The organism is Clostridium aminobutyricum (assembly GCF_017255415.1).
Taxonomy (GTDB): Bacteria; Bacillota; Clostridia; order Peptostreptococcales; family Anaerovoracaceae; genus Aminipila; species Aminipila aminobutyrica.
This window is the reverse complement of the sequence record NZ_JAFJZZ010000002.1, coordinates 403,520-461,190: the sequence shown is the minus strand read 5'-3', so window position 1 is coordinate 461,190 and position 57,671 is coordinate 403,520. Positions and strand designations below refer to the sequence as shown.

The window sequence follows — 57,671 nt, the reverse complement described above, 5'->3', positions numbered from 1 at the left end:
TCTGTCCAGATGATTGATAAAATGCACCATTCGTGCAGCCGTCGCTTTTTCTTTTGCAATCAATGTATTCTTTGTTTGAATAAGCTGCCGCATCAATTTTCGATTTTTTTGATGTCTTTCCCAACGTTTTTCGGGATATTGAGAATAGTAATTTTCAATCTTCCAGAAAATATGACTTCTTAGATTGCGAAACCCTGTTTTTACGAAATCGCCTACGTGGACAAACTCGCTTAAAATGCTTTTTCCCAAAATATACGTCATATCTTGAAAACTGATAATAAAATCTGCAAATTGTTTTTCAAGGCTGTTGATTTCACGAACAGCCCTCTTTTCGGCTTTGGAATTTCCAATCACACGATGTGCTCTTTTATTTTCCTTGCCGGATTGCTCTGGTTCTCTGACTTCTTTCTTCTGCTTATCCAGTTCTTCGGCTATCTTCTTAGTACTTTCTTCAGCTGCCAGCTGTTCCAATTTTTCTCTCATAGCGGCTTCTTCCTGTGCCACTCTTGCCAGCGCTTCTTCTTCGGCGATTTGAGTCGGTGTCTTTGGAAAACTTTTTAAAAAATCATTTTCAGGACTTCTACCTAAGTTCTCTAAATCCGATATCATGCTTTGCCTTTGATTTGCCTGCTGAACTTCCGTCGAAGTTACCTCTTCCTGCTCTTGTAAAGCTATTTCCTCCGACGGTCTTTTTCTGTTCTTCAATTTATCTAAACTTTTTTCGAAAAATTTTGCCATGTCTCTGCTTCGCTCAGCCGCTCATCAAAACAACTACAGCGTCCCCCCATATCATCCGTTCCGGTATCCTTACATTTGTCACACTTATAATGAATCTCCATGTAATCAACCGGAAAATTATTTTCTGTTAATCGAAACGCCTTTTCTTCACTTAAGACATCGATCTTTATTTTAAATTTTGCCATCTGTTCCTTTGCATTGCTTGCTCCGGAAACCATTATTTTAGAAAGCCTCATCCCAAGGCTCCGAATTTCTTCATCAATTGCTTTTATGTCCGGCAAAAGACGATACACTTCCTGTCTTCGTTCTGTTGCCTCATTTTCTGCCTTTTCGCGTATGGCATCATAATATTTCAGCACCACACCCGCATGGATCCCTTTTTCACCCGCTGCTTCCTTCGTGCTGTTTCCAACGGTACCGCCTTTATCCGTCAGCCAATTGGATAGAATCTTATTCACATAATTAATATTGGGATTCGGAATCCCGCTGGTTTTACTGCAAGCTTCCAGTACCTTGTCCAGCTTATAGTTCATTTCACCAAACCAATTATCCATCAAGCGTTGTTCTTCTTCGGTTGCATTCCGGTTAAAGCCCAATGCTTTCATGACACGTTTATATAGGTAATGCTTGTTGTCAATTGCTTGTAAATAGTTTTCAATTTCCGGGGTTGTCTGCAAGTTCTTTTCTGCCCATTCTTTTACCACAGAACCTACATATTGCACGCTGTCCTTTTTTCTGGCATTTTTGCAATAGGAGTAGGCATATACAATCATCTCAGGTTGCGCTCCGAAATCTTCTATCCAAGAAAGAATGGCCATCGGCTCATTTCCGCCAAGCAGCCTTCCCGTAATCTTTTCAATCGACTTGTACATCTGCTGAATATCCGTATCGGCCAGCTGGTTTTGAATGGACTCATTTACAGCTTTGTCTTTTTTGTGCTTGCTTTTTTGTTTTCCGTATAAAAGTTCTTTTAAGTTTACAAATTCTACGCTGTAATTGAACTTGTCCTTCGGATCTTCAAAATGCTTTGTAATAACACCCAAGCTTTCCCAATAAGACCACGCTTTTAAAACATCCTCTTCCGCCATGGCCAATTGCTTGGCAATCGTCTCATTGGACATCTCAACCTCTGCATCCGCATACATTAAGGAAAACAAATATGCCTTCACATAGTCCCCCGGTGCATTCGGCATATATTCATTTATAAAAACATTTTCAACGCTTGTATCTAAAAGGTATAGCTCTTTTGCTTTTTTTCTAATAAATTGTTTTTGCATAGTACCTTCCTAATTCGTGAGCCGCCAAGAAACCCGCATGATTGCAGATTTCTATCGCATATTGCTCTTATCCACAAATCGTGTATACTTACCAAGCCATGTAAGTTCTACTGTTCCCGTAGGACCGCTTCTTTGCTTTGAAATGATGACTTCACAAACACCCGGTTTATCACTTTCCGGGTTGTAATAATCATCTCGATATAAAAAGATGACGATATCTGCATCCTGCTCAATCGAACCGGATTCCCTTAAGTCTGATAGAATCGGCCGATGATCTGTTCGTTGCTCCGGTGCTCGGGAAAGCTGAGATAATAAGATAACCGGACAGTCCATCTCTCTCGCAAGCAGCTTGAGCGATCTGGAAAGTGTCGAAATCTCCTGTTGCCTGCTTTCGCTTCTTCCCTCGATGTTCATCAATTGCAAATAGTCTACTACGACCATGTCCAGACCTTTTTCAGCAGCCAGCCGACGGCACTTGTTTTTCATTTCCATAATCGAAATCCCCGGCGTATCATCGATGTAAATATTCGCTTTGGCAAGCGTGTCCATGGCTAAACTGATATTTTCCCAGTCATTTCGCTCCAGCTGACCGGTTTTTAGCTTCTGCATCTCGATTCTGGATTCCATCGATAAAAGCCTCTGCCCCAATTGGTCCTTGGACATTTCCAGACTGAAGATCATGACCGTTGCATTGCCTTTTATCGCTGCCTGCTGCGCCACATTCAAAGCAAACGCCGTTTTTCCCATGGCGGGTCTTGCTGCCAAAATGATTAATTCAGAGCGTTGGAAGCCAGATGTTTTCGCATCCAAATCCATAAATCCGGTCGGAACGCCCGTCACATTTCCGTCCATTTTTGAAATCTCATCAATTCGATCAATATTTTCGAGCAGGACATCTTTCAGGGAAGAATAATCTTTTCCCTGTCTTTTCTGTGCAATTTCAAAAATACCTCTTTCTGCAAAATCCAGCACCTCAGAAGATTCCATCTTTTCCTGAAAACTCTTTTCCGAGATATCAGCAGCGGTTTTAATCAGATTTCTGAGTACGGCCTTTTCCGCTACGATCTTTGCATACTGCTGTGCATTAGCAGTCGTCGGAACACCTCCTGCAAGAGACAGTATATAAGCACGGCCCCCTACCATTTCAAGAGATTTTCTTCTTTTCAGCTCTTCTGCCACCGTTAATGCATCTACCGGTGTATTCTTCCTGCACAAATCGACAATAGCCTGAAAAATTTCCTTATGTATTTCACTGTAGAAATCTTCTGGTCTCACTGTTTCGATAACGTCAAATAGGGCGTCCTTGCTAATCATAGCAGCACCCATTACAGACTTTTCAGCATCATCATTATGTGGAGGGATTCTCTCTATCATTGGTTACTCCTATATGGATACATTCACTTTAACAGTGCCGATAACCTCAGGATATAACTTTACTTCAACGGCAAACTCTCCGATCTGTTTAATCGGAGCATCCAAAACAAATTTCTTTTTATCAATATTGATCTTATGCTGCTGATTTAATGCTTCCGCAATATCTTTTGAAGTGATGGAACCAAACAGTCTTCCGCCTTCTCCGCCTTTTGTCTGAATAGAAACCGTAAGCGCTTTCAACTTTTCAGCAAGCTCTTGTGCAGCGGTTTTTTCTGCTGCTTTTTTATCGGCTGCAATCGCTTTCTGCTTTTCCAAGTTTCTTACATTGCCTTCTGTAGCTTCTGTAGCAAGGCCTCTGGGAATCAGTAAATTCCTGGCATGCCCATCACTCACCTTTACCACTTCTCCGGCTTTTCCGGTTCCCTTTACGTCTTTCAATAATATTACGATCATCTTATTTTCCTCCAATCATCGATTGCCTTGCCCATTGCCGTATACTTCCGTATCGGTGCAAGGCCTATTTGTCAACAATCTCTTCGATTTGTGCAAGTACCTCCTCGGGAGTACCGGAAACTTGTGCTCCCGCCGTCGTTAAATGTCCGCCGCCACCCAGCTTCTCCATAATCGTTTGAACATTTAATTCTCCTAAAGATCTTGCACTCACTACCGTACGGCCCTGTTCGTCACGTCCCGCAACAAAGCTTGCCCGCACGCCTTTTACAGACAGCAATTCATCTGCCGCCTGCGAATTTATAACCTGTGCATCCGGATGAGTTCCCTGACACACGGAATAGGCAATCCCATTGTCTTTTATATCTGCATTTGCGATACAACTTGCTTTGATCTTAAACGAATGCATGTCTGTTTGAAAGAACCGTTTCACAGCGGTTGTATCTGCTCCGGACCTTCTCAGCCAAGAAGCTGCTTCAAAGGTTCGTACGCCCGTTTTCACGGCAAATCGGTTGGTATCCATTGAAATCCCCGCAAGGAGCCCTTCTACCTCTAATTTCGCAACATTTTTCTTGTCTCCTGAATACTGCAAAATCTCTGTAACAAGCTCCGCTGTAGAGGATGCATATGGTTCCATATAATAAAGCGTCGCATTATCAATGAAGTCTTCTGCTTTTCGATGATGATCGATGACAACAATCCGGTCGGTCATCGTTAACAACTCGTTGCATTCTACAAGGCTAGGGCGATGTGTATCAAGAACAATAACCAACGTATCCTTATCTGTCATGGCAATCGCTTTTTCACTATTGACAAACTGATAAATCTCCGCTTCTTTTGCCAGATTGTAAATGTCTGCCAACGTATCAAAATAGTTATTAATGACAATATAAGCGTCTTTATTTCGATTGAGTGCAATGCGGTAAATCCCCAGCGCTGAACCAAAGGAATCCATATCCGGATTTTTATGTCCCATAATAATCACTTTGGAAGATTGATCCACGAGCTGCTTTATAGCATGCGCAATGATTCTGGATTTTCCTTTATTGCCTTTCTCGACCGTCTGCATCTTCCCGCCAAAATACTCAATCTTCGTACCGCGTTTTACAACTGTCTGATCTCCGCCTCGACCTAAAGCAAGCTCCAGCGCAGCCAGTGCGTGTTGCTCCGTTTGCATTGGATTTCTTGCACCTGCACCAATACCGATGCTTAAGGTTATCGGAAAATCGGCTTCTGTTTCAATGGCTCTGATATCGTCCAAGATAGCAAACTTATTTTCCATTAACTTTTCTAAATAGCTGCTTTCAAACACCATATAGTACATATTTTCTTTATGCCGTATAATAGAGGCATTGCCTCTCCCAGCCCACTGCCGGACTGCCTTATCAATGTCAGAAGTCAAAAATAATCGTTTTTCTTCTGAAGTGCTTGAAGTAAGCTCGTCAAAATTGTCCACATTGATAAACGCTATACAAATGTGTTCATCATTGTACATTATCTTCAACGTTTCATAATTAGTGATGTCATGAAAATAAATGATGGCATGACGACCCTCATCGTGACCGATATACCCGACCTGAATCCGAAAAATCTTTTCATTTCGAGATAAGGTGAGTACTTTTTCATTCACTCCTTCAGCAAAAAATTCACTATGCTTAATGCCAGTTAGCGCAAATATATCCGCATCCTTAATTCCATCATATTTAAACACTTCAGCGATTTTATTACTGGCTCTTGTTACCTTTCCTTGCATATTGATAATGCATAAAGGAAAAGGAATATGAGTAGAAAGCAATCTTTCTATCCTCGTTTCATGTACACTTTTTTCAGGCATTTCTATTCCCTCATATCTATTCTTTGTCACTGTCTTTTTATGCGTACCTTTCTCAGTCCTAAGGCTAAATCTAAAAATCCTAAGGCAGATAAAAGCAGTTTTCCCAAATTCGTACACATAAATACAATACAAAGCAACGCGGCAATGACTTTAGGCTGTCTCTTACTTTCAATAAAATAAAAAATGACAGCCATCCCCTGTATTTCAAATGCGAGTTCAAAAAGAATCTGTATGTTGATTTGCAATACGTTCCCTTGTTCAAAACCGAACGAAACAACAATCCAAGTTAAAGCATAAATTAATATCCATCCCCAAAGGGCCTTCCACGGCATAGAGAAATTTTTAAATTTCGAAAGCTGAGGCAATGGCTCCTTCTTCTTTAAACTAGCTTTGCTAATTATCAGATACTCAAAATAGGCTATAATGGTTGCCCAAGAAAGAATTACTGCAGGCAATGCATTAATAGCATACGTATAAATCTGAGAAATCGCGCTCACTCTTTCTGTAAAAGATTGCTCTTCAAGTCCCGCTAATTTAACGAATTCACTATTTGCTGCCATGTTTTCAGAAATCGTTTGCAAATTTTCTGCAATTGTTTGCCCTACCGGCATGCCGTTTAATGCCGCAATAACAAAAAACAGCACCATTGCTAAAGCTACACCAATGACACCTTCCAGTATTGCTCTATAGCCGCTTCCACTTTTCCTAGCTGCCATCACCATGATCGGCACCGGTAAAAAAAGCACTGCTGAAAAAATAATTAATGTATACATCCAAATCTCCCTAATCTATAACCGTTTAATTATATCATACCCGAATACAAATTTCAAACAAATGAGTCAAAGCCAATTGTGTAGATTTGTTGAAATTTCAATCCTCAATATATGGTCTTAAAAAGCATAATCATACTATATTTGGTAATATGCTTATCCTTTTAAGCTCTCTTTATCTATTAGAAGTATTTTTTCTGTCATTTCTATAAACAAAGTGGCTTCACCGCACTTCCCCTTTTTTATCTGCTGGAAAATCTTCCGATATTTCCTAGCAGATAAAAAAAGAGAGCGTTTAATCGCTCTCTCCGTTTCAATCAATTAGTCAGCTACGTAAGGTATTAAAGCAACAATTCTTGCTCTCTTGATAGCCTTTGTAACTTCTCTCTGATGAATCGCACAAGTTCCTGTGATTCTCTTAGGAAGAATCTTACCTCTTTCAGTAATATACTTCTTTAGCTTATCTACATCCTTGTAATCGATTGCTTCCGTTTTATCGGCACAGAACTGGCAAACCTTTTTTCTTCTCATGCCGCCACGTCTTTTATCCATCATAGCGTTATACGCTCCTTTCTTCAAAACTTAAAATGGAATATCATCATCATCTAATGATGAAAAGCCCTCCGGTATGGATGGCTCGTCCAGAGGCTGGAATCCGGAAGGTACGGAACTTCTCATTCCTTCTCCGCCTTTATCGCCCCACTCTAGGAACTCCACTCTATCCGCTACTACATCTGTGGTGTACACCGTAGCACCCTCTTTATTCTTGTAGCTTCCCGTCTGAATTCTTCCCTGAATCCCTACAAGCCTTCCTTTTGTAAGAAATCTCTCACAATTTTCAGCCTGCTTACCAAAAACGGTGACTCTCGGGAAGTCCGTTTGTTTCTCTTTTCCCTGTCGCACCGGTCTGTCTATAGCAACGGTAAACGTCGCTACCGCCATCTGGCTTTCAGGAATATATCGAACTTCAGGGTCTCTTGTAAGTCTGCCTATTAAGACAACACTGTTCATAATGTACCCCTCCTATTTCTCGTCCTTATTTACGATAAGATGTCTGATTACTGAGTCGGAAATTCTAAGTCTTCTATCTAATTCCTTTGGTAAGTCTGTACTTCCCTGGAACTGAATAACTACATAGTAGCCTTCGTTCTTCTTCTGGATCGGATAAGCAAGCTTTTTCATTCCCCATACATCAACTTTTCCAACTTCTCCGTCTGCAGCGATGATTTCCTGTACAGTTTCTACTGTAGCATTCCTCTTCTCTTCTTCTAAAGCTGAGTCGATAATAAACATAACTTCATAATTTACCATTTTTTCACCTCCCTATGGACTAAATGGTGCCGGCACTACCGGCACAGGCAGTTTCGCTCATACAGCTTTGCTCTATGAACTCCTCGTATAGTATTGTCCGATATTATTCTGCAAATACAATCAGACAATTTCAGCACGCTTTGCCTTCCGTAAATAACAGCCGGACAAAATCATGCCTTTTAATTATACAATAAAAACTTTAAATTGCAAGCAATTTTTATAAAAACAGTATACCTGGTCTATATTTAATGAACCAAAATTTAATATTTTCATAATTTTTTTCCCTTTTTCTGCTCTCTTGCTGCATAAATGGTCAACGCAACGATGGTCAAAAGATACGGCACCAATCTCGTTAATTGACTTGGAATATTAAAAATTTGAAGGCTGCTCGACAGCGCATCCGCAAATCCAAATAACAGCGATGATATCAACGATAAGCCCGGAAGCCCTTTTCCCATCGCTTCTGCCGCCAGTGCGATAAAGCCTCTGCCTGCCACCATGTCTTTTGTAAACATGGACAAATAGCCCATGGACATAAAGGCTCCGCCCATTCCTGCAATGGCACCGGAAATCAGCAAGGCGAGCATACGAATTTTATGAACGGAAATTCCTGCCGTCTCTACTGCGGAAGGAAGTTCTCCTGCTGCACGAATATACGTGCCTGTACGTGTTTTATATAAAAATATAGTCAGCAAAATAAGTACAATAATCGCGATATAAGTCAAGGCATTCTGGCCTGAAAGAATATCCCCTATAACAGGAATATCCTTGATGATCGGAATATTCACACTGGGGATCACCTTGCTCGGAAGCTTCGTGGAAACCCCCTTATCGCCTGTCAGTATATACAGCACAAAGACCGTTAAGCCGCTTGCCATCAGGTTCAACGCGATCGCAGATAAAAATACATCCGTGCCTAATTTCAAGTGACAAAAGGCAAGAATACCGGAGTAGACCATTCCCGTCAATATGGCAATCAACAAGCCCAGCCAGGCGCTTTGTGTATAAGCACTGCCTATAACCCCTGCCAACGCTGCCACTAACATCGTCCCTTCTACGCCTATATTTAATACACCCGCCCGGTCTGAAATCAACACGGCCATTGTCGCGAAAAGAATGGGCGTCGTTACACGGATGACCGACTCTAGGAAAGCGATTGAAAAAATTACATCAATTAGTTTTTCCATCTGCCAACGCCTCCTTTATAATGACTTTTTTCTTAATGCGGCTCAATAATGCGGAAGCGGTTACAAGAATAATCATAATTGCCTGAATAACAGTAATGAGCTCCGAAGGGATATCTCCCGATCGAGCCATTACATTGGCTCCAATACGCAAATACGCAAGAAATAGCGCCGCGATCGGAACCAATTGAGGTTTGTTCCCTGCCAGTATAGCAACGATTACACCGTCCCATCCATAACCCGGAAGAGCAGTCCACTGGAAGCGGGAATACATCCCCATGACTTCAACAGCTCCGCCAAGTCCGGCAATTGCACCGCCTGCAAGCTGAGAAAGAATGATTACCTTTGCGACTTGGATTCCGGAGTAATTCGCATAATCCTTGTTTTGTCCCAGTACACGGACAGAATACCCTGTTTTTGTCCTATAGAGGAACATATAGCTGATAATCACCAGCAGCACAGCGATCAATACACCGAAGTTGACGGAAGTTCCCGGAATTAAGTTTGCTATTTTAGAGTCCTGCGGCAGCTGATAGGAAGCCAGGGCTCCAAACTGCGGATCTCGTATGTAATTAGTCAGCAAGTAAAGCCCCAAGTACAAAATGATATAGTTGAGCATCAACGAAGATACCAATTCATCCGCATTGAATTTTGCTTTCAGGACACCCGGTATATAACAAATCACCGCTCCGGTGACGGCGCCGACCAGCATCGGTACAATGAGCGCAAGGCCAACCGGTAAATTCCACATCGTGGCAGCAGCGGCTGCAAACATGGCTCCCATGAAAAATGCTCCTTCTGCAGCAACATTAAACAGAGACGCTTGAAACATGATGCAAATAGCAATTCCTGTGAACGTAAATGTGGAGGCCATTGAGATGACATTTCCAAAGTTTCGTTGGGAAGAAAAAGGGCCTGTCAGCAAATCGAAAATAGATTTCGCCGGATTGTCACTGAATATAATAATTAAAATAAAGGCGATGATCAGGGAAATCATCACTGCCAATAGGGTGGTCGCGGAAGAGAACCATACGTTTTTATTCTGCAATTTTTCAAGCATGGTAAGCCCTCCTTATTTCCTCTTCTGTTTGTGTTTCTACACCTAACATAAATTTCCCCAACTGATGTTCACTGATTGTTGAAGGTTCTTCCAGATAAGCAGATAGCTTCCCATCGTAAATCACCAGCATCGAATCCGACAATTTGTAGAGTTCCTCTAAATCGGCCGAAATCAGGAGTACCGCACAATTTTCATCCCGTAAGCGAATCAACCGCTCGTGAATAAATTTCGCAGCGCCCACATCGATCCCTCTTGTCGGTTGTTCGGCAATAATCAGTTTTACGTTTTCCTGTGTAAACTCTCTGGCTACAACCACCTTTTGCATATTTCCGCCGGACAGCATTTCTACTTCCGTCAATGGCGACTTACACTTAATCAGATACTCCTGAACCAGTTCCTGACTAAGCTTTCGAATCGCTTTTCCGTTCATCAGCTTTGCTTTGTTATAAAGCTCCGGCTGTTTCAGTTTCGTCGTAATCAAATTGTCTTCCACCGACATCTGCTTTGTCACCCCTAAGGTCATTCGATCGCTGGGGATATATGCCATTCCCATGTCTCTTAGTTTTCTGATCGTTTTGCCTTTAGTGTCTGCTCCGAACATGGTGATGTTACCGCCAGAAAGCCTTAATAACCCTGTTATTAATCCGGTCAATTCATTTTGTCCGTTCCCTTCCACGCCGGCAATTCCAACAATTTCTCCTGCTCGAACAGAAAACGAGATATCGTCAACTACCGCTTTTTTATCGGCATCAATGAAACGTGCATGTTCCACAGACAATACGGTTTCTTTCGGTTGCGCAGGCTTTTTCTCGATATCGGAGGAGTATTTCGATCCCATCATCAACGCAGAAATATCCGATTCAGTCACTTCAGCAGTAGGTACAGTTGTTATCATTTTTCCTGCCCGCATCACGCTTATCCGATCAGAGATTTCTTTTACCTCTCTTAACTTATGCGTGATAAATATCACTGTGAAGTCTTGATCCTTCAGAAGTTTGAGCTGCGCAAAAAGCTCCGTTGTTTCCTGCGGTGTTAACACTGCCGTCGGCTCATCCAAGATTAATATTTTAGCTCCGCGATACAATGCCTTGAGAATTTCAACTTTTTGTTTGATCCCAACAGGCAAATCTTTTACGAGGGTATCCGGATTCATTTTTAAATTAAATTGTTCTGCTAATTCCGAAACCCTTTTTTGAGCTTCTTTTTTATCAATAAAACCTCTTTTTAGTGGTTCGTATCCTAACGTAATATTTTCCGTAACGGAAAAGCTTTCCACCAGCATAAAATGCTGATGCACCATACCGATTCCTTTTGCCATCGCCTCCTGTGGAGATTGAAAGCGCTGAGGCTCGCCATCCAAGATTAGTTCTCCATGATCCGGCTTTTCAAGCCCAAATAATATTTTCATCAGGGTGCTCTTCCCCGCTCCGTTTTCACCTACGAGCGCATGAATTTCCCCTTTACCAATCGAAAAATTGACCCGCTGGTTAGCATAAACGCCATTTCCATATATCTTGGATATTTCTCGCATTTCCAGTAATTCATCCATGTGTATTTCCTCATTTAATCCATTCGTCAATCGACGTTAACGTCTTACAAAAAAGTGGCTTCCGCCCCTCTGCACTTCCTTTTTTTATTCAATAGGAAACGATATTTCCTATTGAATAAAACTACAAGGCTGCCCAACTGGCGTACACTATCACCCATACCAAAAGGACAACCTTGATAAATTTTAATTAAGTATTGTTGTTTTATACGATTAAAAAATTCGTTTATAATGCGACAGAATCTTTTAACGCTTTAATTTCATCCGTGGACATATCAAAGGCACTTGGCACTTTAATTTCTCCGTTCTGAATCTTTGTTTGCAGCTCATCAAGCTTATCAATTGTTTCCTGCGGAACAATGCCTCTATAGATATCATTATCAGCGAGACCTACTGCTTTCTCAGCCATTCCTAATGCTTCTGTTTCTCCATACGGACAAGTTCCGTCTATCGTCATTTTAACCGCTCTCAAAATAGCCTGGTCAATATTCTTCATAGCTGAAGTAACAATAATTTTACTTGCATCCGGATCATCTTTCTGCAATGCTAAAGCCTGGTCAGCATCGACGCCTATTGCCAAGGTGCCCTTGTCTTTGCACGCATCAATTACACCAAGGCCTGCCTGAGCGGCGCATTGAAATACAACTGCAGATTTTGCATTAATCTGAGCGGTTGCCAATTCCTTTGCTCTTGCCGTATCGGAGAAATCTCCAATGATCGAAAGGGCCACTTTGATGTTAGGATCTGTATCTTTTGCTCCTTGGATATATCCAACCAGGAAGTCATTTAATACCGGAATATCCATTGCATATACGGAAGATATGATTCCTGAACCGTTGGTGATTTTCGGATCGGTAGCCAATGAAGCAGCAAGTGCTCCTGCTAAATACATCATCTCATTCTGCTTGAAAGTAATGGAGTAAACATTGTCAGCATCGACTTCTGAGTCATAAATGATGAATTTCTTGTCCGGATATTGCGGAGCAACTTTTGCAAGAAGTTCCTGCATCTGATATGTACCGACAATAATCACGTCATAATCGGAATCGCAGAAATCATATAATGTAGATTCCCAAATGGTATTGTCAAATCCCATTTCTACGACTTTGGTCTCACAGCCCAATTGTTCTTTAACAAGCTCCATGCCGACTTTAGACGAATCAAAGAAAGACTTATCGCCTAAGTTACCGTTCAATAAACAAACGACTTTTAAGGCATCACCTTTCGAGTCCTTTTCGCCTTCTTTGCTGCTGCTTCCACAGCCTGCGAATGAAGTTATTACCAGTGTCAATACCAGTAATAAAGCAAGCATTTTTTTCATTTCTTCCTCCTTTTTGGCAATCAGAGAATGCCTAATTCTTATCGCTTTTATTTTCAATCAGTTTCAGTCCTGAATTGATTGACATATGGAGATTGAGCCAGCATTCCTTTTTGTTCATTGGAAATATAGATTTTCCGATGATTCATCGTAATATATCCTTCTTCTGCCAGCTTTTGAACACATCGATTAATGGTACGGACACTGACACCACATCGCTGCGCAAGCTCATTTCGTGTCACCCGAAGCAAACCAGCCTCTGCAAAAATGAGCCTGGAGCTTAACATTTCAATCGCACTACTTTGAACGTGAAGCACAATTTCGTTTGATGCTTGCTGAATCTTTTTCGCGAGAGATTCTATTAATATTAAACATAATCCGATATCCCGTTGTGTCCATTTGATAAAGGTAGATACCGACATTGAAATTAACGTACAGCGTGTAACGGTCTTTGCACTAAACCGCATCGTTCTGCCCTTAATGAGCGCTTCCATCTCTCCGACAACTCCGCCCTTTTCCAAAAAAACGACCTGCATCTCTCTGCCGCTCAAATCATTTTCAAAAACGCTTACAGTACCGTCACAAATTAAGTATACCTTTGTAAGGTCCGCTCCCTGATAAAATATTTTCTCCCCTGCCTTATACGTTATCAAACTACATTTTTCCCAAATATCTTCCGGCATCGATTGAATCAACCGTTCGACAAAAGGATATTTTTTTATAATCTCTTCTTTTTTTACTATATTCATAGCAGCCTTTCATCCCTTTTTTTAACACTTGATGAATAGGACTAATTTGTATTAAAGAGTATATCATTATAGCAATATTCAGAAATATGACATTTGTCCTATTATATGTTAAATTATCCCAAAATTTTTCTTTAAATCTATTATTTGATTCTCCGTAATGCTTATTGGATGCCCCCCCAGTAATTTTACATTCCACACGGCTTCCGCACTGAATTCTGCCACTTCAAGCCGATCAAAAGCATTAAAGACACTGCTGCCTGTACAGATAAAGCAATCATTTTCAACGATTGCCACAGGCGAATTTGGCCCCAGATACGCTGCGAGCTCCTTTTGCCCGTTAATCGTTGAACCAAATGGAAACTTCTTCATCTCACGCAAAACAATGTAGCACTCCGGTATCGTTCGTACATCATAGTCCAAATCGGTCACTGCAAATACCATCGCATTTGGCGGTGCCGCCATGATAATGGATTGGATCTCCGGATTCTCCTCGTAGATTTTTTGATGCAGCAGCGCACTTTTCGCAGGCGTTTTTCCTTTTTCCGCCATATACCCTTTTACCAGCACCAAATCCTCATCGCCAAGAGACGCATTATCCGCACCGCTTACCGTTATTACAAACAGATCTTCTTCCACTCTGGCAGAAATAACTCCTACGGAACTCGTCAGGAAATCCCGGTTATACGCTCTGCCCGCTAAATCCAGAATGCTTTTTCGGACTTCCCGTTCCTTTTGTGTTCTCTCCCCGACTGCAAGAGCTTCAAATTGCGGAGCCTTCGCCGAATGATAATCGTCAAGCTTTTCTTTCGATATCAAATGAGGCATTTGGCCTGTTAACGAAGCTGCTTTTGCTTGAATCCGTACACTGACATCTAGGTTTTGGAAGATTGCGAATGCGTCACTCAAGCCTTTTTCACTGGCGATAAAAGCGCCGTGATTCGCAAGAATAGCCGTATTAATGTCTGTTTGAAACGCTCTTGCCACAGCAGCTCTCAGCGCTTCCGTACCCGGGCATCCGTATCCTGCCAATCGGATTCCTTTTACTTGCTGTGCAATCCAAGGCAGCATGGCCGTTTCGGGTAATTGATGCATCAGGCTGATTGCTACTAATGCAGGCGGATGTGCATGTACGATTGCTGTGAACTCCGGCCGGTCCATAAGTATAGATCGATGTATTCCGGTTTCCATCGAGGCCTTTCTTTTTCCTTCAATGGTTCCATCCGGGCATATCTTTAGCATGTCACTGGCTTGATACCTTCCTTTGTCTCCGCCGGAAGGGGTCACCCAAATGTTGCCCTCCTTGTCTTTAAGGGATAGGTTCCCGCCCGATACGGTTGTAAGCTTTGCGTCATAGATTCGAGACATCACCAAACAAAGCTGCTGCGCGGGATTTAATGTATTCATCTTCATGTTTCCTAATTCTCCTTAGCGTAAGTCCATCTTAATTTTTATAGCTTATCCAATATTTGTTATTGCTATCTACAGTATATTCATTTGTTCCTTCCGCTGTCAAAGAATATTCAACCTAAATCCTTACTGCGCCCTCACTTAGACGTATTTTGAAACATACGGCTTCTTCATATGCTCGCAAACCATCTTTACGAACTTTTCACGGTCTACTTTTTTGGCAATATAACAATTTGGTTTTTTATCGGTTAGATGCCAAATATCAGCCACCACTTCGCCCGCTGTCAATTCATCCTTCGTGGAAATATCCGCCCAAACATGCTCATATTCGATTAATGTGTCATCAATCAGCATGCCCACACAAAGCGCGTCATGAATCGGTATACTATAAAAGTTGAACAATCTTTCATGGGTGATTCCGAAGAAATCCAACAATTCTGCGACAATAACAGAAATTTTATCTCCCTGAGCCCTTAACGTTTCTACATCTTCTTTCATAAATACAGCCTTCATGGAGACATCCAATGTATTCAGATAAACATCACAGCCGCTGTTCAATACAATCTTTGCCGCTTCGGGGTCAAGAAATAAGTTAAACTCATTGGATGTATTCACATTTCCTTCCGTATAAACAGCCCCTCCCATGATGACGATTTTTTCAATTTTGTCCTTAATATCAGGTGCCATGATAAAAGCCGTCGCGATATTGGTTAAAGGTCCGGTAGGGATTAATGTAATCTTTTCGTCAGAAGCTCTAAGCGTATCAATGATAAAGTTCACCGCATGCTTTTCCTTGATCGGCGTAATGGAATCCGGTATATGGGGACCTCCTAATCCATCTTCGCCGTGAATCGCAATTCCGGTCTGGCGGTATTGCTCTTTCATCATAGGCTTTGGACAGCCTGCATATACGTCGATATCCGTTACATCGGCATAGTCCAGTACTCTTCGGGCATTTTTGGATGTATATCTTAGTTCACTGTTTCCTTGAACGGTAGTTACACCAAGGATTTGAATATTATCAGCCCGTGAAGCAAGTAAAAGTGCAATGGCATCATCATGTCCCGGATCGCAATCCATTATCACCTTTATCATTTTTTCATTACCCATTTTTTCCTCCGTGTTCAGAAAACCCTTATAAGGGTTTTACGGTTTGTTGTCTAAAATAACCATAAATTACCTCCAATGTACCATTTTTTGCGCTTTACGAATAGGACACGTGTCTTTTTCATATTATTTTAAAATTTTATCTTTTGAACCGTTATTTTTAATACGGAGAGTCCTCATCCAGATATTTTTCATAATTATTTCTGTCAACAATACTTGTAGCAATTATCCTGCTTGGCGCTATCTTCTGACCTTTTAAAACGGATACCGCTGTGTCTACTGCATCTTTAGCCATCGACGGACTGTACAAAGCGGACTGAAGCCAAATTTTTTTATTTTTACTCATCAGTTCAAAATACTCTTGACTGCCTCCCCCTCCGGTTACTACTTTAATATCTGTTCGTTTTGCCTTTTTAATTGCCTGCAGAACCCCTATGGAGGTTTCATCATCCATGGAATAAACGGCATCTATCTTTGTGTACGTAGCTAAAAGTTCGGTAAAGTCTTGTTGTGCAGCTTCTCTCGTTAACGTAGTTTCACAATCGATCCGATTCATGTCCGGAGCAATTTTAGTCATTCGTTCAACAAAGGCATTTTTACGTTCCTCTGTGGCGGAATCCTCTGTGGATACATCCATCAGGACTACATTCCCCTTCTTGCCGATTTTGTCAACAATATATTGTGCGCTTTGACTTCCCATCCCATTGTTATCGCCGATAACGCTATAAATGCCGTTTACGTTCATCTGGATATCGCAATTCACAACAACGACTCCTTGATTAATGACAGCTTGAAGCGGTTCTTCGAGTCCTTTCCACTGGGGAAAAGCAACAATAGCATCACAGCCCCAAGCCATAAGCTCGTCAAGTTGTGATGCCATTTCTGCTGAATCTGCTGCTGTAAAAAGTTTATATTCTACTTGATTATTCAATTCCTTGCATCGCTGTTCCGCATAATAGGGAACAGCTGCAACCCATCCGTGTTCCACGGCCGGTGTTAAAATGCCGATTTTATATACCGAAGTCGATCCAATATTATTAACCGCTGCCGCCGAACACCCACAGCTGATTTCAATTAGAAAGACCACACCTACCAGAGAAAAAATTAGTCTGAGAATTTTTTTCATATTCTCTCCTCCCCTATTACCTGTTTTTGGTGAACATAGCGGCTTCGATTCACCTTCTTATCGCCTTTGCAAAGTCAGTAAGACTGCTTACCCCCAAAGAATTGCACATATCCACAATATCTGTTTGATCGGCTGTGGAAAACTCCGCACTTATACAGCATATATGTGGATATCGATAATCCGGGTATCACACAGCTTTCCGTTTCAGTGCTAAAAAGCAGAATAACGGTAACGCCATTCTGCCTATCTATTGCAAGTTAATCTATTATCTATATTGTTAAAAAGAATGGTCCTAAGATGACAATCCATAAAAACATTGTGAGCATCGAAGCCAAAGAAGTAAATACCACCAGATGCCCTGCAAGGACATCATCTCCTTCTAATTGCTGCGCTACCGCAAAAGTTGCTACGGCAACAGGTGCTGCGATCAGTGAAAAAATACAGCCAAGTTCATAATGCGTAAAATTCAGCCAAATGGCAAGAGGCATGATCATTCCCGGAATTAAAACGAGTTTTATCAGAACGACGGCAATAATCTGCTTGGTGTATTCTCCGGCGGAAGTAAATACAAAACTTCCTCCGAGCGTAATCAACGCCAGCGGAGTTGTTACCTTGCTCATATCCTTTAACGTCCCGAACAGCATGTCAGGAATCTTAATGCCACATGCAACAAATACTAAAGCCACGATGGTAGCCAGAAGCATCGGATTCGTTGCAACTCCTTTGAGAATACGAAGGGTACTTACCTTTTCATTTCGAAATGTTTCCAGTGCGATCACACTGAACAGATTATAAAGTATGGCCGCGAAGGCTACCACTATAGCCATCAGTCCGGCATACTGTTCTCCTATCAAAACCACGGTGACCGGAATGCCGAAATAAGCACCGTTTCCTCTGACCATTGCCTGTATTAAGGCTCCTCTTCGGGCATTTTGTTTTTCAAACTTAGGTACCAAAGCAAAGCTTATTAAAAATACGGCAGTTGTTACTGCAACCGTAAATACGACTAACCGAACATCCAGTACCTCCTGTATATTCGTCTGATACACATTGACAAACATCAATGCCGGCAGGAATAATAGGAAAATCATCTTATTTAACTCTTTGATAAAACGATCATTCAGTATTCCTACTTTTCTTGCCCCCAGCCCCACGAGCATCAAGAGCAAAATCGGCAGCACAACATGGACTGCTAAAATAATTGCTTCCATGTTATCCCCATATTTTTTCCGGGTAAAAGCCTTTGTCCTTCAAAGCCTGCAAAGAATCTACGACCATTTGCTTGTCTTCCTTATAAGTAACACCATACCACTTATCCTGGGATTTTAGGACTTTAACAGTTGCCGCACCTTCTTTTAAAAGGTCATCCACCGCTAATGGAAGATAGTATTCTCCCTTTAACGGATTTTCTAGGAACGCTTTATCTAAAAATGACGGGAATCTTCTAGCGATTTCATCCATCATGCTTCTGCTGAATCCCCAGAAATTCATGGATACCGGTGTTCCTCTCGGAATATCTGCCCAAGTATTTCCATCATCTTCAGTATATGCTATTGTTTTATCTTCCATCCATTTTATTTTGGTTCTTTCAACAATACCGGTTAAAAAACCATCTTCCGATGTATTGCAAACACCTCTCGCAACCGTTCCATTTTCGGTTAAGGTATTTTCGATGTTATAACCTACCATGCAATATCTGTATTTTTCATCGTCTTTTGTATTGCACAAGTATTCATATACGCTTTGGAAAGCTCCTGTTCCGTAATAATCGTCCGCATTAATGACGGCAAAAGGTCCGTCAATCATATCTCTGCAGCTTAATACGGCATGACATGTTCCCCAAGGTTTTTCTCTTCCCACCGGAACTGAATACCCTTCCGGTAAATCATGCAAGTCTTGGAATGCATATCGGATATTTAAGTGTTTCCCGGCTTTATTCCCGATCAGTTCACGAAAATCTGCTTCCAGTTCTTTTTTTATTACACAAATGACTTCCTTAAATCCGGCAAGGTATGCGTCATACAAAGAAAAGTCTATAATCAATTCCCCTGCAGAACCTACAGGATCCATTTGTTTTAACCCACCATAACGGCTGCCCATTCCGGCAGCCATAATTACTAAAATCGGTTCCCTCATTTTTTTCCAGCCTTTCAAATTTTTCTCCTGATTTTCAACTATTTTATTTTAGTTTGAGATAGTATAAGTGTAACCCATATTTATCCTAATTACAACCTTTTCAAACAGTCTTAACCTGTATATAATGAACGTATTGATTGAATACGGCGTTGCCTTTTTGCCCCAAGTTTACTTGGTCCGGCAAAACGGACAGCAGGGAGCGTCAGCGAGTCGGAGGCCAAGCCGTTGCCTTTTTTTCAAATTCACGAAGTGAATTTAGCGAAAAAACGGACAGCAGGGAGCGTCAGCGAGTCGGAGGCGAAGCCGTTGCCGCAAGGAAGCGTTCATTGAATCATACGGCGACATGCTTGTATGATATAATAAGTCTTAGGGTGTAGAAATATTATGATAATGCAATCATTCATGTTCTGCCAAAAAATTTTTAGGAGGAGTTCAAAAATGAAATATAACAGTACCGATGCGGAAAAGAGGGCAGCTTTTGCAGTAGCAGATTTAATGGCTGCAGCTGCAAGAACAGCCCCAAAGGCTTGTGGTGTAGATAATATTGAAGTGGCCATTTTAGATGGAGAAGAGAAAGATCGACTCGCAGAAGAAATGAGAAGAATCGCTGAAAAAACGGAGGCGGCTTTTTTCGAAAGAGATGCGGGCAATCTAGACAACAGTCATTGTGTTGTTTTGATCGGCGTCCGAAACAATCCGCTTGGCTTAGGCGATTGCGGATTCTGCGGATTTAAGAATTGCGGCGAGATGAAAAAAAGCGGTACGAACTGCACCTTCAATGTGACTGATTTAGGGATTGCCGTAGGCTCTGCTGTTTCCATTGCGGCCGATAACAGAATCGATAATCGCGTGATGTACACTGCCGGAAAAGCTGCCGTTTCACTTAAACTTCTAGGGGATCCTGTACAGGTCTGTTATGGTATTGCACTGGCTACATCCGCAAAGAATATCTTTTTTGACAGAGCGCCCGGCTGCGTTTTGGTTTAATACATTAAAAAAGTGGCTTCGCCACTCCTTTCATTCGCTGAGGCCTCCTTGTTCGGCAAAGAGGCTTCCGCCCTTCTGCACTTCCTTTATCTCATTGAGCACTCGATGCAGGATGATCTTAAACCAAGGTACAAATTTCTCCGGCGCCTCTGCCACTTCCTTTTCAACCTCTTCAAAGGAAATCCATCTCATAGCGGCGACTTCTTCCGGATTGTGGTTCCAAGTACCGTTATACTCTCCAATCAGGACGTGATCGTACTCGTGCTCATATAGATTTTCTTCGAATTGGTGTTCGTATTCAAAACTGAAAACCTCTTTTAGATCACAGCGAATTCCTGTTTCCTCAAACAACCTTTCCTTTGCATCCTCGAGTAAATCCATTTCCTCTCCAGGGTGAGAACAACAGGTATTGGCCCAAAGCCCTCCTGCGTGATATTTGTGAAAAGCCCTCTGCTGCAATAACAGCTTGGCTTCATGATATAAAAATATGGAAAATGCCCGATGACGTATTGGTGACCGATGCGCCTCCATCTTATCGGCTTTTCCGATAGGCCTGTCTTGACTGTCTACTAAAATTACTTCATTTCGTTCCACTGCATTTTTATTTTCCATTGCTTCACTTTCCTTTACCCCTCGCTTTGAATGACCGTTTTTTCTCCTTGTTTTGAATGCGTTCTATGATTTCAATCGCTCCCATTAAAATAACAATTCCCAGTGACCATCCGCCTACTACATCCGTAGGATAATGAACGCCTACATATACCCTGCTTATTCCGATCAATACAATCAAGACGATAAAGGTGGCTGCGATGGCTCTAGCGGCAGTTCTATCCTTTAGATTGTGTACTACAAGATAAGCAAATAGACCATAAAAAACAAGCCCGGTACAGGAATGCCCGCTCGGGAAACTATATCCTCCCTGGGTAATCAGAAACTCTGTCAATTCCGGTCTGGGACGATGTACGATGACTTTGAAATACGTTTGTATGGTTACTGATGCACAAGCTGTAATTGCTAATGGAAAACCGTATTTTCTACGGCTGCTTGCTAAAAATAGCAATACAATGCAAATTAGAATAATATTCTGTGAGTTTCCCAGATAGGTAATGCCAATCAATATGGGATTCAGTAAGTCCCCCCTAAAGCCGATCAGCATTTCTCGAAGAACTGTGTCAAAAGCCAGAGGCTGACCTGTGCTTAACGAATGGCATACAAAATATGCTGTAATGACGAAACACCCCAATGCTCCGCCAACTATCCATGCTCTTTTTTTATTCATGCTTTATTAACTCATATGGCCCTAATGGCCTTTCATTCTCCCCAATTCCCTTGATTTAGCAACGCATAATTGTTAATATTATACTCTTGTTTTAGATAAAATACTATTTAATCTTTCGTTTCTTTTGTGTTATACTGTTTTCAAATAAAAACATAGATATATTTGAAAACAATTCAATACTATTTTCCTCTCGGCAACGCCGTTAGAGACAATGCCATTGTCTCTAATTCAAATTTAAAATAGTATTATATTATACATAAAGCGGCACATGATTTGGTGTCGCTCCTGTGATCGTAGGAGGGTCTTCCGATGAAAATTATACGAAATATACCGATGGCTATTGAATTTCTCATGGCCCTGACTGAATTAGAACGATTTAAAAATGACATTTACAAATATAGAGACAGCGGCGATCTGGAACAGGAGAAGGAATTTATTCGAAAAGCGACTTCAAAATGGGGAATGCGCTTAGTGAAAGATCTGGATGTAGACTTACATGTAATCGGCAAAGAAAATCTGCCTGAAAAGGGGCCGGTTGTCTTCGTCCCAAACCATCAAGGATATGGAGATATTCCGGTATGCTGTGCCGTATTGGATAAATTCCAAACAGGCTTTATTGCGAAAAGGAGTCTATCAAAACTTCCTTTGTACGGACATTGGATCAAACATATCCGAAGTGTAATGATTGAACGTGATGACCCTCGGGACGCGCTGCGTGCCATTGAAAGCGGCATTGGACTCATCAAACAGGGCTTTTCTCTGGTTGTTTTCCCGGAAGGGCATCGAAGCAAAGGCGGTGACGTTGCTGAATTTAAAAAAGGAAGCCTTCGGCTTGCAACGAAAACCGGGGTCCCTGTTGTCCCGATTTCTATCAACGGAACGTATAAATTTTTTGAAGAAAAAGGCTATATGCAGCGGCATTTCAAGGTAGACTTTTTGATTCATCCACCTATTGAAACAGCTGGTCTAGACAGGGCTCAAGCTAATGCTCTTTCGGATACAGTTGAAGATATTGTTCGAAAAGGGTTAGAAGAACTAAGATCAATGAATAAATAAACACAGGTTAAATTCAAATTCTATAAAATCAACGGGCATAGCCTATTCAGGTAATGCCTCTTTTAAAATACTCATTATAAACAGGATTATTTTTCTATTTCAACGAGAATATGAATCATACAAGCTGATTTTCTAAATACCCTACTCACTTGGTCTGAAAATGTACCGTAGAATTGCAGAAAACAATTAAATCAATGCCAAAAAAAGTAAGAAAGGCAGTATCTTTAAGTTGTTTTAAGTTGACCCAGCATACTCTGCCTTTTAATTATTTCTTATACTTTTTATGATTTCTGTCTTTAATTTCACAATACTCCTAAATATATTAAATGTATCGTAGGAATCAAAATAATTAAAATTCCAATACAATATTGATAAAAAATAATATCATTCATATATTTTTTAATATTTATACTTTTTCTATCTATTAAAATTTGTATAAGTAGAATCAACACATACAAAATACTAATAATAATAAAATTATTGCTACAATCAATAAAAGATACGACAGGAATTTCTCCATTATTTTCAACTTTTATAAAATTTAATTTCATATATGGATAAACTACAAAATCTATTATTAGACCAGCCCATATTACATTAAAAATTTTTGATCTTTTATTGTTTGAAATAACCATTCTGTTAAATTTTGAAAATAAATAGAATGGAATTAATACTAAAACAGAACCATATATTCCAAAAATATAACTTAACCCTATTATATTGGAATACTTATATACAATAAAAGTAAATATAATAAAAATTATATTTAAAATAGTCTTTTCACATCTTTTCTCCTTTCTTTCTATACCATGAGCTAAATAATTTAATAATAGTAGCATCGCGAAAGATTGAATTAGAATAGTAGCTTTTAAAGATGTACATATTATTAAAATAGGGGTTAGGAACATTAAGAAAGCACTTATAATAACAAGCAATCTTATTAAAATAATCACGATAAATTCTCCTTCATTCTTATATGTATAATAAAAAAAGGGACATGGAGATTACCAATATGAATAGCATTTATCATATATCATTATGAAGAGACAAATTGTACAGCTACCATATTAGTTCTCCATGTAAAAAGTTATTTATTTTTTAAAAATAATTATGTGTTTTGTTATTTCTAAAAACATGTCGCATAGCAAACAGTAGTTGCTATATACTTACCAGAATTAGAGTAAAATTTATATGTAAATTTTCTGGATGGCCAATCCGTATTAACAGAACTATGAATCGTCAAATAGAAATTTGCATTATAATCAGTCGAATAATAAGATCTTGCAGCCTCTAAAACTGTTACAAAAGCTCCGGTTACTGCAGTTGCAATACCTCCCCATCCTACAGCATAGCAAACAGCTGATGCATACGCACCTAATGTTATGCTCTTAATTGCGGCTCCAAGTGTTACATTGTAAAATTCAGTTCCTTCGTTTTTAGTATAAGCTGAATCGGGGATTCCATAGGCAGGACTAGTATGGCCATACCAAGTAACTAATGCATTAGGTGTAATAATATTATTATTCGTCGTTACCATTAATTGATTGCTCACTTTTGAGTCAATAATTGGTGCTTTGGTATATGTAACTTTATTCCCATTCAAGAACATCTCTTGTTTAATATTATCAATTACAACTTCGTCATGTATATCCCCCTCATCAAAAGTAAGATAAGTTTTATCTGCAGATATTTTTTCATTTACTTTTGAAACAACTCCATTAGAGTATTCAATAACTACTTGCTTTGATCCATCAGATAGTGTATCACTGCTAATTATTTCGGCTTGCCCTAAATCTTCTAAAACCTTTGCTAATTCCATATACTCATAATTAGTAGATTCCGTAGCAAATACTGAAGATGGCATCAATGTAATAACTAATATAGCAACTAATAATTTACATATGTTTTTCATTATAATTCTCCTCTTTGGTTAATTAAACTTAGATACAGCTAATTTATCTAACAATAAAACAATATCCCTCCTTAATTAATTTATTTTTTTGTTATAAATTTATTAGGTACCTTTTTTTATAACTTATTTTATTATTTCATAGATTAAAAATATTAACAATAAAATAACATAACTTTCCATATATGTGTGTAAAATTACATATATGGAAATGTTATGTTTTATTATGACTACTTAAAGTATATGTTAAAATAAATACCAAAACTACACATTGATGATACTCCTAGATTTTCTGTATATCCTGCTCCCTTGGAGAATTTACTTGAAACTTTTATATAAAAAACGCATAATTCGAACTCAATGAGTATGAACGTACAGCATTACTTTTTAAACAATAAAAAACCTCTGGGATCATCATCTCAGAGGTTAAGTGAAATCACTATTTATTTTTTAGAAATCCCAAGACCAAAAGTTTCTTTTACTCTTGCCATTGTTTTTTCGGCTATTGCATTTGCCTTTTCTGCTCCTTCATTTAAGACATTGAGCAATTCTTGAGAATGTCTGATTTGTTCAAAGTTTTCTCGAATCGGCCTCAGTGCCTCAGAAGTTACTTGAACCAAATCCTTTTTAAAGTCACCGTATCCGCAGCCTTCATATTTCTTCTCAATATCCTCAACTGAAATACCGGAGAAAGAACTATATATATTCATTAAATTGCTTACGCCTGGTTTATTTTCTAAATCAAACTTGATGATTCCCTCTGAATCCGTCGTTGCCTTCATGATCGCTTTCTTAATTTTTCCTTCTTCATCCAAAAGCGATATTCTGCTGAGTGGATTTTCCGCACTCTTGCTCATTTTCTTCATCGGCTCATCCAGCGACATGATACGCGCGCCTTCCTTTAGGAACCGTCCGTCCGGAACCACAAAAGTCTGCCCATATTTATTGTTGATTCGAATTGCTAAGTCCCTGCAAAGTTCAATATGCTGTTTCTGATCTCTTCCTACCGGAACAATATCCGTATCATAAAGAAGAATGTCCGCCGCCATTAAGATCGGATAAGAAAACAATCCGGTCGGTGCGGATTCTCTGCCCTTGCTCTTGTCTTTAAACTGAGTCATTCGGGAAAGCTCACCGGTATAAGAATTGCACGTTAATACCCAAGAAAGCTCCGCATGCCCCGGTACATCGGACTGAACAAAAATGGTTGATTTTTTCGGATCAAGCCCTATCGCCATATAGAGCGCCGCTACGTCCAGCGTATGTTTTCGAAGTTCCTTTGGATCTTGTGGTAAGGTGATGGAGTGCATATCAACGATGCAGTAAATACATTCATTGTCATTCTGAAGTTCAACGAACTGTCTAAGTGCACCGAGGTAGTTGCCAATATGTATGTTTCCTGTGGGCTGAACACCCGAAAATACTCTTTTCATTTTTATTTCCTCCCTACCGCTGAAGTTCTTCATGGAATTTATGCCGGATACTTTTTTCAATTCTGGAAATCGTCATTTGTGAAACGCCAAGCTGCTCTGCAATGTCTGACTGCGTTTTATTTTCCACATAGCGCAGCTTAAAGACCGATTTTTCTTTTTCATTGAAGTTTTTAAACACCGCTTTGATGATTTCAAAATCTTCTACGCTATTGTATCCCTTTTCTTCAATCGAGGCAAACTTCTCATAGTTCACAAGCTCGCGTTCTGAATCGTCAATACTTTGATTTAAAGAATAAGTCGCATAGGCCTTACTGCTTTCAATGGCTTCTAATACTTCTTCCTGCGTCAATTCCAGATGCTCTGCAAGCTCCGCCACCGTAGGCGTCCGCCCGCACTTTTCAAAAAGCTCTTCTTTTGCAGATGATAATTTCAAGCTGATTTCCTTTGTTCTCCTTGGAACCTTCATGCTCCATTCCTTATCTCGGAAATATCGCTTAATTTCTCCAAGAATCGTAGGGGTAGCAAAACTGGAGAATTCGAATCCTTTTTCAGGATCGAATCGATCCACAGCAGCAACGAGAGCCATCGCACCAACTTGATATAAATCGTCGTAGTCAACACCCTTATTCAAATATCTTCTTATTAGAATTTCTACCATGTACAGATACGCTTCCACAATCTGATTACGTATCGCTATGTTTCTATTTTGTCTGTACTGTAGGAATACTTCCTGGTTTATCATTTATTCTTCACCATCACTATGCTCTTCTGTTCCTCTGATCCGCCTTTAATCTCTACATCATTCATTAGTGTTTTTATCAAAATCAGTGCAAAATCCCCGTCTTGAGGACAATTCTTGCATGCTCTGTATTGCTTTTCCAATTCTCTTCCATCGCCTAGATCGGATACACTGATGATCATCTTATCTTCATACACTTCACAAGCGACTTCATATACATTTGTCCAAGAATTAGCTCCGTGACAGGTGATGGCTTTACACGCTTCATCTACAGCAAGTTTTATATCATCCACTGCTTCCACATCAAAGCCGACATTACAGGCAAGTGCCGACACACCCATTCGAACAACGCGAATATACTCCGGCTTTCCCGGAACTCTAAATTTTATACAATCTGACATCTTTATCTCCATATAATAACGGCCTAGGCTTCACAGATTTTATATCTGCGGGCGCCTAGGTTTATATTTTTTTTAGTGGATTCTAGTTGGTAGGCAGTTCCATCTGCCCGTTTTCATTATCCGGCTCATCCTCTAAGTCCTCATCAGCATTTTCCTCTTTAATCACTTTGGCCATGGCAATGATATTGGATGCTTCTTCTACCCTCATGATTTTGACACCCTGAGTCGCTCTTCCAAGTCTTGACACTTCACTTGCCTTAATTCGAATGATGATTCCGTCTGAATTAATTAATAGAATTTCATCATCTTCATTGACTACCATAGCACCAATCAATTCGCCGGTCTTTTTAAACTTCCCTTTGTCATAGGTCAAAAGTCCTTTGCCGCCTCGTACCTGAACTTTATAATCTTCAACCGGCGTTCTCTTTCCGTAACCGTTTGTGGTCACGACAAGAAGCTCTTCATTTTCCTCTACAAGCTCCATGGAAACGACTTCATCATCCTTTTCCAGCTTAATCGCCCTTACACCGCCGGCAATTCTGCCCATGCTTCGAACGTCTTCTTCTGTGAAGCAGATACATTTTCCCTGCTTTGTAACGATAATGACCTTATTGTGTCCGGTGGTCTGATTAATCCCGATCAGTTCGTCGTTATCCTTTAGGTTGATCGCAATCAAGCCGGTTTTTCTGCTGGTATCAAATTGAGACAGCGGTGTCTTTTTAATCGTACCATTTTTGGTCACTGCAATCAAATATTTATCTTCTGCAAATTCCTTAATCGGAATCACTGCCGTAATTCGTTCACGCTGCATCAGATTCAAGAAGTTGACCGCCGGCATGCCCTTGGCCGTTCTGGAGGCTTCCGGAATTTCATACGCTTTAATCTTATGCGCCTTCCCCGTATTGGTAAAGAACATCAAATAATCATGTGTTGAAGTCATAATCATGTTCTTTACAAAATCATTTTCTCTGGTGGTCAGTCCGGTAATGCCCTTGCCGCCTCTTCTTTGAGTCTTATACGTGTCTACAGAAACCCGCTTGATATAGCCAAGATGTGTCAAGGTAATCGCCACATTTTGCTCTTCAATCAAGTCTTCCTCGTCGATTTCCGATACATCAGCCACAATCTTTGTTCGTCTGTCGTCTCCCCACTTATCCTTGATTTCAAGAAGCTCTGTCTTGATAACGCCCATCAGCATTTTTTCATCCGCCAGCAACTCGTTATAATAAGCAATTTTCTTTAAAAGCTCGGCCAATTCGTTTTCAATCTTTTCTCTTTCAAGACCTTGTAAACGACGCAGCTGCATTTCTAGAATTGCCTGAGACTGAATTTCTGAAAGACCAAAACGATCCATTAATCTTTCTTTTGCATCGTTATAGCTGGCACGGATGATCTTGATAATTTCATCAATATTATCCAGCGCAATTCGTAAACCTTCTAAGATATGCGCCCTCGCTTCCGCTTTTTTCTTATCAAATATGGTTCTTCTTGTAACGACTTCCTTTTGATGCTTTAAATATTCATCAAGAATCTCATATAAGGTTAATGTCCTAGGCTGTCCGTTTACTAAAGCAATCATAATCATGCTGTAGCTTTCTTGCATCTGAGTGTGCTTGAAAAGCCTGTTCAGCGTAATCTGAGGATTGGCATCCCGCTTCAGTTCGATAACGATACGCATGCCTTGTCTGTTGGATTCGTCTCGAATATCTGAAATACCGTCTATTTTCTTTTCCTTAACAAGATCTGCAATCTTTTCAATCAATCTTGCCTTGTTTACCTGATAAGGAATTTCAGTAACGATAATCTGCTGCTTTCCTTTTGCTGTCTCTTCAAACTCTGTCTGAGAACGAACAAGGACTTTTCCCTGACCTGTTCGGTACGCTTCCTTTGCACTGTTTTTTCCAAGGATCGTAGCTCCTGTAGGGAAATCCGGACCTTTCACAACTTTTATCAGATCCTCGATATCGCAATCCTCTTTGTCTATCATCAGTACCGCAGCATCGATTATTTCACGTAGATTATGCGGGGGAATAGAAGTTGCCATACCTACTGCAATACCGTTTGAACCGTTTACTAACAGGTTTGGAAACCTAGCTGGTAATACCGTTGGTTCCTGCTCTTCCTCGTCAAAGTTTGGAATAAAGTCAACCGTTTCTTTGTCAATATCCCTGAGCATCTGGAGTGCAAAAGGCGTCATTCTTGCTTCCGTATAACGCATTGCCGCAGCACCGTCTCCGTCTACGGAACCAAAGTTTCCGTGTCCGTCTACCAACATATATCGGATGGAAAAATCCTGCGCCATTCGAACCATGGCATCATAGATAGAACTGTCACCGTGAGGGTGGAATTTACCCATTACTTCACCGACGATACGCGCCGATTTCTTGTGCGGTTTATCCGGTGTAACACCCAGTTCACTCATACCATAAAGTATTCTTCTGTGTACAGGTTTGAGTCCATCTCTTACGTCAGGCAGTGCTCTTCCTGCAATAACGCTCATAGAATAATCTATATAGGAGGTTTTCATTTCGTCATGAATCTCATGTTGTATCATTTTTGAATCTTCTAAAAGATTAATTGTCATACTTGTCCTCCCTTCTAAATGTCGATAGTTGCATATCTAGCATTATCTTCAATGAATTTTCTTCTTGGCGGAACTTTATCACCCATAAGAGTTGTAAAGATCTCATCAGCCGCAGCTACATCCTCCAAAGTAATCTGAATTAACGTACGGGTATTAAAATCCATAGTTGTTTCCCACAGCTGGTGGAAGTCCATTTCTCCAAGACCCTTGTATCGCTGAATATCCGCTTTGCCAGACTTGTCCTCTAAACTAGCCATCAATTTTTCCTGCTCTCTTTCCGTATACGTATAGTAAACGTCTTTTCCTTTTTTGGTCTGGAAAAGAGGAGGCTGAGCAGCATACACATAGCCGCCTTCAATCAGCGGAGTCATGTAACGATAGAAGAACGTCAGAAGAAGCGTTCGGATATGTGCTCCGTCGACGTCCGCATCGGTCATGATGATAATTTTATGGTAACGTAATTTCTCCACATTAAAATCCTGTCCGATGCCGCAGCCAAAGGCTGTAATCATGTTTTTGATTTCTTCCGAATTTAGAATTTTATCCAGCCTTGCCTTCTCCACATTGAGGATCTTACCTCGAAGCGGCAGAACCGCCTGTCTCATACGATCTCTTCCCTGCTTTGCACTGCCTCCCGCGGAATCTCCTTCGACTAAGAAGATTTCAGAAAGTGCCGGATCTTTTTCGGAACAATCGGCAAGTTTACCGGGAAGTGCGATGCCGTCCAACACGCCCTTTCTTCTGGTTAAATCCCTTGCCTTTCGCGCGGCCTCTCTTGCCCTGGCTGCACGAAGACACTTATCAATAATGATTCTTGCTTCAGCCGGGTGCTCTTCCAAGAAAGCCGTCAAATTTTCATTGGTAGTCGTTTCAACAAAGCCTCTCATTTCACTGTTCCCAAGCTTTGTCTTCGTTTGACCTTCAAATTGAGGGTCTGTCAACTTAACGGAAATAATAGCCGTCAGACCTTCTCGGACATCTTCTCCAGAAAGCGATTCATCGTTTTCCTTTAAGAACTTATTTTTCTTTGCATAATCATTGATGACTCTCGTCAATGCCGACTTAAATCCAATCATATGCGTGCCGCCTTCAGTCGTATTGATATTGTTTGCATAAGAAAGAATCAATTCGCTATAACGGTCGGTATATTGCATCGCGATTTCCACTTCAAGATTATTTTTGATCAACTCAAAATAAATAACCTCTTCGTGAATGGCTTCTTTATTCTTATTTTGATGGAGGACAAATTCTTTGATTCCGCCTTCATAGTGAAAAACTTCACTTCTTTTCTGCCCTTCCCGCTCATCCTTCAAAGAAATTTTTATTCCTTTATTCAGGAATGCCATTTCTCTTAACCGGTGTTCAAGCGTTGCATAATCATAGTTCACTTCTTCAAAAATTTCAGTGTCTGCCCAAAAGGTAGTCTTGGAGCCTGTTTTTCTTGCTTCCCCGATCACGGTAAGCGGCATCGTGGTCTTGCCTTTGCTATACGTTTGCTTATAAATTTGTCCGTTTCTCTTGATTTCTACTTCCATATTGGTTGAAAGCGCATTAACAACCGATGCACCAACACCATGAAGTCCTCCGGAGACCTTATATCCTCCGCCTCCAAACTTACCGCCTGCATGAAGTACAGTATGAATAACCTCTACCGCAGGAATACCAAGCTTGGGATGATTATCAACAGGCATACCTCTTCCGTCATCTTCAACAGTGATGGAATTATCCGCATTTATGGTTATGTTAATCGCTTTACAAAAACCTGCAAGAGCCTCGTCAACACTATTATCTACAACTTCATACACCAAGTGATGAAGACCTCTCGGTCCGGTGCTTCCAATGTACATACCAGGCCTTTTTCTTACAGCTTCGAGCCCTTCCAGAACCTGTATCTGGGCCGCATCGTATTGCTGATTTTTTACTTCTGTACTTGAACTCATTCAAAATCTCCTTATCAACTGAAAAATTCAATCCAGCAAAACTGAAAAATTGCACTCTAGCTAAGGCTAGGCAATTTCTGTATGGCACCTTCCAAACATTTTCTTTGAAAATGGGGATAAGTGCGTAAGCTGGGCAATTTCTGGATAGTACCTGCCAACCATTTGCTTGAGTAAATGTGGTTAGGTGCGTATATGGTATTTCACATATTTTGTGTGTTCCAAAAAAACTATATAAAACCTTTTAACACGCACATTGTGCAGTTATTGGTAATTTTTGATGGACTATAGCCAATATATTATATAATAAAAAAGGCTTTTTTACAATGTTTTTATGTTTTTTGACACAAATTCAAAAAAGTATACTTTAAAAGCCTTAAACCGTTAATTTAAGGCTTCACAGAGCGTATTTTCCATGACGTAGGAAATATCATTTACGATATTGACAGACTTGTGCAAGAAATTCATAAATCTGCGATTTATAGAATTTGACTGCTTTTCATTAAAAGCTGCAACTGAAATGCGACTGAATGGGAGCTAAAGCGCCTCCCAGAGGCTTTTTCTATAAGTACTTAGTTTTTTAATTCATATTTTTTTAATTTCAACCAGCCGCTGTATATTAGCTTTAATGTTTTGTCATACGCTTTGGCAATCGGAGGGCTTGAAAAAATAACGACACAAAGTGAAGCAAATCCGAATATTCCCAGATAATAGGCGATCGGATCCGTAAAAGGAAATCCTTCTTTCTTAAGATAATACCTAAAAAATAAATGCAAGATATAGATCGGCATCGTATGGACACCGACATACGCTAAATAGTTATTTTTATTCGGCAAAAGATTAAACATCAGCAATATCCAAGCACAGGACAAGAGGAGAATCACCACTCGCATGAAGATATCTGCATACCAAACCACGCCGAGGGCTTCTCCGGTTGTTCGAAGAAGATAAAACTCAACAGGAATATCCACATGATAAGCAAGGAGATAGGATACACCAAGAAGTGCAGCACCCAATAAAAAGGTCTGCCAAATTTTTAGCTGCTGCAATTTTTTAATCCGATCACTTGAACAATAATACCCCAATAAAAAAAATGGGAAATAGGAAACGGTTCTTCCGAGGGCTAACAGATCGTCATTTAAATAATAAATTTGGCCGGCAAAAATATAAAGAGCTAAGCTGATCGGAAGTAAATGCCGTATTTTCACTAAGTCTTTCAGAAAAAAGCGATAAAAAAAAGCAGAAAACAAAAACCACAGAGCAAAAGGCGGTTTTAAGAAATTTAATTTAGCCTCTCCAAAATAGCAATATCGGAATATGTAAAATACCACCGTGAAAAATAGATACGGAAGCATAAATGTTTCAAATGAATTATTTCTTGCTTTTTCCACGTTTTTTGAGAAATATCCAGATAGAAACATAAAGGCCTGCATCACGAACACATTAATTGTGATATATGCAAGACCTCCTAAAGAAGCCTGTGCAAAATCTCCCCCCATTCTCGTAAAATGAGAGATCGGTATTGTCCAAATAAGCAGCCCTCTTAAATTATCGAATTTATAGTCTCTCTGTTTGATTTGATTTAAAGTATTCTCCATCCTTTTCCCCTATATCGTTTGATTGATTTACTTTCTATCATAAAAAGATTATCCAAAATAGCAAGAGTTATTAATGAAATAATGAACATAATATTTAAAATTCGGCGTTGCCGCGAGGAAGTGTTCATTGAATCATACTGCGACGCTGCTTGTATAATATAATAAAATTCAGTCATTTCAGTTATCTTTTCTTTAAATAGTCGATGTATTCGTTTCCCCAAGCTTCTAAACTGTCTAAGACCGGCTGAAATTTTTCGCCGATCTCACTGAGTGCATATTCCACTTTCGGCGGTATCTGCGGATACTCTTTCCGAATAATCAGACCATCGGCTTCTAAACTTTTCAGTTGTTTAGAAAGAGTAGTCTGCGTTAGATTAGGCAATCTTCGTTGAAGCTCATTAAATCGCACCGGTCCGCTACTTAAATGATACATAATCAAAAGAGACCATTTTCCGGTCAATAATTTTTGAGATGTCACATAAGGACATAATCCAAACATTTCTTTTCCTTCTTTCATTTTGTCCACCTCCATTTTATAGTAGTATCCTATTTGATACCTAGTATACAAATAAATTGTACTTGTATTTTGTCTTTCACTCTATATAATTAGAGCATGAATAGTATACTACTTTATTTTGAAAGGAGCAACTGAAATGAAAAAAGTATTTGAATACTTAAAAGAAAATCCCACTTTTCATATTGCAACTATAGACGGAGATCAACCTCGTGTTCGTCCGTTCGGAGCCATCGCTGAATTTGAGGGAAAACTTTATATTGTTACAAACAATCAAAAAAAGTGTTATAAGCAGATGTTAGAAAATCCTAAAATTGAAATCTCTGCTATGGGAAAAGAAAACTCTTGGATCCGAATCGAGGCAAAAGTAATTCCTGATAATCGCAGAGAAGCCCGCGAACAAATGCTGGAACAAAATTCGATTTTAAGCGGTATGTACACTGTGGACGACGGTCTTATGGAAGTGCTTTATCTAGAAGATGCTACAGCAACTTTTTATTCTTTTACAGGTCAGCCAGAAGTTATAAAATTCTAATAGCGATTCGTAAGAAATCATTTCAAAAACAGGATATGCGCCTCTTATGCCCGATAGTCGAGTAAAAACTTTTCTACCACAAGGAGGAGCATATCCCATTTAAATGATAGGGTGTTTCCTGATACACATAATAATTCAACCAATTGGAAAACAATAAATTTGCATGGCTTTTCCATGTAACCTTAGGATATTTCTTCGGGTCATCATCAGGAAAATAATTCTTCGGAATGTTAACCTCCAACCCCTTTAGGACATCCCGGTCATATTCTGCTTTAAGGGTAAGCGGATCATATTCAGAGTGGCCTGTCACAAAGATCTGACGCCCTCCCATCGCCTTTACAATATAGACCCCTGCCTCCTTTGACTCTGCTATAATTTCCAGTTTTGAAACCTTGTCAATATCTTCTCTCCTTACTGTCGCATGGCGTGAATGAGGAACCAGAAAAGTATCATCGAATCCCCTTAAAAGCTTCACATTTTTTTTAACTATTTTATGATGGAATACACCGGACAGTTTTTCCCTCAATAGGTATTTTTTGATGCCGTAATGATAATAAAGACCCGCCTGCGCACCCCAGCAAATATGCAAAGTCGAATAAACATGTTGGGTGCTCCATTCCATGATTTCTTTCAACTCATCCCAATAATTCACTTCCTCAAATTCCAGTTGTTCAACAGGTGCCCCTGTTATAATCAATCCGTCAAACCGATCCTGTTTTACATCTTCAAAGGTTTTATAAAAAATATCAAGATGATTTTCCGATGTATTTTTTGAAGTATGCGTTTTGGGATGCAAAAATGTCACTTTAACTTGAAGGGGAGAATTCCCTAAAAGCCTCAATATCTGTGTTTCAGTTTCAATTTTAATAGGCATTAAATTTAAAATTGCTATTTCCAATAAACGAATGTCCTGGTGATAGGCTCGACTTTCCTGCATAGTAAATATATTTTCTTTATTTAAGATCTCTATTGCAGGAAAATTGTCCGGCACTTTAATCGGCATTTTTATACACCTTCTTCTTTCAATCAATTTCATTGGAACTCCGGCAATATCTCAGCGAAAACCTTCCGATAAAAATCTTCTTCCTCTAAGGTATTGTCCAATAACCCGTTCGCCCTCTGTTCCGTTATATAATATTGAATATTCGGTTTTGCGTCTTTAACGCCATTGGTCCACATATACGATGAGATTAATTCCATATTGTCTTCATAGCTGCCTTTGACACCGTATTTTGAAGCAGCAAGTTTTACCGCTGCCTCCGGATTTTCCGATACCCAGACCGCACCTTCAAGCCACGCCTTTGTTATAAAAGCGGCTTTATCTCTGTGTTCCTGAATCAGTTTACCGGAAAGCCCCACAAAGGATCTGGTGAAATGGATACTGCTGCTGTGATTATGTCCGTGTCCCCCTGTACTGCTCTTTTGCGCAGTCGCAAAAATCGTCCGATAGGTTTGATCCAATTGTTCTGCGGTATTTTCTGCCGGTTCCCATATGAAAGCAGCATCGATCTCTTTATTTTGAAATGCTTTTTCATAACCCGCTTCTCCATAGCAGCTCCATTGAACTTCTTCACCGTCCTGATACATATCATTATTTTTAAATAGCATGGAAGCAATCACCATGGTTCCGTCACCGGGTGCCTCGATGCCGATTGTTGCATTTTGCAAATCCGTGACCGATCCTATTTCAGAATCCGCAGGCACGATTAAACGAATGCAGCCTGCATGCAGCCCTGCCGTAAACTGCAGGGGAAGGCCTTCTTCAATAGACTTAAAAAATCGATAGTCCGCAGTGACACCGTCAATCGTTCCCGATCGGATGCCCTCTTGTATTTCGGCATCCTCTCCGTTGATTAACTCCACTCTTATGCCCTGCTCCTCAAAATAACCATTTTCAACAGCCGCAAAAAGAGGACTTTCATCCAGCTTTCCGGAATAAGCAATTCGAATCACGCTATTTTCCGTATCCGCTTTGTCACCCGTATATTTTTCAGCATGGCTTATATTGCCGCTGCATCCGGACAGCAGAACAATACACAGAAGACCTATGGTCCATGCGGTAAAATTTCTGATTTTAACCAATTGAGTAAAGGGAACCTTTTTTCCTGTTCCGACACGCAACAATCTCTTCCTAATCATTGACTTCCTCCTGTACGTAAGCCCGTAAAAACTTTCTTTCCACCATTGTAATCACCCAATCCATCAGTACGCCCAAAACGGTAATCATGAGAACGGCAGCATATACCCATGTGATTTTGTAATACCGCTGGCTCAATATGATAAAAAATCCGAGGCCCGACTCAGCGCCCATCATCTCAGCCGCGATCAGCATAAAAAAGGAGTAGCTTGCACTGAGGCGCACACCATACATAATCTGCGGCACAGCACCGGGCAGCAGTACCTTGACAGCCATCTGCCATCGGTTCAATTGAAACGTTTTCGCTGATTTTATGTGAGCAGCATCGATGTGGTAAACACCGGATATCGTGCTGAAAAGCAAGGGCCAAATACACGTCCACGCAATAATTGTTATTTTGGTCCATTCTCCGATTCCCATAAAAATCAAAATCAGATGATATAATATAAAAGGGTTCACCTGAGAAAACAGTTCGACCACCGGCTCCGTTGCCATCTGAACGTTTTTGGAAAGGCCGCCCATCAAAATCCCTAACGGTATGGCGATGACGACGGCGATAGCAAAGCCTGCTGCCGCACGCACCAGACTCAAGGAAAGGTGCGGCCATAAAACGCCTTCCGCAAACAATTGCCACGTCGACACCAATACCTCGCTAAAGGAAGGAAGAAGCATGGAATCGACTATTCCAAGCCTGGTGACTGCCTCCCAAACAATAAAAAAGATAAGTATTACAAATAGGCTTTTTACTTTTTCTAATTTAAACGGTATCATTACGCCATTCCTCCGTTCAATTTCCCGCGTCCTGCGTATAGCCGCGGGTAGGATCTGCCGCTATTTCAGCTGCTTTTTGAATTTGCTGTGAGCCCAATACCAATAGTAATCCGATAATAACCGAAAGGATCAGCAGTTCAACCCTTCCTATTTTTGTTCCGGGCTTATCTTCATGTACGCTTCCGAAGATATGGTGGGGTTCTTTCCAGAAAAACAGCCCGTTTTGCAAATATTTCAGAAAAAGGTTGAGAAATACACCCAGCAATACGACGACCAGTGCACTGGCATAAAGTCTAGGCATGTTAAAAAAGTGATTGGAATTATGAATGATCACACCCAAGCCGGAGTTAGCTCCCAACATTTCACCTGCTATCAGTATAAAAAATGACATTTCTACGCCCAGTCTAAGCCCTGTAAAAATAGCGTGCATGGAACCCGGTAACAGCACTTTTAAAATCAGTCCCAACGGAGATACTTTCATGGATACCGCCGCTTTTATGAGATCTTTGTCAATGGTTCTCAATCCGGTCACCGTTCCAAAAAGAATAGGCCAAATGCAGACCCATGTCACGACGGCAATCCTTATCGCTTCACCAAACCCAAACAAAAGAATGAATATAGGGATTAGTGAAAAAGGATTTACCTTCGTGAATATTCGAAGCAGTGGCTCCACTGCTTCATAGATGGAGGGAAACCACCTGCCGAAGATAAATCCTAATGGTATAGCAATTGCCGATGCAATGAGCAGCCCTGAAAGCACCCGCCAAAGGCTTGACAAGATATGCATATACAAATCATTAACGATCCAAAGCTTGATAAGTGCTTTAACGGTGGTGGATAAAGACGGTACAAACATACTGTCCACCCATCCCAGGGCCGGTGCGATTTGCCATATCAGCCCTATGATCAGCAAGCCCGAACTTTGTATCACAACTCGTTTCAAACCTGTAAGAACTTTATTATCCATCGAAATGTCCTCACTATACAGAGGCCGTCGGAGAAATGGCATCGGCCAGGTTTATTCCGGAATCTTTTGTTTCTTGGGCTTCAGAAGCCTCATTCAGAAGCAGTTCCCGGACTCTGGTGGCAATCCAACTGAATTCTACGGAAGCGCTGACATCTCCGATTCTTCGAGGTCTTGGCAGGTTCACATCAATAACCTTTTTAACGGTTCCGGGATTTGCGGACATAATGGCCACCCGGTCTGCCAGCCCCACAGCCTCTTCTATGCTGTGGGTAATAAATATAATTGTTTTTTGAGTTTTTTCCCATATTCTCAACAATTCATCCTGCAATACTTCTCTGGTTTGAGCGTCCACTGCCGCAAAGGGTTCATCCATCAGAAGGACTTCCGGATCATAAGCAAGTGCCCGTGCAATGGCTACTCTCTGCTTCATGCCCCCGGATAATTCATAGGGATACCGGTCTTCAAAACCGTTCAGCCCTACGAGATTTATAAATTCAGCACTTATTTTGTTCCGCTCATTTTTAGGCACTTTTTTGGACTCCAAGCCAAATTCGATATTTTGCTGTACGGTCCGCCAGGGAAACAACGCATACCCCTGAAGCACAATTCCCCGATCCAGATCCGGTCCCTTGATCTGTTTATTATCAATGTATATTTCTCCCGTATTGACTTGGGACAACCCTGCAATCATATCCATCAAGGTGGATTTTCCGCAGCCGCTCGGCCCCACAATCGTCAAAAACTCCCCTTTCCGAACTGTCAGGTTGACATTTTCAATCGCTGTAAAGGCACTTCCATTGGCATCCTTTCTGTTTTTTATATTAAAAACCTTTCCAACATTTTTGACTACTATTTTATCCGTCCATTCCGTTTTCCCTGAGGGCTTATTTTCAGTAGCTTCATTATTTTGTGTGGTCATTCAAAACACTCCTCTGCTCTATTTTTAAGGAAGGGAAGAGACAGACGGTGCTTAAAAGCTTTCGATCACCATCTGCCCCTTTCCGAAACATTCATTTTTTATTCGTCTGCTTCAAACTCGTGGGTAACAACATCACTTACTTTAGATCCCGGTTCCCCTTCCTTGATTAGTCCTGTCTTAATCAGGTCATCGATCCATGGCTGAATCGCTTTGTCACTAATCTTTGAGGTCTCCGCATAGTAATGGTTTCCCTTCACCTCTATTCCGATGTAATCCCCTGTTAGCTTTGCCGTTTCTTCCACATGTGCATTGGCCCATTTCTGCGCTTTTAACATGGCACGGACAAAGCCCTTGACTTGTTCCGGATGTTCTTCGACAAAATCGGTAGTAAAGTAGTACAAGTACGTACCTGCCGCTTCGCCCAAGGTGGAATCACTGGAATCGCCTATCTGTATAAGCCCTGCTTCTGCTGCGGCATCAAAAAAAGGAGGATGCACTAAGGTTATATCGATAAGTCCCTGCTTGAGTGCCTGAATTTTTTCCAGATCTGTCTCAAACGTGGTCCATTCCAGACTGCTTCGTTGTATGCCATTTTTGTCTAAAATATTGTTGAGAACAAAATCCTCGCAGGTGCTTGGCCAGCCGCCTGCTTTCAAGGTCTTCCCCTTCGGCAATTTTGCAATAGCAGCCTTTAAATCATCCCAGTTTTTAATGCCTGATGACTCGTTGACATAATATCTCATGTGACGAAGTTTTTTATCCACACTGGAAGGCGGTTCAATGATAGAACGCTCTACGCCGATAATATTCGCTCCCCCGTTGATTTTCAGCGCAAGATCGTTGGGATGTCCGTCTGAAAAATCGTTATTTCCATTTAAAACGGAAGGCAGGATCTGTGCTTGCGTCAATTCACCCGTAAAGACCAGTTTTAATCCCTCTTCTTTAAAAAATCCTAATTTGTCCGCAACCAAAACCGGTGCTAGTGTGCAATCTTTTCTGGTATTGGTTCTAAGCGGGAACAACTCATCATCTGAGACGCCAGTGCTCGCTACTTCAGCCCCTCCTGTGGAAGCAGACGGCGATGCATTTGGGGTTTTGCCCAGTCTCGTACCTGCAATCACTGCAATGATCAATACGACTATAACGACTGCACCGATAATTCCTTTACTGTTAATTTTTTTTGAACTCATTTCATTCACTCCTATTCTTTTTTTAACCTTTATGATCTATCTATAACTCCGCTTTTCCGTTATTCTTCAGTCCTGAATCGGAAAAGCTAAGCGGTCTTCCATCACTCGTTTAATCTGCAATCTCAAAAGCCTTCTGCTTCCACGGAAGGAACCGGCTCTCCAGTTTCCGGAATAGTTTATTGATAATCACACCTAAAATGGCAACATATATCGTGGCTCCATAAAGAGAGATAATTTGATATTTAATTTGAGAGGTCCAGATGAACCAGCCTAAGCCTGCTGACGAGCCCATAATCTCGCCTGATATAATCATAAAAAAGGCCCATTGAGCACTCAGTTTGATGCCGGTAAATATATCCGGTGTCGTTGCCGGCAAAATGACTTTCAGAAACAGTCTGCCGCCTTTTGCGCCCATCGTTTTTGCTGATCTTATCATCAACCGATCAACCCCTTCTACACCTAAAATGGTGTAGAATAACACCGGCCATACGCATACCCAAAATACAAGAACTTCTTTGCAAGTCTCTCCAATGCCGAACAGCATCATAAAAACAGGAAAAAGTGCAAAGGGGTTCAGTTTTTCAAGCAGTTTGAAAAGCGGCATCAGCAGCTTAGCAAGGGTTTTGAACTTCCCCCCCAGCAGGAAGCCTGCCGTGATACCAATAATCAGTGCATAGAGAAATCCGATTGCTGCCCGTTTCAAGGTCAATAGGGTATGCGTCAAGTACACCCCGTCTATTAATCGTCTGCCTATTTCTTTGATCACATCGATGGCTTGAGGTATGATCGAGTCGTTTAACAGCCCTGTGCTGGAAGCAAGCTGCCATAATAAGAAAAATAAAAGAATGGATAAGCTGCTTACTGCCATATTTTTGACCTGCTTCAACAGTTTTGAAGGATCTATTCGCATGTTCATGACCTCCTTCTTTCCGTTTTATTGAAATCAAAGCGTAACATCATTCGACACTTCCTTCCATGTGATAATACTGTCTTCAAGCCAATCCAGCAGATAGGATATTAAAAGCCCCACGATGGCGATGGTTATAATGGCCACATACATGCGCGGCATCTCATAATTCTTTTTTGAATTTTGAATCAGCCAGCCGAGTCCTGCCTCCGATCCCATCAGTTCCGCTCCGATCAATATCATAAAAGCCATTGTCATACCCGATTTAATCCCTGTAGCCAACCGGGTTGCAGCTCCGGGCAGGACAACTTGAAAGAAAATCCGAGGCCCTTTCGCACCCATCGCACTGGCCGCCTTTATCAGGAGCGGATCGATTTGCTGAACGCCCGCTATGGTCGTAAACAAGATCGGCCATATGGCTGCCCAGAAAATAATGCTGATTTTACAACCCTCCCCAATGCCAAACAATATAATAAACAGCGGAAAAAGTGTAAAGGCATTTATTTGTGCAAAGGTATTAAACAGAGGCATTAAAAATTTCGTGACAGCAGGCAGGCAGCCACCGAGGGCAAAGCCCAGTGGAAGGGCGATTCCAACTGCCAAAAGAAATCCCAAAAATATTCTTTGCAGACTTGTGGCAATATGAATCAGCAGCTGTCCGCTTATCAAGAGCTCCCAGCCCTTCGCCATTACGGTTGAAAAAGCTGGTATAAATTGCGTATCAATCCACTGCTGCTGCGCTGCAACTTCCCACAATATAAAAAACGCAATAATTGCATAAAGGGTAAAGAGTCTTTTATTTAGTTGCCTTAACCAATCTGACATCATGTTCTCTCCTTTCAACATTAAATTTATGGTCCCCATCCATATACGAAGACGAATCGTTGCAGTTGCAATTGCTAAAATAAAAAGACCAAATAGGCCCATTTATGTATCCATAAATCAAACGGTCCTATTTGGTCTCCAGACTACTAGTCAACCAATTTTTTCTGCTTTTACAGCAGTTCTTATTTTGTTTAAAAGAAAAGGCCAAGTAAAACCATCACAGTTAAACTTAGCCTCTGTTTTTTCAGTCAGCATTCGCTTTAAGATTTATTATTTATAGTATTCCTATAGTTTTAATATATTATAAGCAACGTAATTTCACTTGTCAAGCCTTACTTTATATTTTTTCTGAAAATAAATCCTTTGACAAACTTTACGTTTTCTACATTATCATCAGGCCTTAAAGCTTCCATTGGATTAAATGGCTTCAGCACTTGAAGTCACTTGACCCGATTCTAACGCTAACAGATGATCTCCCCATTTTGCCGCCCAATGTTTGAGCTCTTCAATACTTAGTGGTGAAGGTACTTTTGAATCCGTATGGTCAGCAATTCTGGCCGCCAATCTTTTATATATTTTTGCCTGTTCAGAGTCAGGAGCCGCTTCTATGGTGGTTTTTCCCTGTAATTCACTTTGAGTGACCGTTACCGAGCGCGGTACATATTCCATAACCTGTGTATTTGTTCGAGCCACAAAATCATCAATGATCTCTTTTGAATACGGTTGGTTAATAGAATTGGCTATCACGCCTCCCAGCAGCGCACCGCCCGAATTGGAATATTTTTGTATCCCCTTAAATAAATTGTTGGCTGCATACACCGCCATAAAGTCGGAGGAGGAAACTGTAAATACATGTTCAGCGATTCCTTCTCGGACAGGTACCGCAAAACCTCCACAGACAACATCTCCCAATACGTCATAGATAACAACATCCAAGTCCAATTCTTCAAAGATCCGCTGTTCTTTAAAAAGCTGCACGGCGGTTATGATTCCTCTTCCCGCACAACCAACTCCGGGTGCCGGTCCTCCTGCTTCTACACAATGTATCCCATTGAAACCTCCAAAGATAACATCATGTGCATTAACTTTATTTTTTTCACGAAGGGTATCCAAAACAGTCGGAATATACGTCCCGTCCCGCAGCGTATTGGTTGAGTCACTTTTTGGATCGCATCCAAACTGCATCACTTTATACCCCATGGTGGACAACGCGGCCGAAATGTTAGAAGTCGTAGTGGATTTCCCAATTCCTCCTTTCCCATATATCGCGATTTGCTTAATTTTCTTAGCCATCTTTCTTTCCTCCATTCATTCTTTTAATCCTTTGTCACGTAAATAAAAAGAGACTACATCTACACTAAAGTAAATCCAGTCTCCAGTTTTCTGGTTAATCTCGATTAAAATCTATTTATTAAAGTATTCCTATTTGTTTTATTATAATAATCTTATGTTAAAATGAAATCCCTTGTCAATATGTATTCTGCATTTTGCTTGTCATCCGGCATTATTCAGCCTTCAGCCCGCATTGAACCAAAGCTTGCTTCAAGTCACGAATAATATCGTCCGCACTTTCTAAGCCGACACTAAAGCGTAAGTGTCCCTCTTTGAACTCTTCGGGATAAAAGTGGTTTCGCTCATCAGTTGGTCCTACATAAACAATCAAACTCTCATCATGTCCGATAGATACAGCCGGTATAATCAATTCCAACGCGTTGATAAATCGGTTATGTGTCTGTGCATCCGCCTTCAATCCAAAGGAAATCACACCGGAAAACATCGTCATTTGTTTCGTTGCAATGGCGTGCTGCGGATGGCTTTCCAAACCGGGATAAGCGACAAACCGGACTGACGGATTATTTTCGAGAAAGTGCGCTATTTTTAATGCACTTTCGCTGTGCTGCTTCATCCTTAAAGGAAGCGTCACAACCCCCCTCATAATCATCCATGCATTAAACGGGCTGATTACGCCGCCTAAATTGACCATGGCCTGATTTTTGATTTTATCAATGAGCGCCTTTCGCCCAATCACGGCTCCTCCCATCGCATCCCCATGCCCGTTGATATACTTGGTCAAGCTATGTATGACAAGGTCGGCACCCAAAGCCAAAGGCTTCTGCAAATAAGGAGACGCAAAGGTGCTGTCTACGGTCAGCAAGGCACCGGCTTTCTTCGCGATTTTTGATATTTCTTCAATATCGCTGACTCTGGTGGTCGGATTTCCCGGTGTCTCAATGTGTATAATCTTCGTATTTGGTTGAATCGACTTTCTGATTTCATCAAGGTTTGCCGTATCCACCAGACTGGTTTTTATTCCGAATTTAGCCGGGAAATATTCCTGAAGCAACCGGTAAACCGCTATATAAGACACATTGGAACAAATGATATGCGAATCCTGATCCAAAAATGTAAAAAATACACCGGCCAGAGCTGAAACGCCGCTTCCCAGCACCACGCAGTCTTCTCCCTCTTCCAAAGCCGCCAGTTTTTCCTGAAGATAAATCTGGTTGGCAGAAGTATTTCGCGTATAGATCAATTGACTTGAATCACTCCAGTTCAAATTCGATGCATCCTCCGGAAGCCGGTAGCTGTTGGCCATAGTCAGCGGACGCCTGATGGCTCCTGTTTCTCTGTCAATCTCATTGCCCGCATGAACGCACTTTGTTAAAAAACTTACATTCGTTTTATCTAACATCCATATCCCTTCTTTCTGTTTACCATACCTTGCTGTTCCTATGAGGATAAGCGGCTAAGCTTGATAGATAAGATCCGGGTTTTTGGCAAGGATATAGGGATCCTCCTGACTGAGCCACCATTTTGTGTAGGGCAGCTTGACATGCTGTGCCAGATCCTCATGGAATTTTCTTCTCTGTAAAACGGACAAAATTGCTTTACCCAGATTGACAATACCTTCATACCCTACTGCAATATGTTCGTCTCCGAGAGGCGCAGCAGGAATACCCAGACGGGAGGCAAGAGGCGCAAGTCCACCATGCCGTATTAATAAAAAGTCCGGCTTTGACTTTTTAAGCAAGGCATAAAGCTGATGCGGCTGCCTGTTGCTGACACTAAAAGCTTCTATATCGCCGTAATTATTTACAAGATAAGCCAGGGAATCCTGTATCGGATCTTCACTGTCATAAATTGGATCATGATGAAAGACCAGAGAGCCGTTCACCTCGATGCCCAGTTCTCTTAAAACGGTAATCAACCCGTGAGAATAAGCAGAGCCTGTTGCGACATATCCCCTTACGCCCTTTAGTTTTTTTCTCAGCTCTTCCACTTTAGGGGTTAAACGCTCCCGCTCTCTTTTTATGTAAGCCTCGCAAAGCTCTTCCCGGTGGGTGATTTTTGCAAGACCCCGGAGCCAGGCATCCGTTCCGGAAAAGCCATAAGGCTGCGGTGCTTTCAATTCGGGAACCCCAAAATTTTGTTCCAGCCCCTGTGCTAAATAGGAGGAAAGCGTATTGCAAAAACCGACGGTGGCCGCTGCCTCCGACATCTGGGCCAAATCTTCAACGGTGGCCAGATCGATAACATAATTCACACGCAGATTCAGTTCCTTCAGCATAGGGGTGAATACATCGGAACCCCAGAGGTTGATTACATTGACCAAATCCTCCTGCTTCTTCGGATTTTTTCTGACGATACTTCTCAGAATGCCATGCTGCGTGGTATCAAATCCCGTACTCCAATGCTTCGAACGAAAGCCCTCACAATGAAGGGGAACAACAGGAATTCCAAGCTTTTCTGAATATTCGGCGGCGACACTGTCCACATCATCCCCGATGATGCCGGTGGCGCAGGCGGTTCCGATAAAAATCGTATTGGGCTGATAGCGCTCCCATGCATCCCGTACCGACTGTGCAAGTTTTTCAATACCGCCGAAAACCATATCCTCTTCCTTCAAGTTTGTGGAAATGATTTTAACGTTTTCCACAGGAAGGCCTCTCATGGCAAGTCCATTCCTATAAACCGAATTGTTGACTGCTTGACTCACCGCGCAGCCGATGGGAGAATGTTGAATCAAGACGGCATCCCGCACATTTCCGGCCTGGCATTCTATCATCTGTTCACTACAGACAGAACCTTGCGTAAAAGGCCCTTTTATTTCGCAAAGCTCGCAGCCCTTGCCTTTTTTATTGCCGCAGCCACGCGCGGAATAGCCCGATTCTTCAACCAGTTTTGATGCTTTGCCGTCCCAGGCGATAATCGTACCCAAACGCTGTTCACGATTTTCAACTGTGGTAGGAGCTAAATTAATTTTACCCATGTCCATTCCTCCCTTCCTATTCTTGTGTGCTAGCAGCTGCATTCTATTGGGCGGAATGCAGCTTCCAGTTAAGCGCTTGCGCTGATGGCAATCGTAAATATTTTTTCAAGTAAGGACAACGCCCCTTTATATCCCACGTTTGCTCTTGATAAAACTACTTCATAGGAGGAAGGGAAGCCGATTTCAACAATATTTCCACCCAGCTGTTTTGCTGCATCCCGATCCCAGGTTGTTCCTAAAATAATAGCAGGTTTCTCCTCTGAATTGAGGAGGGCTTGCTCCACTAGATACCCGTCTTCCAAAAAGAGAGGAATGACGCTGACATCCTCTGCGATGTTTGCAAATTCTTTTCGAATACTGTCCTTGTATTCTTCCGGAGGGTTTTCCGTTATAATTTGTTTAACCGGAATCAATCCCAGCTGGTTGACAAGGAATTTTGTAAGGGCCAAATTATAGCTGCTTTCACCCAATACAGCAAATTTTGAAGGAACCCCCCACCAATATTCTGCATAGAAATCAGAAAAGTCCTCCAAATATTTGTAATAGTGTTTTTCTTCTTTTTGAATGAATTTTTCTGTTTTTTTCGAATCCACTCCTGCAAAGTCTGATACTTTTCTTAGAAACTCAGACGTTGCCTTTGCTCCGATAGGGATAGCCGGTATATGTAAAAACGGCTGATCGTATTTTTTCTCAAGATGTTCTGCCGTTTGCAGACCAAGCCAGGTTGAAAGGACTAAATTAAACTGCGCCTTGGGAATTTCATTCCATTCCTTAATACCCTTTGAATCATGACCGAATAAAATATTAACCTTCAACCCTATGCCCTCAAGAACGCGCTTGATTTCAGAAAGATCACCCCGCCAAAATGGATTTTGGTAAGGAAGCTCCGTCCAGACATTCACTACGTTCTTTTTCTTTTGCCCTTCATAGTCTCCTACATATTGATCAATAATTGCCTTCGTCACCAATTCATGACCTGTATAATTATTTCCTTTGAATCCGCCTGTTTCGGCATAAACGATCGGAACACCTTTTTCTTGAAATTTTGTTACAACGGACGGCACATCGTCCCCCACAAGGTCGGAAATGCAACCTGTAAGTACGACAAATAAATCCGCATCAATGACCTTTATGGACGCTTGTATCAGTTCTTCCAGCCGCTCATTGCCGCCAAACACAACTTCTTTTTCCGAAGCGTTCACGCTGGGAGGAACCGCTCCGCCGCCATAGCCGCCTCCTTGAAATCCGTTGTAAAAAGCCAGATTTGTATATTGTTTATCGGCACAACCGGGTCCGCAATGCACAATAGGAACCACTCCGGGAATGGCGCTTGCGGAATACATAGCGCCGATAGAGCAGCCATACCGCGGCCGGCTGATTGAATTTGTTTTTTGATCTTCATATGAAATTTCAACCTTTGACATATTTATTTAACCTCCATGATTAATCTTGATAGATGAGTTCCGGATTTTTTGCAAGGATATAGGGATCTTCCTGACTGAGCCACCATTTTGTGTAAGGCAGCTTGACATGCTGTGCCAGATCCTCGTGGAATTTTTTTCGCTGTAAAACGGATATAATTGCTTCACCCAGATTGACAATACCTTCATACCCTACTGCAATATGTTCGTCTCCGAGAGGCGCAGCGGGAATACCCAGACGGGAGGCAAGAGGTGCAAGTCCATTATGCCGTATTAATAAAAAGTCCGGCTTCGCCTTTTTAAGCAGAGCATAAAGCTGATGCGGCTGCCTGTTGCTGACACTGAAATTTTCCACATCGCCGTAATTATTTACAAGATAAGCCAGGGAATCCTGTATCGGATCTTCACTGTCATAAATCGGATCATGATGAAAGACCAAAGAGCCGTTCACCTCGATGCCCAGTTCTCTTAAAACGGTAATCAACCCGTGAGAATAAGCAGAGCCTGTGGCAACGTATCCTTTTACCCCTTTAAGCTTTTTCCTCAGCTCTTCCACTTTAGGGGCTAAACGCTCCCGCTCTCTTTTTATGTAAGCTTCGCAAAGCTCTTCCCGGTGGGTGATTTTTGCAAGACCCCGGAGCCAGGCATCCGTTCCGGAAAAGCCATAAGGCTGCGGTGCTTTCAATTCGGGAACCCCAAAATTTTGTTCCAGCCCCTGTGCTAAATAGGAGGAAAGCGTATTGCAAAAACCGACGGTGGCCGCTGCCTCCGACATCTGGGCCAAATCTTCAACGGTGGCCAGATCGATAACATAATTCACACGCAGATTCAGTTCCTTCAGCATAGGGGTGAATACATCGGAACCCCAGAGGTTGATTACATTGACCAAATCCTCCTGCTTCTTCGGATTTTTTCTGACGATACTTCTCAGAATGCCATGCTGCGTGGTATCAAATCCCGTACTCCAATGCTTCGAACGAAAGCCCTCACAATGAAGGGGAACAACAGGAATTCCAAGCTTTTCTGAATATTCGGCGGCGACACTGTCCACATCATCCCCGATGATGCCGGTGGCGCAGGCGGTTCCGATAAAAATTGTATTGGGTTTATGTCTTTCCCAAGCGTCGCGTATCGTCTGTGCAAGTTTTTCAATACCGCCGAAAACCATATCGCCTTCCTTCAAGTTTGTGGAGATAATTTTAAGATTTTCTACAGGAAGTCCTCGGATAGCAAGGCCGTTCCGGTAAATCGAATTATAAATGGTTTGGCTTACCGCGCAGCCGATGGGAGAATGCTGAATCAAGACGGCATCCCGCACATTTCCGGCCTGGCATTCTACCATCTGTTCACTACAGACAGAACCTTGTGTAAAAGGCCCTTTTATTTCACAGAGCTCGCAGCCCTTGCCTTTTTTATTGCCGCAGCCGCGTACAGAATAGCCCGATTCTTCTACCAGTTTTGACGCTTTGCCGTCCCAGGCGATAATCGTACCCAAACGCTGTTCACGATTTTCAACCGTAGTAGGGGCTAAATTAATTTTACCCATGTTAATACCTCCATTCATGTTTTTATATCTATTCTAAAAAGCGGTTTTTTCCAGTTCTCTTTTGTTTTCATAGTTTTTGATGACTTAAAGACCCGCCATCTTTTAATCGAATCGAATTGAAGCAACGTAAAAATTGGCTTTGCCACTCTGTATTCTTCTTTTTATTTAAGTAAAAAACGATATTTCCTACTTCAATAAAAAAAGAGACTATTTTCAATCTGTAAAAACAGGATTGAAAATAGTCTCTGGTTTATTCAGTCAACTACTTCTTCATCTTACCTTTTATTTTAATGACTCGAAAGCTTCTTCAATATCATATAAAAGGTCATCAATATGTTCATTTCCGATGGAGAATCTTACCGTATTCGGTTTGATACCCTGATCAAGCAATTCTTCCGCCGTAAGCTGTGAATGGGTTGTGGATGCCGGATGAATAACAAGACTCTTTACATCAGCCACATTTGCAAGCAAGGAGAAAATTTGAAGGTTATCGATAAATTTCTTAGCCTCTTCTTCGCCGCCTTTAATTTCAAATGTAAAAATTGAACCGCCGCCATTCGGAAAATACTTATCATAGAGTTCTTTATTTCCGCTGCTTTCCAAGGAAGGATGATTGACTTTTTCAACCAGCGGATGATTCAACAAATATTCAATAACTTTTTTTGTATTTTCAACATGCCGTTCAACTCTGAGCGACAAGGTTTCCAATCCCTGCAGGAATAAAAATGCATGTTGCGGAGAAATGGTTGCCCCTGTATCACGAAGCAAAATAGCTCTTATTTTTGTAACATAAGCTGCCGCACCAACTGCCTTTGTAAAGCTTATTCCATGATAGCTTGGATTTGGATCTGTAATGGACGGGAATTTTCCGCTGGCTTCCCAATCGAATTTACCGCTGTCTACAATCACACCACCGATTGCCGTGCCATGTCCGCCAATAAATTTTGTAGCGGAATGAACGACGATATCAGCACCATATTCAATAGGGCGAATCAGGTAAGGAGTTCCGAACGTATTATCGATTATAAGCGGTATCTTATGTGCATGAGCAATCTTTGCGACTTCCTCAATATCAATTACATTGGAATTCGGATTTCCCAAAGTTTCAATAAAAATAGCCTTTGTGTTATCCTGAATGGCATTTTCAAAAGCATTTTCCTCCTCCGGATCAACAAATGTTGTTGTGATTCCGTATTGAGGCAATGTGTGTGCAAGGAGGTTATAGGTTCCGCCATAGATGGTCTTTGCAGATACGATATGATCACCTGACAGTGCAAGGTTTTGAATAGCATATGTAATGGCTGCTGCACCTGAAGCAACTCCTAACGCTGCAACACCGCCTTCCAGCGCTGCTATTCTTTGTTCAAAAACGTTCTGTGTCGGATTGGTTAATCTGCCATAGATATTTCCGGCATCACGAAGTCCAAAACGTGCTGCTGCATGTTCACTGTTGTGAAATACATAGGATGTCGTTTGATAAATCGGAACTGCTCTTGCATCTGTTGCAGGATCTGCAGTCTCCTGTCCGATATGAATTTGTTTTGTTTCAAATTTTAAATTTCTTTCGTTAATTTTACTCATGCTTATCACTCCTTTATGATTTAAATTTTACTTGTTCAGTCTTTCTCTACCGTGGCTTTCGAGTTCCGTCATTTACCGTTGCTTCATTTCGTACGATTTAATCCATATAAAACCTATATGTTTTATGGTATACTAGCACGGCGTTTTATTTTTGTCAACACTTAATTTTTATAAAATCTATATGTTTTATATTAATTAAAATAAAAAAGGCTCTGTAAAACAGAACCCGTTATTTGGAATATACCCTTTCTTCTTAATTTTTAATAGTATTTTATTATTAAAACGTAAAAAGTAAAAATATTATTTTTTTAAATTTATTGTAGATTTACATAAGCTATACTATCTGCCACTTCCACAGCTTTCTCTATCGTTATATCATAAGTTATTAAAGTAAATTCATATCCGTTGTCTGCCCATACTAAAATATTACGGCCTTCTTTGGACGTATATAAAGCATCTTTATTATTTACTTTTGTTTTACCTACCACTGCATTTTCACTGTCGATTGATTGATTCCACTCACCTATCGGCGTATAATCTAAAGAAATATAAATATCTTCCTTTTCTTTCATAGAAAAAGTTAATCCTTTTAGGCTTCCCAAACTGTCTGCCTCAATCAGTTCATAACCCTCAGGTAGGGACATCGGATAAAAAACATTGTCCCATTCTTCCGGAAACTTTTCCTTTACCTCCGGACTGACATTTCCTTTTTCCACAATATTAATATCCATGTATTCCCCATGATCTATGCCGATAATATCAAAGAACTTGATACGAAATGCATCTACATTCGTAGTAATGACTGCGAAAGTAGCCGTTATGCATATCATAATCATCGCGGCTAATCGAAGAACTCTTTTTGATCTTTTCTTTTTATTCTTTTGTAACGCTAGTATTTCAAATTCTCGAATCATTTGCAGCATTTTTTCATCAAGCGTTTTCGGAACAACGATTGAATTTCCTTGAGATTCCATTTCTAAGATTTCTTTTTCTGTTTCTTCAAATTCCTTAGCCGCCTTTTTTAATTCAAATTCATTGAATTCATTTTCAAAATTCATTAAGCATATCCTCCTTTTCCTCTAAAAGTGAATTTGCTAATTTTCTCTTAGCCCTCATTATTCTAGTTCTTGTATTTTCATAGGATAATCCTACTGTTTCGGCTATTTCTTTTATGGTTTTTTCCTCGATATATCGTAATGTTAAAATCTGCTTATCTATCTCTTTTAAATCATTTAAACTTAAATTCAACTGTCTGGCTATCTCTTTTTTTATAATCATTTTTTCTAAACAAAAATCATCCTCTATAGTTAATAACTCTATTTCTTCTTCATTTGTGACATCCCATCTATTATTTTCCTTTCTGTAAATATCGATGGAAGTATTTTTTGCAATCTGCATTAAATAACCTTTGGCTCTATAGGGTTCAAAGGAACTGAATTTTTCTATATGACAAAAAGCCTTAAAAAATATTTCCTGAACAGCTTCTTCCGCAACCTGTTCATTTTTCAAATACTTTAAGGCAATATAATATACTGTTTTTTTATGCACTTGATACATTTCTTCAAATAGCGACCTTTGTCTATCATCTAAAAAATTCATCATAAAAATATTGATCATCTTTTCCCTATCTTTCATACCCTTGAATTTAAATGGATAATAATTCCAATGTTTTTATATTAAATCTTTGTCTGATAAAATACAACAAAAACACTCATATATTTACAAGTATTCTTTAAAATAGTCATTCAAAAATACTCATTATAAACTTAAAATAACACAAACTAAATTTAACAAACTGAAAAGGAGTGTAGTCATGAACAATAATAACCATAAGAAAAATAAAAAAGAAGACGGTAAATTTAAATCAAAGAATATAAAACATGATCCGCAAGCGGAAAGTGCAAGAGCTGTATTTGGATTAAAAGAAAACCCGTCAAAAAATGATTAGTAAGAAATCAAAGCTGCACTAGAATTAATTTTTTAGTGCAGCATTTTTTACTGTGTGACTTGTCCGTTATTTACATAAAAAGTATACCCTTGTGGCAAAGATACTTTTACTTTTTCGGACATCTCTGCAGCTGTGATAAAAAGCTGCGTATCCGACAAAGAGTTAATCAAATAATTTTGTCTTTCTTCATCCAATTCGGATAATACATCGTCTAATAACAATATAGCATCTTCTTCCGTTTCTTCTTTGATTAACATGATTTCCGCAAGTTTCAATGACAATGCTGCCGTTCTTTGCTGACCTTGCGATCCGTATTTTCTGATATCAATTCCGTTCACTGATATTTTTAGGTCATCACGATGAGGTCCTGTACTTGTATTTCTTCTTTGGATATCTTTTGCAGTAGAATTTTTTACTTTTTCTAAAAATATAGTTCTTTGCTCTTCCAATGTCTCCATTGTAGGAACATTGGATTCATACTGAATATGTAATTTTTCTTTTCCATTCGTGATATTTTTGTGGATTTTACTACTGATTTTATCAATTTTTTTTATAAAATCTTCCCGCTGAAGAATGATTTTAGAACCATATTCCACCAATTCATGATCCCATATTTCCAATAAAGAAATCCTCGGAGAATTTTCTTTTAGCAACGTATTCCGCTGCAGTAAAACTTTTTTATATTTAGATAGATTGCTGTAATACATCGGTTTAATTTGACAAAGTTCCCGATCGATAAATTTTCTTCTCCTTTCGGGCTCTTCTTTTACAATTTTCAAATCTTCCGGAGAAAATACAACAATATAAACACTTTCAAGCAGTTCCGAAATTTTCTTTATTTTTCTCCCGTTTAATTTAACAGCTTTGCTCTCTTTACTGACAGCCATTTCCACGCAGATTTCTTCATTCTTTTTTTCCGCATCAATTTTAAGCCTGAAAAATTTGCAATCAAAACGAATCATCTCATGATCATTGGACGTTCGAAAGGACTTTCCAAGAGAAGATAAAAAAATAGATTCTAAAATATTTGTTTTTCCCTGTGCATTATTCCCGAGGATGATATTCACTTTTGGATGAAATTCAAGCTTCAGATGCTCATAATTTCTAAAATCCTTCAGCTCTATCTTTGTAATATTCATATTGCTTCCCTATATACTAAAATTATTTAATACAAATAGCCATTCTATTTTCTAACAAAAAGGCTGTCTGTTTTGACAGCCAAAAATGTATTTAGTTTGTAGTCAATCGAACCGGTAAAATTAAGTAGGTAAATTGATTTCCGTTCACAGGTTTTACTAAACAAGGACTGACGCTGGTATTGAGCTCCAATAAAATTTGATCTTCATCAATCACCTTCAATACATCGATCAAATATTTTGAGTTAAATCCTATATCTAAATTCTCTCCTGTTTTTGAAATAATGACTTCTTCCTTTACATTTCCTTCTTCAGATCTGGAAGTAATGTTCATCAAATTCTCCGATATGGATAATTTCACTAAATTATTTTTACCTTCTTTTGCGAAAAGAGAAGCTCTTTCAATGCTCTCAAGGAAATTTCCTTTATTTAATACGACTTTCGTTTTACTTTCTTTTGGAATAATATCCCTATATTTAATAAACTCCCCTTCTAAAAGACGAAGAACAACTCGAGTACCTTCTAAAATAATAACTGCTTTTTTTTGATCTAAAATAATATCAAGGTCTTCATCTTCCACTTCGGAAACAATTTTACTGATTTCATTTAGTATTTTGGAAGAAATAATAATTTTCTTTTCTCCGGCGTTCTTCATTTCTTCTTTTAAGACCGCCATTCTGAAACCGTCTAACGCGACCATATTTAAATAATTCTCTTGCAGCTCTATTAAAACACCGACGATAACTCCTTTGGATTCATCTACACTTGCGGCAAAAGCTGTTTTTCGGATCATTTCTTTAAATAATTCTCTGTCTAAAGAAAGTCTTTCGTTTGTATCGATTGTGCTGATGTTTGGAAATTCATCCGATGGGAAACAAACGATATTGAATTGAGAAGTGGAACAAGTAATAATTAACGTATTTCCTTCTTGTAGGTCGAATGTGATGTTTTCATTTGGGAGTTTTCGGATGATTTCTCCGAAAAGTCTTGATAGAACGACAATTTCCCCTTCTATAGCAATGTCTGCTTCTATAATTTTTTCTATACTTAAATCCAAATCAGAAGCTGTCAAAATAAGCTTGCCATCTTTCGCTTTTAATAATATTCCCTTCAAAATAGGAATTGTTGTTCTGTTGGTTACCGCTTTTGAAACAGTGTTTATAGCTTTGGATAAAACTTGCTGATTGCAGGTAAATTTCATTTGGCAAAACTCCTTTTTCTTTTTAATTAAACTTAGTAGTATTAGCAGTAGTAGCTGTGGATTTGTTGATAAACCCCTTAACCCTTTGAAATTGCTTTAATAATTACTAATTTTTTACTGTTGATAACTTGTATAATAAATGCTCGCTTTTTTGTATAATTGTTGATAACCATTTTATCTTTTCTCATTAATTTCTCGTTGAAGTGTTTCGATCACTTCTCTGATAGATTCATTCATTTTTATTTCAGATGAAATTTTTTCACACGCATGCATGACGGTGGTATGATCGCGGCCTCCGAAATATTCGCCTACTTTCGGAAGAGAAAGATCGGTCATATCTCTGCATAAGTACATAGCAATTTGTCTGGGGAATGCCAAGGCTCTGGTTCGCTTAGCAGATTCAATCTCAGTTGTTTTAATGTTGAAATGTTTGCAAACCTGCTTTTTGATCAGTTCCGGTGTAACTTCTACTTCTGTATTGGACATGATATCTTTCAGCACGTCTTTCGCAAAAGCCACATTAATTTCTTTATTGATTAAGCTGGAATAAGCGATTACTCTTGTAAAGGCTCCTTCCAATTCTCTGATATTCATTTTTATTTTTTCTGCAATCAAATGAATGACTTCTTCGAGGTTATCATCCATGTTTATATTTTCAAGCACAGCCTTTTTCATTAAAATGGCTACTCTGGTTTCATAATCCGGCGGCTGAATGTCTGCAATAATATTCCACTGAAATCTGGAACGCAGACGTTCTTCTATTTTTGTTAACATAGCCGGGGGCCTGTCGCTGGATATAATGATTTGTTTATTTGCATCATATAATGTATTGAAAGTGTGGAAGAATTCTTCTTGTGTGGCTTCTTTTCCTTCTATAAATTGTATATCGTCTATTAGCAATACATCTATTTTTCTGTATTTATTTCTGAATTCTGTATTTTTCTTTTCTCCAAGAGCTTTAATCAGCTCGTTTGTGAACATTTCTGAGGAAACATAAAGCACTTTTAAATGAGGATGATTTCGAAGTATGTACTGACCGATGGCATGCATCAAATGAGTTTTCCCCAATCCGGAGGCGCCATATAAAAAAAGCGGATTGTATGCTTCGGCCGGTGCTTCGGCAACCGCAACAGAAGCGGCATGCGCATAACGATTATTGTTTCCTACAACAAATGTATTGAAATTATATCTCGGATTTAAATAATATTCATCCGGAAAACGCTTTTTCATCGCATCGTATTCGTCTTCTTGCTTTTCTTCTGTGCTTTCATTTAATTCCAAAATGACTTCATATTTTTTCCCGAAGGCAACCTCCACCGCATTTGTAATCAAGGTTAGATATCTTGAAGTTAAAATATTGTAATTCATGTCACTGCATGGATTTAAATAAAGTTTATTATTTCTCTCATCTGTTCTGATTGGAATAATCGGAACGAGCCAAGTATTATAACTCACTTCTGTCATTTCAGGAAATAGTAAAGCCAGCGCTTTCTCCCATTTTTCATTGATATCGTTCATTTATCTACATCCTTACTAATTATATTGTTTATACAAGAACTATAACTATAACGGAATAACTATAGTTTGTAAACAATCGAATAAAAAATATATGGTGTCATTCTATTTAGAGTAACATTATAGCACGAATATATAATATCAAGTAAGTTATCCACAGGCAATAGTTAAATTTTCTTTGTTCATTCATCATGGTAAGAGAATTTATCCACATATAGTGGACAAAGTTGTGCATATTTTTCACAAGTACAACTAGATATAGTTTTTTAAGTCTAAATTGCAAAAAAATCTTTTTAAAATTTATTTTAGATGGGTTAATAGTTGATTATAATCATTGACATCAGAAATTTCGGACTGTATAATTATAGGGCATGTATAGCGCATGTGCGTGTTGAAATTTAGATGCGCATCATTAAGGGAAACAGAACAAGGAGGTGTTTTGGAATGAAAATGACTTATCAGCCGAAAAAGAGGCAGAGATCTAAAGAGCATGGATTTAGAAAAAGAATGAGTACAAAGAACGGTAGAAATGTACTGAAGAGAAGAAGAGAAAGAGGAAGAAAAGTGTTATCAGCATAGAGACCGCAAAAGTGGTCTTTTTGTTTAGAGATTGACTTTATTTCGATCTTGAATTGCATAAACCTTTTATATGGTGATGTAATGCTAAAGCAAAATGTATTGCGCAATAAAAAAGATTTTTCTGCTATTTACAATAAAGGAAAATCCTTTGGAGGAAAGTATGTCGTACTTTTTTTTAGAAGGAATGGTTTGCCATATAATCGATTGGGATTTTTGGCTAGTAAAAAAGTAGGAAACAGCGTATTGAGAAACAGATCAAGAAGACTGATGAAAGAAAGCTATCGAGTTTTGGAACCTAAAATAGGGACAGGTTATGACCTTATTTTCATTGCGCGAAATACCATCAATGGTGTAAAATGCGCAGAAGTTTTAAAATGCATAGAATTTTTAACGAGCAGA

55 protein-coding genes (2 of these 55 running past the window's edge) are annotated in these 57,671 nt (G+C 40.1%); 6 read left to right on the top strand and 49 right to left on the bottom strand.

What is annotated here, in order from left to right:
• From JYB65_RS08425 to JYB65_RS08335, 19 genes are all read right to left on the bottom strand, one after another.
• On the bottom strand, positions 1–738 hold the beginning of the coding sequence (locus tag JYB65_RS08425; RefSeq protein WP_206582203.1) for a peptidoglycan DD-metalloendopeptidase family protein. It extends 1,419 nt beyond the left edge of the window; only the first 738 of its 2,157 coding nucleotides appear in the window; the start codon lies at positions 736–738; the stop codon falls past the left edge of the window.
• Complete coding sequence (locus JYB65_RS08420; protein ID WP_206582202.1) at positions 711–2,015, bottom strand: DnaD domain protein; 1,305 nt, start codon at positions 2,013–2,015, stop codon at positions 711–713. Before JYB65_RS08420 ends, JYB65_RS08425 begins: the two co-directional genes overlap by 28 nt.
• A gap of 51 nt (positions 2,016–2,066) precedes the next feature.
• Complete coding sequence (dnaB, locus tag JYB65_RS08415; RefSeq protein WP_206582201.1) at positions 2,067–3,389, bottom strand: replicative DNA helicase; 1,323 nt, start codon at positions 3,387–3,389, stop codon at positions 2,067–2,069.
• A 9-nt stretch (positions 3,390–3,398) separates the two neighbouring features.
• On the bottom strand, positions 3,399–3,842 hold the full coding sequence (rplI, locus tag JYB65_RS08410) for a 50S ribosomal protein L9 (RefSeq protein ID WP_206582200.1): 444 nt from the start codon (positions 3,840–3,842) through the stop codon (positions 3,399–3,401).
• Between the two features lie 64 nt (positions 3,843–3,906).
• Positions 3,907–5,673 carry a DHH family phosphoesterase gene (locus JYB65_RS08405; RefSeq protein WP_206582199.1) on the bottom strand — a complete coding sequence of 589 codons (1,767 nt, stop codon included), beginning with the start codon at positions 5,671–5,673 and terminating at the stop codon, positions 3,907–3,909.
• Between the two features lie 26 nt (positions 5,674–5,699).
• Complete coding sequence (locus tag JYB65_RS08400) at positions 5,700–6,446, bottom strand: DUF2232 domain-containing protein (RefSeq protein ID WP_206582198.1); 747 nt, start codon at positions 6,444–6,446, stop codon at positions 5,700–5,702.
• A gap of 318 nt (positions 6,447–6,764) precedes the next feature.
• Complete coding sequence (rpsR, locus tag JYB65_RS08395) at positions 6,765–6,995, bottom strand: 30S ribosomal protein S18 (RefSeq protein ID WP_342366646.1); 231 nt, start codon at positions 6,993–6,995, stop codon at positions 6,765–6,767.
• Between the two features lie 30 nt (positions 6,996–7,025).
• Positions 7,026–7,454, bottom strand: coding sequence for a single-stranded DNA-binding protein (locus JYB65_RS08390; RefSeq protein ID WP_206582196.1), 429 nt, complete (start codon positions 7,452–7,454; stop codon positions 7,026–7,028).
• A 12-nt stretch (positions 7,455–7,466) separates the two neighbouring features.
• Positions 7,467–7,754: a 30S ribosomal protein S6 gene (gene rpsF, locus JYB65_RS08385; protein ID WP_206582195.1), complete on the bottom strand. Its 288-nt coding sequence runs from the start codon at positions 7,752–7,754 to the stop codon at positions 7,467–7,469.
• Positions 7,755–8,023: 269 nt separating this feature from the next.
• Entirely contained in the window at positions 8,024–8,941 is a 918-nt protein-coding gene (locus JYB65_RS08380) for an ABC transporter permease (protein WP_206582194.1), read from the bottom strand.
• Complete coding sequence (locus JYB65_RS08375; RefSeq protein WP_206582193.1) at positions 8,925–9,998, bottom strand: ABC transporter permease; 1,074 nt, start codon at positions 9,996–9,998, stop codon at positions 8,925–8,927. Before JYB65_RS08375 ends, JYB65_RS08380 begins: the two co-directional genes overlap by 17 nt.
• Entirely contained in the window at positions 9,991–11,547 is a 1,557-nt protein-coding gene (locus JYB65_RS08370; protein WP_206582192.1) for an ABC transporter ATP-binding protein, read from the bottom strand. Before JYB65_RS08370 ends, JYB65_RS08375 begins: the two co-directional genes overlap by 8 nt.
• Positions 11,548–11,770: 223 nt before the next feature.
• On the bottom strand, positions 11,771–12,865 hold the full coding sequence (locus tag JYB65_RS08365; RefSeq protein WP_206582191.1) for a BMP family ABC transporter substrate-binding protein: 1,095 nt from the start codon (positions 12,863–12,865) through the stop codon (positions 11,771–11,773).
• A gap of 53 nt (positions 12,866–12,918) precedes the next feature.
• On the bottom strand, positions 12,919–13,611 hold the full coding sequence (locus tag JYB65_RS08360) for a Crp/Fnr family transcriptional regulator (RefSeq protein WP_206582190.1): 693 nt from the start codon (positions 13,609–13,611) through the stop codon (positions 12,919–12,921).
• A 108-nt stretch (positions 13,612–13,719) separates the two neighbouring features.
• Positions 13,720–15,021 carry a class II aldolase/adducin family protein gene (locus tag JYB65_RS08355; protein WP_206582189.1) on the bottom strand — a complete coding sequence of 434 codons (1,302 nt, stop codon included), beginning with the start codon at positions 15,019–15,021 and terminating at the stop codon, positions 13,720–13,722.
• Between the two features lie 138 nt (positions 15,022–15,159).
• Positions 15,160–16,128, bottom strand: coding sequence for a nucleoside hydrolase (locus JYB65_RS08350; protein ID WP_206582188.1), 969 nt, complete (start codon positions 16,126–16,128; stop codon positions 15,160–15,162).
• 157 nt (positions 16,129–16,285) lie between these two features.
• On the bottom strand, positions 16,286–17,251 hold the full coding sequence (locus JYB65_RS08345) for a substrate-binding domain-containing protein (protein WP_206582187.1): 966 nt from the start codon (positions 17,249–17,251) through the stop codon (positions 16,286–16,288).
• Between the two features lie 269 nt (positions 17,252–17,520).
• Positions 17,521–18,462 carry an AEC family transporter gene (locus JYB65_RS08340; RefSeq protein ID WP_206582186.1) on the bottom strand — a complete coding sequence of 314 codons (942 nt, stop codon included), beginning with the start codon at positions 18,460–18,462 and terminating at the stop codon, positions 17,521–17,523.
• Between the two features lies 1 nt (position 18,463).
• Positions 18,464–19,387, bottom strand: a complete 924-nt coding sequence (locus JYB65_RS08335) for a nucleotidyltransferase family protein (RefSeq protein ID WP_206582232.1) — start codon at positions 19,385–19,387, stop codon at positions 18,464–18,466.
• A 438-nt stretch (positions 19,388–19,825) separates the two neighbouring features.
• Between JYB65_RS08335 and JYB65_RS08330 the strand changes: the two genes are divergently transcribed.
• A complete protein-coding gene (locus JYB65_RS08330) occupies positions 19,826–20,374 on the top strand; it encodes a ferredoxin domain-containing protein (RefSeq protein ID WP_206582185.1) in 549 nt (182 codons plus the stop codon).
• Positions 20,375–20,404: 30 nt separating this feature from the next.
• On the opposite strand, the gene idi is transcribed toward JYB65_RS08330, so the two are convergent.
• Together idi and JYB65_RS08320 are read right to left on the bottom strand one after the other, a co-directional pair.
• Positions 20,405–20,986 carry an isopentenyl-diphosphate Delta-isomerase gene (gene idi, locus JYB65_RS08325; RefSeq protein WP_206582184.1) on the bottom strand — a complete coding sequence of 194 codons (582 nt, stop codon included), beginning with the start codon at positions 20,984–20,986 and terminating at the stop codon, positions 20,405–20,407.
• A 4-nt stretch (positions 20,987–20,990) separates the two neighbouring features.
• Complete coding sequence (locus tag JYB65_RS08320; RefSeq protein ID WP_206582183.1) at positions 20,991–21,653, bottom strand: phosphatase PAP2 family protein; 663 nt, start codon at positions 21,651–21,653, stop codon at positions 20,991–20,993.
• A 309-nt stretch (positions 21,654–21,962) separates the two neighbouring features.
• On the opposite strand from JYB65_RS08320, the gene JYB65_RS08315 reads away from it, so the two are divergent.
• The gene (locus tag JYB65_RS08315; protein WP_206582182.1) at positions 21,963–22,709 is read left to right on the top strand and encodes a lysophospholipid acyltransferase family protein; all 747 of its coding nucleotides are present in this window, start codon (positions 21,963–21,965) and stop codon (positions 22,707–22,709) included.
• A 302-nt stretch (positions 22,710–23,011) separates the two neighbouring features.
• On the opposite strand, the gene JYB65_RS08310 is transcribed toward JYB65_RS08315, so the two are convergent.
• From JYB65_RS08310 to JYB65_RS08270, 9 genes are all read right to left on the bottom strand, one after another.
• Positions 23,012–23,662 (bottom strand): hypothetical protein, encoded by a 651-nt coding sequence (locus tag JYB65_RS08310; RefSeq protein ID WP_206582181.1) that lies wholly within the window; start codon positions 23,660–23,662, stop codon positions 23,012–23,014.
• Positions 23,663–23,835: 173 nt separating this feature from the next.
• Positions 23,836–24,621 (bottom strand): hypothetical protein, encoded by a 786-nt coding sequence (locus tag JYB65_RS08305; RefSeq protein WP_206582180.1) that lies wholly within the window; start codon positions 24,619–24,621, stop codon positions 23,836–23,838.
• Positions 24,622–25,061: 440 nt separating this feature from the next.
• Entirely contained in the window at positions 25,062–26,051 is a 990-nt protein-coding gene (gene trpS, locus JYB65_RS08300) for a tryptophan--tRNA ligase (RefSeq protein WP_206582179.1), read from the bottom strand.
• 13 nt (positions 26,052–26,064) lie between these two features.
• On the bottom strand, positions 26,065–26,793 hold the full coding sequence (locus JYB65_RS08295; RefSeq protein ID WP_206582178.1) for a SigB/SigF/SigG family RNA polymerase sigma factor: 729 nt from the start codon (positions 26,791–26,793) through the stop codon (positions 26,065–26,067).
• On the bottom strand, positions 26,790–27,191 hold the full coding sequence (locus JYB65_RS08290; protein WP_206582177.1) for an ATP-binding protein: 402 nt from the start codon (positions 27,189–27,191) through the stop codon (positions 26,790–26,792). Before JYB65_RS08290 ends, JYB65_RS08295 begins: the two co-directional genes overlap by 4 nt.
• Before the next feature lie 82 nt (positions 27,192–27,273).
• Positions 27,274–29,775 carry a DNA gyrase subunit A gene (gene gyrA, locus JYB65_RS08285; protein WP_206582176.1) on the bottom strand — a complete coding sequence of 834 codons (2,502 nt, stop codon included), beginning with the start codon at positions 29,773–29,775 and terminating at the stop codon, positions 27,274–27,276.
• Between the two features lie 14 nt (positions 29,776–29,789).
• Entirely contained in the window at positions 29,790–31,715 is a 1,926-nt protein-coding gene (gene gyrB / locus JYB65_RS08280; RefSeq protein ID WP_206582175.1) for a DNA topoisomerase (ATP-hydrolyzing) subunit B, read from the bottom strand.
• A gap of 569 nt (positions 31,716–32,284) precedes the next feature.
• Positions 32,285–33,310 carry an acyltransferase family protein gene (locus tag JYB65_RS08275; RefSeq protein ID WP_206582174.1) on the bottom strand — a complete coding sequence of 342 codons (1,026 nt, stop codon included), beginning with the start codon at positions 33,308–33,310 and terminating at the stop codon, positions 32,285–32,287.
• Between the two features lie 181 nt (positions 33,311–33,491).
• Complete coding sequence (locus tag JYB65_RS08270) at positions 33,492–33,827, bottom strand: winged helix-turn-helix transcriptional regulator (RefSeq protein WP_206582173.1); 336 nt, start codon at positions 33,825–33,827, stop codon at positions 33,492–33,494.
• A gap of 136 nt (positions 33,828–33,963) precedes the next feature.
• On the opposite strand from JYB65_RS08270, the gene JYB65_RS08265 reads away from it, so the two are divergent.
• The gene (locus JYB65_RS08265) at positions 33,964–34,359 is read left to right on the top strand and encodes a pyridoxamine 5'-phosphate oxidase family protein (RefSeq protein WP_206582172.1); all 396 of its coding nucleotides are present in this window, start codon (positions 33,964–33,966) and stop codon (positions 34,357–34,359) included.
• A 73-nt stretch (positions 34,360–34,432) separates the two neighbouring features.
• Here JYB65_RS08265 and metA read toward each other — a convergent pair whose 3' ends face one another.
• From metA to JYB65_RS08185, 16 genes are all read right to left on the bottom strand, one after another.
• On the bottom strand, positions 34,433–35,362 hold the full coding sequence (gene metA, locus JYB65_RS08260) for a homoserine O-acetyltransferase MetA (RefSeq protein ID WP_206582231.1): 930 nt from the start codon (positions 35,360–35,362) through the stop codon (positions 34,433–34,435).
• A 29-nt stretch (positions 35,363–35,391) separates the two neighbouring features.
• On the bottom strand, positions 35,392–36,498 hold the full coding sequence (locus JYB65_RS08255; protein WP_206582171.1) for an ABC transporter substrate-binding protein: 1,107 nt from the start codon (positions 36,496–36,498) through the stop codon (positions 35,392–35,394).
• The gene (locus JYB65_RS08250) at positions 36,491–37,267 is read right to left on the bottom strand and encodes an ABC transporter permease (RefSeq protein ID WP_206582170.1); all 777 of its coding nucleotides are present in this window, start codon (positions 37,265–37,267) and stop codon (positions 36,491–36,493) included. Before JYB65_RS08250 ends, JYB65_RS08255 begins: the two co-directional genes overlap by 8 nt.
• Before the next feature lie 16 nt (positions 37,268–37,283).
• Positions 37,284–38,234, bottom strand: a complete 951-nt coding sequence (locus JYB65_RS08245) for an ABC transporter permease (protein ID WP_206582169.1) — start codon at positions 38,232–38,234, stop codon at positions 37,284–37,286.
• Between the two features lie 13 nt (positions 38,235–38,247).
• Complete coding sequence (locus JYB65_RS08240; RefSeq protein ID WP_206582168.1) at positions 38,248–39,153, bottom strand: ABC transporter ATP-binding protein; 906 nt, start codon at positions 39,151–39,153, stop codon at positions 38,248–38,250.
• A gap of 98 nt (positions 39,154–39,251) precedes the next feature.
• Positions 39,252–40,343: an ABC transporter substrate-binding protein gene (locus tag JYB65_RS08235; protein ID WP_206582167.1), complete on the bottom strand. Its 1,092-nt coding sequence runs from the start codon at positions 40,341–40,343 to the stop codon at positions 39,252–39,254.
• A 109-nt stretch (positions 40,344–40,452) separates the two neighbouring features.
• Positions 40,453–41,253 (bottom strand): ABC transporter permease, encoded by an 801-nt coding sequence (locus JYB65_RS08230; protein WP_206582166.1) that lies wholly within the window; start codon positions 41,251–41,253, stop codon positions 40,453–40,455.
• Positions 41,254–41,286: 33 nt separating this feature from the next.
• Complete coding sequence (locus tag JYB65_RS08225) at positions 41,287–42,078, bottom strand: ABC transporter permease (protein WP_245156626.1); 792 nt, start codon at positions 42,076–42,078, stop codon at positions 41,287–41,289.
• Positions 42,079–42,492: 414 nt separating this feature from the next.
• Positions 42,493–43,368, bottom strand: a complete 876-nt coding sequence (gene nifH / locus JYB65_RS08220) for a nitrogenase iron protein (RefSeq protein WP_206582165.1) — start codon at positions 43,366–43,368, stop codon at positions 42,493–42,495.
• Positions 43,369–43,579: 211 nt separating this feature from the next.
• Positions 43,580–44,767 carry a trans-sulfuration enzyme family protein gene (locus tag JYB65_RS08215; RefSeq protein ID WP_206582164.1) on the bottom strand — a complete coding sequence of 396 codons (1,188 nt, stop codon included), beginning with the start codon at positions 44,765–44,767 and terminating at the stop codon, positions 43,580–43,582.
• Positions 44,768–44,821: 54 nt separating this feature from the next.
• Positions 44,822–46,345 carry a nitrogenase component 1 gene (locus tag JYB65_RS08210; RefSeq protein ID WP_206582163.1) on the bottom strand — a complete coding sequence of 508 codons (1,524 nt, stop codon included), beginning with the start codon at positions 46,343–46,345 and terminating at the stop codon, positions 44,822–44,824.
• Positions 46,346–46,413: 68 nt separating this feature from the next.
• The gene (locus JYB65_RS08205; RefSeq protein ID WP_206582162.1) at positions 46,414–47,769 is read right to left on the bottom strand and encodes a nitrogenase component 1; all 1,356 of its coding nucleotides are present in this window, start codon (positions 47,767–47,769) and stop codon (positions 46,414–46,416) included.
• A gap of 19 nt (positions 47,770–47,788) precedes the next feature.
• Positions 47,789–49,312: a nitrogenase component 1 gene (locus JYB65_RS08200; RefSeq protein ID WP_206582161.1), complete on the bottom strand. Its 1,524-nt coding sequence runs from the start codon at positions 49,310–49,312 to the stop codon at positions 47,789–47,791.
• A 282-nt stretch (positions 49,313–49,594) separates the two neighbouring features.
• Entirely contained in the window at positions 49,595–50,893 is a 1,299-nt protein-coding gene (locus tag JYB65_RS08195) for an O-acetylhomoserine aminocarboxypropyltransferase/cysteine synthase family protein (RefSeq protein WP_206582160.1), read from the bottom strand.
• Positions 50,894–51,207: 314 nt separating this feature from the next.
• Entirely contained in the window at positions 51,208–51,951 is a 744-nt protein-coding gene (locus JYB65_RS08190; protein ID WP_206582159.1) for a DUF4367 domain-containing protein, read from the bottom strand.
• Positions 51,941–52,495 (bottom strand): RNA polymerase sigma factor, encoded by a 555-nt coding sequence (locus JYB65_RS08185; protein ID WP_206582158.1) that lies wholly within the window; start codon positions 52,493–52,495, stop codon positions 51,941–51,943. Before JYB65_RS08185 ends, JYB65_RS08190 begins: the two co-directional genes overlap by 11 nt.
• Before the next feature lie 211 nt (positions 52,496–52,706).
• Here JYB65_RS08185 and JYB65_RS15110 point away from each other — a divergent pair, with 211 nt between their 5' ends.
• The gene (locus JYB65_RS15110) at positions 52,707–52,841 is read left to right on the top strand and encodes a CPC_1213 family protein (protein ID WP_280634487.1); all 135 of its coding nucleotides are present in this window, start codon (positions 52,707–52,709) and stop codon (positions 52,839–52,841) included.
• Positions 52,842–52,888: 47 nt separating this feature from the next.
• On the opposite strand, the gene recF is transcribed toward JYB65_RS15110, so the two are convergent.
• From recF to dnaA, 3 genes are all read right to left on the bottom strand, one after another.
• Entirely contained in the window at positions 52,889–53,980 is a 1,092-nt protein-coding gene (gene recF, locus JYB65_RS08180) for a DNA replication/repair protein RecF (protein ID WP_206582157.1), read from the bottom strand.
• A gap of 91 nt (positions 53,981–54,071) precedes the next feature.
• Positions 54,072–55,178 carry a DNA polymerase III subunit beta gene (gene dnaN / locus JYB65_RS08175; protein WP_206582156.1) on the bottom strand — a complete coding sequence of 369 codons (1,107 nt, stop codon included), beginning with the start codon at positions 55,176–55,178 and terminating at the stop codon, positions 54,072–54,074.
• A 174-nt stretch (positions 55,179–55,352) separates the two neighbouring features.
• Positions 55,353–56,696 (bottom strand): chromosomal replication initiator protein DnaA, encoded by a 1,344-nt coding sequence (gene dnaA, locus JYB65_RS08170; RefSeq protein ID WP_206582155.1) that lies wholly within the window; start codon positions 56,694–56,696, stop codon positions 55,353–55,355.
• Between the two features lie 441 nt (positions 56,697–57,137).
• Between dnaA and rpmH the strand changes: the two genes are divergently transcribed.
• Entirely contained in the window at positions 57,138–57,272 is a 135-nt protein-coding gene (rpmH, locus tag JYB65_RS08165; protein WP_206582154.1) for a 50S ribosomal protein L34, read from the top strand.
• Positions 57,273–57,353: 81 nt separating this feature from the next.
• Positions 57,354–57,671, top strand: the 5' portion of a protein-coding gene (gene rnpA, locus JYB65_RS08160; protein WP_206582153.1) for a ribonuclease P protein component. 21 nt of this gene lie beyond the right edge of the window; the window shows 318 of its 339 coding nt (coding positions 1–318); it begins with the start codon at positions 57,354–57,356; its stop codon lies beyond the right edge, outside the window.

Bases quoted from the DNA above. Each gene is read 5' to 3' on its own strand.
- JYB65_RS08420 (WP_206582202.1), bottom strand. From the start codon at position 2,015: ATGCAAAAACAATTTATTAGAAAAAAAGCAAAAGAGCTATACCTTTTA.
- dnaB (WP_206582201.1), bottom strand. From the start codon at position 3,389: ATGATAGAGAGAATCCCTCCACATAATGATGATGCTGAAAAGTCTGTA.
- rplI (WP_206582200.1), bottom strand. From the start codon at position 3,842: ATGATCGTAATATTATTGAAAGACGTAAAGGGAACCGGAAAAGCCGGA.
- JYB65_RS08405 (WP_206582199.1), bottom strand. From the start codon at position 5,673: ATGCCTGAAAAAAGTGTACATGAAACGAGGATAGAAAGATTGCTTTCT.
- JYB65_RS08400 (WP_206582198.1), bottom strand. From the start codon at position 6,446: ATGTATACATTAATTATTTTTTCAGCAGTGCTTTTTTTACCGGTGCCG.
- rpsR (WP_342366646.1), bottom strand. From the start codon at position 6,995: ATGGATAAAAGACGTGGCGGCATGAGAAGAAAAAAGGTTTGCCAGTTC.
- JYB65_RS08390 (WP_206582196.1), bottom strand. From the start codon at position 7,454: ATGAACAGTGTTGTCTTAATAGGCAGACTTACAAGAGACCCTGAAGTT.
- rpsF (WP_206582195.1), bottom strand. From the start codon at position 7,754: ATGGTAAATTATGAAGTTATGTTTATTATCGACTCAGCTTTAGAAGAA.
- JYB65_RS08380 (WP_206582194.1), bottom strand. From the start codon at position 8,941: ATGGAAAAACTAATTGATGTAATTTTTTCAATCGCTTTCCTAGAGTCG.
- JYB65_RS08375 (WP_206582193.1), bottom strand. From the start codon at position 9,998: ATGCTTGAAAAATTGCAGAATAAAAACGTATGGTTCTCTTCCGCGACC.
- JYB65_RS08370 (WP_206582192.1), bottom strand. From the start codon at position 11,547: ATGGATGAATTACTGGAAATGCGAGAAATATCCAAGATATATGGAAAT.
- JYB65_RS08365 (WP_206582191.1), bottom strand. From the start codon at position 12,865: ATGAAAAAAATGCTTGCTTTATTACTGGTATTGACACTGGTAATAACT.
- JYB65_RS08360 (WP_206582190.1), bottom strand. From the start codon at position 13,611: ATGAATATAGTAAAAAAAGAAGAGATTATAAAAAAATATCCTTTTGTC.
- JYB65_RS08355 (WP_206582189.1), bottom strand. From the start codon at position 15,021: ATGAAGATGAATACATTAAATCCCGCGCAGCAGCTTTGTTTGGTGATG.
- JYB65_RS08350 (WP_206582188.1), bottom strand. From the start codon at position 16,128: ATGGGTAATGAAAAAATGATAAAGGTGATAATGGATTGCGATCCGGGA.
- JYB65_RS08345 (WP_206582187.1), bottom strand. From the start codon at position 17,251: ATGAAAAAAATTCTCAGACTAATTTTTTCTCTGGTAGGTGTGGTCTTT.
- JYB65_RS08340 (WP_206582186.1), bottom strand. From the start codon at position 18,462: ATGGAAGCAATTATTTTAGCAGTCCATGTTGTGCTGCCGATTTTGCTC.
- JYB65_RS08335 (WP_206582232.1), bottom strand. From the start codon at position 19,387: ATGAGGGAACCGATTTTAGTAATTATGGCTGCCGGAATGGGCAGCCGT.
- JYB65_RS08330 (WP_206582185.1), top strand. From the start codon at position 19,826: ATGAAATATAACAGTACCGATGCGGAAAAGAGGGCAGCTTTTGCAGTA.
- idi (WP_206582184.1), bottom strand. From the start codon at position 20,986: ATGGAAAATAAAAATGCAGTGGAACGAAATGAAGTAATTTTAGTAGAC.
- JYB65_RS08320 (WP_206582183.1), bottom strand. From the start codon at position 21,653: ATGAATAAAAAAAGAGCATGGATAGTTGGCGGAGCATTGGGGTGTTTC.
- JYB65_RS08315 (WP_206582182.1), top strand. From the start codon at position 21,963: ATGAAAATTATACGAAATATACCGATGGCTATTGAATTTCTCATGGCC.
- JYB65_RS08305 (WP_206582180.1), bottom strand. From the start codon at position 24,621: ATGAAAAACATATGTAAATTATTAGTTGCTATATTAGTTATTACATTG.
- trpS (WP_206582179.1), bottom strand. From the start codon at position 26,051: ATGAAAAGAGTATTTTCGGGTGTTCAGCCCACAGGAAACATACATATT.
- JYB65_RS08295 (WP_206582178.1), bottom strand. From the start codon at position 26,793: ATGATAAACCAGGAAGTATTCCTACAGTACAGACAAAATAGAAACATA.
- JYB65_RS08290 (WP_206582177.1), bottom strand. From the start codon at position 27,191: ATGTCAGATTGTATAAAATTTAGAGTTCCGGGAAAGCCGGAGTATATT.
- gyrA (WP_206582176.1), bottom strand. From the start codon at position 29,775: ATGACAATTAATCTTTTAGAAGATTCAAAAATGATACAACATGAGATT.
- gyrB (WP_206582175.1), bottom strand. From the start codon at position 31,715: ATGAGTTCAAGTACAGAAGTAAAAAATCAGCAATACGATGCGGCCCAG.
- JYB65_RS08275 (WP_206582174.1), bottom strand. From the start codon at position 33,310: ATGGAGAATACTTTAAATCAAATCAAACAGAGAGACTATAAATTCGAT.
- JYB65_RS08270 (WP_206582173.1), bottom strand. From the start codon at position 33,827: ATGAAAGAAGGAAAAGAAATGTTTGGATTATGTCCTTATGTGACATCT.
- JYB65_RS08265 (WP_206582172.1), top strand. From the start codon at position 33,964: ATGAAAAAAGTATTTGAATACTTAAAAGAAAATCCCACTTTTCATATT.
- metA (WP_206582231.1), bottom strand. From the start codon at position 35,362: ATGCCGATTAAAGTGCCGGACAATTTTCCTGCAATAGAGATCTTAAAT.
- JYB65_RS08255 (WP_206582171.1), bottom strand. From the start codon at position 36,498: ATGATTAGGAAGAGATTGTTGCGTGTCGGAACAGGAAAAAAGGTTCCC.
- JYB65_RS08250 (WP_206582170.1), bottom strand. From the start codon at position 37,267: ATGATACCGTTTAAATTAGAAAAAGTAAAAAGCCTATTTGTAATACTT.
- JYB65_RS08245 (WP_206582169.1), bottom strand. From the start codon at position 38,234: ATGGATAATAAAGTTCTTACAGGTTTGAAACGAGTTGTGATACAAAGT.
- JYB65_RS08240 (WP_206582168.1), bottom strand. From the start codon at position 39,153: ATGACCACACAAAATAATGAAGCTACTGAAAATAAGCCCTCAGGGAAA.
- JYB65_RS08235 (WP_206582167.1), bottom strand. From the start codon at position 40,343: ATGAGTTCAAAAAAAATTAACAGTAAAGGAATTATCGGTGCAGTCGTT.
- JYB65_RS08230 (WP_206582166.1), bottom strand. From the start codon at position 41,253: ATGCGAATAGATCCTTCAAAACTGTTGAAGCAGGTCAAAAATATGGCA.
- JYB65_RS08225 (WP_245156626.1), bottom strand. From the start codon at position 42,078: ATGATGTCAGATTGGTTAAGGCAACTAAATAAAAGACTCTTTACCCTT.
- nifH (WP_206582165.1), bottom strand. From the start codon at position 43,368: ATGGCTAAGAAAATTAAGCAAATCGCGATATATGGGAAAGGAGGAATT.
- JYB65_RS08215 (WP_206582164.1), bottom strand. From the start codon at position 44,767: ATGTTAGATAAAACGAATGTAAGTTTTTTAACAAAGTGCGTTCATGCG.
- JYB65_RS08210 (WP_206582163.1), bottom strand. From the start codon at position 46,345: ATGGGTAAAATTAATTTAGCTCCTACCACAGTTGAAAATCGTGAACAG.
- JYB65_RS08205 (WP_206582162.1), bottom strand. From the start codon at position 47,769: ATGTCAAAGGTTGAAATTTCATATGAAGATCAAAAAACAAATTCAATC.
- JYB65_RS08200 (WP_206582161.1), bottom strand. From the start codon at position 49,312: ATGGGTAAAATTAATTTAGCCCCTACTACGGTTGAAAATCGTGAACAG.
- JYB65_RS08195 (WP_206582160.1), bottom strand. From the start codon at position 50,893: ATGAGTAAAATTAACGAAAGAAATTTAAAATTTGAAACAAAACAAATT.
- JYB65_RS08190 (WP_206582159.1), bottom strand. From the start codon at position 51,951: ATGAATTTTGAAAATGAATTCAATGAATTTGAATTAAAAAAGGCGGCT.
- JYB65_RS08185 (WP_206582158.1), bottom strand. From the start codon at position 52,495: ATGATGAATTTTTTAGATGATAGACAAAGGTCGCTATTTGAAGAAATG.
- JYB65_RS15110 (WP_280634487.1), top strand. From the start codon at position 52,707: ATGAACAATAATAACCATAAGAAAAATAAAAAAGAAGACGGTAAATTT.
- recF (WP_206582157.1), bottom strand. From the start codon at position 53,980: ATGAATATTACAAAGATAGAGCTGAAGGATTTTAGAAATTATGAGCAT.
- dnaN (WP_206582156.1), bottom strand. From the start codon at position 55,178: ATGAAATTTACCTGCAATCAGCAAGTTTTATCCAAAGCTATAAACACT.
- dnaA (WP_206582155.1), bottom strand. From the start codon at position 56,696: ATGAACGATATCAATGAAAAATGGGAGAAAGCGCTGGCTTTACTATTT.
- rpmH (WP_206582154.1), top strand. From the start codon at position 57,138: ATGAAAATGACTTATCAGCCGAAAAAGAGGCAGAGATCTAAAGAGCAT.